The following is a 57,671-nucleotide window of genomic DNA, read 5'->3' as shown; positions in this document are numbered from 1 at the left end:
AACGCTTTGGTGGGGAGGATTACTCCCCGGTCGAGAGCCATTACACGGCCGCCAGGTATCCCGTATGTGTCACCCGAGCCTGTGATCTGCTTCCTCCTGTATCTCTGCAAACGCCAGATACACTGCAATACAAAACCCCGCAGGCAAGCGCGATTACGCTCGGTACACTGCGCCAACCCCACCCCATACAGGAACGCTGCGCATGGAACACGTCGATCACATCCTGATCGTCGACGACGACCGCGAGATCCGCGAACTGGTCGGCAACTACCTGAAGAAGAACGGCCTGCGGACCAGCATCGTTGCCGATGGCCGGCAAATGCGCGCCTTTCTCGAAGCCAACAGCGTCGACCTGATCGTCCTCGACATCATGATGCCTGGCGACGATGGCCTGTTGCTGTGCCGCGAACTGCGTGCCGGCAAACACCGCAACACGCCCGTGCTGATGCTGACTGCGCGCAACGACGAGACCGACCGCATCATCGGCCTGGAGATGGGTGCCGACGACTACCTGACCAAGCCGTTCTCCGCCCGCGAACTGCTGGCCCGCATCAACGCCGTGCTACGCCGCACGCGCATGCTGCCGCCCAACCTGACCATCAGCGAAAGCAGCCGCCTGCTGGCCTTCGGCCAATGGCGCCTGGACACCACCGCACGGCACCTGCTCGACAGTGAAGACACCCTGGTGGCCCTGAGCGGCGCCGAGTACCGGCTGCTGCGGGTATTTCTCGACCACCCGCAGCGGGTGCTCAGCCGCGAACAATTGCTCAACCTCACCCAGGGCCGTGAGGCGGACATCTTCGACCGCTCCATCGACCTGCTGGTCAGCCGCCTGCGCCAGCGCCTGGGTGATGACGCCCGCGAACCCAGCTGCATCAAGACCGTGCGCAGCGAAGGCTACGTGTTCTCGCTGCCGGTGCAATTGCTCGGGTCGCCCTCATGAAATGGCCCCGCACCCTGGCCTCGCGCCTGGCATTGATTTTCTTCACCGGCCTGGTACTGGCCTATGGGTTGTCGTTCGGCCTGCAAGCCTACGAGCGTTACATCAGCAGCCGCTCGATGATGCTCAGCAACCTGGAACAGGACGTTGCCACTTCGGTCGCCATCCTCGACCGCCTGCCCGCCGCCGAACGTACCGCCTGGCTGCCGCGCCTGGAGCGGCGTACCTACCGCTACCACCTTGACCAGGGCCAGGATGGCCAGGCGATGCCGACCAGCGACCCGCCCATGGCCGCCGAGTCGATCGTCAAAGCCATTGGCGACGACTTTCGCCTGACCTTCCAGGAGATCCCCGGCCCCAATGCGCATTTTCAGGTGCACTTGAACCTGGCAGATGGCGCGCCCCTGACCATCGACGTTACCCCGACCCCCGTACCGATCGCCCGCTGGCTGCCGGTGGTTTTGCTGATCCAGCTGGCCGTGCTGTTGCTGTGCACCTGGCTGGCAGTGTGCCTGGCCATCGGCCCGCTCACCCGCCTGTCGCAGGCCGTGGACAACCTCGACCCGGACAAACCCGGTGTGCAATTGGACGAAAGCGGCCCGCGCGAGGTGAAGTACGCCGCCGTTGCCTTCAATGCCTTGCAGGCACGCATCGCGGCCTACCTCAAGGAGCGCATGCAGTTGCTGGCGGCGATTTCCCACGACCTGCAAACCCCCATCACCCGCATGAAGCTGCGGGTCGAAGTGATGGACGAGGGGGTCGAGAAAGACAAGCTGTGGCACGACCTGGATGCCATGGAGCACCTGGTACGCGAAGGTGTGGCCTATGCCCGCAGCATGGACATCAACACCGAAGCCCCATGCCGAATCAACCTGGATGCCTTCCTCGACAGCCTGGTATTCGACTACCAGGACAGCGGCGCCCAGGTCGAACGCCACGGCAACGCCGACGGCCTGCTGGAAACCCGCCCGCATGCGCTGCGCAGGGTGTTGGTCAACCTGGTGGACAACGCCTTGAAGTTCGCGGGTAAAGCACAGCTGGAGGTCAGCCGTGGACCAGGATGCACCCGGATTCGGATACTCGATGACGGCCCGGGGATTCCGGAAGATGAGCTCAATGAAGTGCTCAAGCCTTTTTACCGGGTAGAAAGCTCGCGTAACCGCAGTACCGGAGGCACCGGCTTGGGGCTGGCGATCGCGCAGCAACTGACCCAGGCCATGGGTGGGCGCTTGACCCTGAGCAATCGCCAAGGTGGCGGGTTGTGTGCACAGATCGAGTTGAAGTGAGTGCCACCGGCATGTCCCCCTCCAGGTCTTACACGTGATAGCGATGCCGCCTTACGCAACCGATCGCTACAGTCCGATACACACTGTCGCCTCCGCCGACACACTGTGGATACGCCACCGCTCCACACTCCCGGCCACACATTGGCACGCCAGGAGTTAAACCGATGACACGTCCAAACATGACGGCATTTACCCACCCCTTCAACCATATTGACCGGATCGGAAGCTGGAGCGCCGACGTGCCGCTGCGGCTGTTTCTGGCCTGGGAGTTTTTCGAGTCTGGTCTGGAAAAATACAACGGCACCAACTGGTTCGGCGACCTGCAGTCCAGCTTCCCCTTCCCGTTCAGCGCACTGCCAGCAGCGCTGAACTGGCAACTGTCGATGTGGGCCGAGCTGGTGCTGCCTTTACTGCTGTTGCTTGGCCTGGGCACACGGCTGGCCTCGGCCGGGCTCATGGTCATCACTGTGGTGGCCATTGCTGCGGTGCATTGGCCGTCACAGTGGTCGAGCCTGGCGGAGCTGGCTCAGGGTTATGCCATCACCGACCAGGGTTTCGGCAACTTCAAGTTGCCGCTGATCTACCTGGTGGCACTGCTGCCACTGCTGCTCAAGGGGGCCGGACGCCTGAGCCTTGACCACTGGCTCAACGCGCGGCTTGCAGCCAGGGCATGACGCGTAAATAGCAACGGGCTCGGGGCCAGTAGGCGCCGAGCCCGTTTTTTGTCTCAGGCTGTACCGATGACAATGCCTTGCGCGCGCAGGCTCTCCAGCAGTGCCAAGCCTTGCTCCTGATCCCCACCCAATGCATGCAGACGCGCCAGCCCAGTACCCCTCACCTCTGTGAGCAAGCGGTAAGCCATGGGTGCCAGGCGAGCGAAGCGTACCTGCAGCCCGGCGTCGCGGTAGACCAGCAGCAAGGTGGGTTCAGGTGCCTCCTGCGGTTGATAATCCGGGCCGATACGGTCAACTGGCCAACGGTAGGCCAATACCCTGGCCGTGCACGACAGCAGCGGCTCCCCCTGCAGCAGGTCACCCTGTGGGTCATGAGCCAGGTCTTCGGCATCGCTGAGGTACAGCTGGGCCTCGATCCACTCGTAGTGGGCGAGTTCCAACTGCCACGGGGCATCCAGTTCGACGCCCTGGAGGTAGTCGATGAACGCTTCGGCGATCTCGGTGAACAAGGGTGTCTGGCTGCGGTAGTTGGCATAAAAATCCCGCACGCGGGCATGCCAGCGCGGCTCGCCCAAGGTTTGCCGCAGCACCGGAAAGCTGCCGGCCAGCAGGCCTTCCATGGCGCCATAGAACAGTTCACGGTAAACCTTCAGCCGGCGTGCCTCGATGCCAGGCGGTGGGGCATGCCGCTGAGGATCTCGCAGATGCCGCGCCAGCGAGAACTGCTGTTCACGCAACAATTCGATCATGCGACACCTCCCGCTGCACCGTGCGAATGCGGTCAGTCTCTTCGAGCAGCTCGGCCAAGGGCGGGTAGTTGAAGTCTCGCTCGAGCGTTGTCGGCTGTGCGCCAAAATGCTTGCAGGCCATCGCGAACAACGACCAGACATCCTCCTTCACGGGTGCGCCATGGGTATCCACCTTGAGGTCCGGGGCCTCGTCGTAATGACCCGCCACATGCATGGCGACGACGCGTGCCGGCGGCAGCCCCTGAAGGAAGGCCTGCGCATCGTAGCCATGGTTGCAGGCGTTGACGAACACATTGTTGACGTCCAGAAGCAGGTCGCAGTCGGCCTCGTCGAGCACGGCGCGAATGAAGTCCAGCTCGCTCATCGCCTGGTACGGGGCGGCGTAATAGCTGATGTTTTCCACGGCGATACGCCGCTGCAAGTGGTCCTGGGCCTGACGAATCCTGGCGGCGACGTGATGCACAGCTTCTTGCGTGAAGGGGATCGGCATCAGGTCGTAGAGGTGACCGTCATCGCTGCAATAGCTCAGGTGTTCGCTGTACAGGCGTACCTGATGGCGATCGAGAAAGCGCCGGGTCTGGTCCAGCAAACCCCGGTCCAGCGGCAGGCTGCCGCCCAAGGACAAGGACAGCCCATGGCAGGCCAGCGCAAACCGTTCGGTCAATTGCGCCAGGCCTTTGCCATAGGCGCCTCCGACCCCAATCCAGTTTTCTGGCGCACACTCTAGAAAATCCACGGCACCGTCTTCCAGCGTAAGCAATTCAGCCATCAGGCCACGGCGCAGGCCAAGGCCGACAAGCAAGGGTGTGGTCGTCATCGATCAGTCTCCACAACACGCAAAACGCCCCGCCTGACCAGCAGGAGGGGCGTTGTGTCATTCCAAGGGTTTAACTCAGGACTTACCGGTCACTTCGCTGGACGAGGCTTCTGCTGCCTTGCCAGCGCCGCCACATTTACCTTCACCGCACTTGCCTTCGCCATGGCTGGCCTTCTTGTCGCCACCGCACTTGCCCTCACCCTGGGTGGCCTTGCCGCTGCCACCGCACTTGCCTTCACCGCATTTGCCTTCGCCAGGCACCTTGGCCGACGCCAGTTGATACCCCTGGGACAGCGGCTCGACAGCGAACGCGCTGCTGCCAAAGGCCATGCTGCCGATCAGGGCGGCGCCGAGCAGGCCGAGGGTATTGCGTGCATGAGTCATGGTGTAGCTCCACTGTGGTTGGAAAGTGGAGCCATTAGGCCGGGTGGGTGTGTCGGGGTTGTATCGCCGAAATCGGCATTTTGTACATGAATCGGTCTGTAGGCCTGCAGGATACAGTGTGATACAGAGCACCCGCCCCTGCGGCCAGTGGCGGGTGAAGGCTGTCAGTCTTCCAGCGGCTTGGGCGGCGCTGCGGGCTTGGCAGGTTTGACGGGTTTGACCGGTTTGCTGTCCTTGCCCTTGGTTTCAGGTGCCGCCGCGACAGGCTCTGGCGCAGTCACGGCCTTCTCGCTCGCCGGAAGCTCATCGACCGCCTTGAGGATGGCCTGCGGGTCGATTGGCTCGCCCGTGGCGTCATCCTTGAGCATGTGCCGTTCGCCGTCCTTGCCCACCAGAATCACCTTGGTGCCCGCGCTCGCGCCAAGCTTGAGTTCGCGGATCAGGGCCATGGTGGTCTGCTGCTCGAGGTTCTTGTCCTCGCGCTTGCCGACCATCTTGGCAACGCTGTACAGCACCAGGCTGCGCTCCTTGAAGGCTTTCTGAATTTCCGGGTCTTCCAAGGCTTTGTTCAACCCACGTAATGTCGGGTCGGCAGAACTGGGAGCAATGATCACCAGAGGCCGTGCCTTGCCCAGCTCCTTGGCCAATGGAGCGTCGCTGTCGGCGGCGAACAGTGGGCCGGTGACGGCGAGCAAGGTAGCGAGGGTCAGTGACCGGACGAGCATACACATCTCCTTAATGTCTCGATAAACCAATGACTACAGATCACGGAGAAAAATCCGACCTGGAGCCTAAACCACTTCAAAAGCTGCGTGGCGAAGGAAAAGTAACTGACAATTTCCAGCCATGTGTCAGATCAGGATGACGGACTTTGCCGAAAAGGCCGCCTCCTGACTGAGCATAGCCCAAAGCCACTGCTGGCAAGGCTGCGCTACGCCGCACACGCGGTGTTGTTACACGTCGATGCTAGCGCCCGGAGGCCCGGCCTCCAATGCCGCCAGTGTCATGTCGAGCATCAACCCGCGCCGGGCAGCGCGTTGCGCGGCAAGAATCGCATCCGACTCAGCCTGCCTGGCCTCGTCGGTCAACGCCTCATCGTCGAGCACGCGATCGAGGCGGCGCCGGAACGGCCTGTCCACTTGCGCAAAGCGTTCAGGGTGGGCACGTTCCAGGTGCCCCTGCCAGAACGTTCGGTCCACCAGTGAACGCGCGATTTCCTCCTGCGTCTCTGCCTCGAGCACTTGCGCTTGCGCCCGTGCAAGGTGCGCCTCAGTGACCCCTGCCAGGGGGCGAAAACTCATGTCGGCTACTGCAATGGGCAAGTTCAGGCGATCGCGCAACCCGAGGCGATAGGCAAGCCCCACTTCGCTTTCATCTGGGTTGCCGCCGCGATTCAGGATGTCCAGCACAGCCAGCCGATCGACCTCATCCAGGCGCCACAAACGCCGCCCCAACGCAAGCAAGGCGTGCTCGGTATTGCCTGGATCATCCGTCCGGGCACGCCACACCAGCACGTTCAGTTCAAGGTTGCTGAGGCACCAGGTCGCGCCGTCCTGGCAACCCCACTCGTCATTGGCGATGTCCATCAAGGCTTCGCGCAGGGCCGGCTCCCGGGCCATCGCCTGCAGCACGGCCAGTACCCGCTGGGCGAGGGCTTCGGCATTGATATGAAAATCTGCGGACTGCAGCAACTGCTGCAGGACGCGAAAGAAGCGATCGGCAGGCTCCCCTATGTCTACCGACTCCCAAGCCGCCATCAGCAGGCCCCGATAACGCGGCCCGACAGCATCCCCCCAAACGGCACGGGCACGCTCGAGTTGTTCGTAAAGCAACACCTCGTCCGTCGGCATGGCCGGCCCCATCAGCGCCGCCTGCAGGCGAATCAGCTCGGCGTTCTCAAACGGGTTACCGGCCAACCTGATGCGCCGCCGAAAGCCGGGTGCCAGTTGATAGAACCACTCTGGAATCCGCGTCAGGCGGTTCTCGCGCATGTCCATGTACACCAGGCTTGAGCGGCTCTCCACGCCGTGCGGAAACTGCGTCAGCCCCGTATTGCGCAAGTTCAGCCAGCGAAGAACGGTCAGCCCATTCAAGGTGAAGGCGCGACCCAGTGGGTTATGGGACAGGTCGAGGTACTCGAGGCTTGTGGCACTTGCCAACGTAGCGGCCTGGCTGGTGTTCAACACGATCTGGTTATTGGTCAGGGTCAACTGACGCAAGTGCTGCATCTGCAGCAACGGCTGCGGCAAGCGGGTCAGCAAATTCCCCCCCAGGTCCAGTAACCGTGCACGTGGGAAGGCGAGCAGGAAGCTCGCTGGAATTTCCTGCAGCTCCATGCGCAGCAGTGAGACATCGGAAACATGATCAAAGCTGACCTGTGCCGGCATTTCTGGCAGCTCCCCAGGCCGCATGTTGTACAAGACCATGCGGTAGTTGTGGTCGGTGTCGAAGTGCGTTTGCCCTCCGTCGGTGGTGCGCCGCCAGCAATCGAGCAGCGTGGTGCGCATGCAGGCCCGATCCTCTCTCATATCGCCTTCGGCCTCTCCGACCCACGCTTCCAAGCAATTGCGAAGTACCCTGTACTCTGTGCGCAACTCAGCCAATACCGCTTCCAACTGACGCCCCGAACGCCGCACATTCTCGCTCCATGTGGCCACCTGCTCATCAGTGAACGAGGGGAACAGGTCACGCAGCGACGCCGCCAGCGCCCTCTCTGGTCGCCCTGGGCCGCCAGAATTCCTGCCACCCAAGGGGTAGCCCAGACGGCCATCGGCCAAGCGCTGGGGCGGGCGGAACATTCCCCGCGGCTGCATAATCAGTAACCCTTCTAGCTCGGCACGACGATGCAGGGCTTCACGCGCCAGCACAACCCTGAGGTTATGGGCAAAGGGTTCCCCTACCTGCATCGACTCGCGCTGGGGCGGTGAATAGGCTGCTGCCATCACCTCGAACAACTCGCCTGCATCGCCTTGCGGCACCGCTTGAGCATCGAGCAATTGGAACGTGCCCGCGTGGTGCAGCAGGCCGAATGCCTGCGCGCCGTCCTCGGTCGAGGCCAGCAGCGGCCCACCCAAATGGCCTTCGAACAGACGCCAACGCACGCCTTGGCCAGTGCCAGGCAAATGCTTGAGCAGCCCCAGTACGATACGCGCCAGGTCGGCATTCTGTGGGGTATCCAGGCTCAACGCTTCAAGTACCCTGACCTTGCGAATGTTCGCCACAGCGCGCCTGGCCGCTTCGGCCAGGTTCAATGGCACGCGGCCAGTCTGCAGCAACCGCCGTCGGTCATCCCCATTGGCCGCCGTCAGCAGCGCTTGCGCGGCCCGCGGGTGCAAGCCCGAAAACACGTTGCGCAGCAAGGCACTGCCCGGGCTGTCGCTGACCTGCACAGCGTCATACACATGCCCCAATAAAAGGCGCCGCTGGGCCCAGGCGAGCTCGGCCAACTGCGGGTCCGACGCACCGGCTGCACCCGGCAAGCGCTGGGCATGCTGCAACACGGTGGCATCCTCGACCGGCTCGCCCGCCCGCAAGCAGCTGATCACCTGGCGGATCCGTTGGTCGATCCTGCAACGCTCGGCGCTGTCGAGCATGCCGGCCTCGGGCGCACGCCCATACACATGCAGGGCCCGCAGCTCATCCGCACCCAGGTCATGAAAGCCCAGCACCTGGTCGATCTGCTCGTCCGTCATGCTGTCCAACGGCGTGCCAAGGCGGCGGAACATGCGGTGGGTGTCATCCCATTGCGCAGGTTGCTCGCTCCAGACCCGCCAGGCGCCGGCACCGTTGTGACGCAGCGCAGGCCCATTGCCGCTGCGCGGGCGAAGCTGCCATTGGCCCTCGCTGCCGGGGTCGACCACAGGGTAGTGGTGGCCGTCCATTTCGATCCAGGCCTGCCCGGCGTGGCGCCGAATCCCCAAGGCATCCTGCGTAGCCGCAGGCCCCGGCGCGACGCTGCGGTAAGGTGCCAGGTCCTGCTGCCAAAGCTTGCTGCTACCGTCCTCCAGCTGTGCAGGCAGCATCGCATCGACCACGGCAGAACGCGCCCACAACCGCCGCGCCACCGTAACGCCCGCCACCGTCGCCGCAATCACCGCAAGGTCAGTGGCGACGTGGGTCAAATGGTCGAGTGCCTCCTGGGCATCACCCGCCTGCAAGGCCTCGATGCCATGGTAAACCTCGCCCAGCAACTCCCAGACAGTCACCGCGAGCATGACCAGGCCCAGGCCCGGGACAAAAAACGACGCCAGGTTCAGCAGCAGCCAGCCTTCGGCAGCCAGGCGCTCGTCATGGGCACGCTGGACCCCGCGGTCGAGCCGCGCCACCGGCACCGCGATCATTGCCGCATCCTCTTTGATCTGGCGGATACGCGACTGTGCGAGGCTGTTGAACAGCGGTGACGGGTAGGCCTGCAAACGGGGGGCGAGGTCATAACTTGCCCAGGCCGGCAGGTCATCAAAAACGGGCGTTACCGTGGCGAAGAACGCCTGGCTGTCGCGCCTGAGCACGAAGCGGCTGAAGAATCGCTGATACGTCTTGACGCGCAAGCGGTGGCCCAGTTCACGGTTGAGGTCACTGAGGCTGCCAAATGCACTCCAGGGTGCCACCGGATCACCCGGCACATACATCAGCAAACGCCGCGTGGTGTTGAACAAAGGGCCTTGATCGATCACTTCCAGTACCACCACCTGCTCAAGCGCATACCCGAGCAGCTTCAGCTGCTTGGCCACCACCAGGTCACCTGCCAGGCGCAGCAGCTTGCCCTCGAGGCACATGCCCACCAGCAATTTCAGCTCGCTGGCATCCAGCAGATTGTCTTGCCGGGCCTTGTAGCCATCCACCAGCATGGCGTAGCGCACGGCATCGACCAGCAACGTCTCGATGCGTTTTTCGTTATTGGCCGGTTTCAGAATGCTGTCCAGATGCTGCTGGTAGCCCTGCCCCAGGTCGAGCTCGCGGCACAGCGCAGCAAAGGCGATGGCGGTGGGCGGTTTGCGCGCGCCCGAGCGCGGTACCAGCAACCGGTTGCCCGCCGGCTGGCCACCCGCGCTGGCCTGCTCGGCGGTAAAGTTGCGCAGTGCCACCTCAAGCAGTGGTTTTTCGTCGTACACCACTTCTGTGAGGTGAGCCCCCACCGGCTGGGCGTTGATCACCGGTTCACGGCGCCCTTCGAGAAACTTCAACCGGTGCAGGTTGTAGGTAACCCCGTAACGCTCGCTGAGCGCCTTCTCCAGCCGGGAGGCGACGAAGCCATCGATGCCTTCGATGCGCGTCAGCAACGCGCCCAGTTGCTGACGGCTTTCAAGGCTCTTGGCCAAGGCGTGGCTGATCGCAGGCAGTTGGTCAATGGGCGCCTGTCGCAACCAACGGGGCAGGCGCTTGCTGATGAAACCATCCTGAAACGCATCGCTGTCGCGCTGCAGCGTGTCGACGCGGACGGCGGCATTGCCCCCAGCCTGATCCTCTGGCGAGTGTGTAGTGCCCATGCGTAAAGCCTCTTGTGGGTAAAGAGGCCAGCCTAGGCAGCCGCGGTTTGTCGAGGCGCTAGATAGGTAATGCCTGTGCTCAGAACAGCTGTAGCTGGCGGCCGGTCAACGCCGCGAAATCATCCCCGACAAAGGGCAGGATGGCGTCGGCCACCGGTTGCAGTTGGCGGCTCAGGTAATGCTCGTAATCGATGGGCGCCTGCAGGCTTTCCAAGGGTTCAGGGCCGGCCGTGGTGATCAGGTAGCTGATCCAGCCGCCGTTCTGGTACTGCCGGGGTCGGCCAAGGCGGCTGTTGTACTCATCGGCCAGGCGCGCGGCGCGCACATGCGGCGGCACGTTGCGCTGGTAATCGGCCAGCGGACGACGCAAGCGCTTGCGGTACACCATCAACTCATCGAGTTCGCCGGCCAAGGTCTGCTGCACGTACTGGCGCACGTAGTCGCGGTACGGTTGGCCACGGAAGATCCGCCCGTAAAGCGCCTGCTGAAATTCCCGGGCCAGCGGCGACCAGTCGGTGCGTACCGACTCCAGGCCTTTGTAGACCATCTCCTCGCTGCCGTCGGCGCGCTGCACCAGCCCCGCGTAGCGCTTCTTGCTGCCTTCTTCGGTACCGCGGATGGTCGGCATCAGAAAGCGTCGGTAATGGGTTTCGAACTGCAACTCCAGGGCACTTTCCAGGCCCATCGAATCACTCAAGTGCCGGCGCCACCAGAGGTTGACCTCGGCCACCAGCTCGCGGCCGATGCGCGCTGCAGCGTCCTCGTCATGGGCGCCTTTGAGCCAGACGAAGGTGGAGTCGGTATCGCCATAGATCACATCGAAACCGCGGGCTTCGATCAGTTCGCGGGTCTGGCGCATGATCTGGTGCCCGCGCATGGTGATCGACGATGCCAGGCGCGGGTCGAAGAAGCGGCAGCCACTGGAACCCAGCACACCGTAGAAGGCATTCATGATGATTTTGAGGGCCTGCGACAGCGGCGCGTTGCCCGCGCGCTTGGCCGCCTCCCTGCCCTGCCATACCCGCTCGACAATGGCCGGCAGGCAGTGCTGGCTGCGCGAAAAGCGCCCCCCGCGAAAACCTTCGACCGCGTGCTGCGGGTCGGGCTGACGCAAGCCTTCGACGAGGCCCACTGGGTCGATCAGAAAGGTACGGATGATCGAGGGGTACAGGCTCTTGTAGTCCAGCACCAGCACCGAATCGTAGAGGCCAGGGCGCGAATCCATGACAAAACCGCCGGGGCTGGCTTCGTCCGGGCGGCTGCCGAGGTTGGGCGCGACAAAGCCCAAACGGTGCATCTGCGGCATGTACAAATGGCAGAACGCGGCCACCGAACCGCCGCTTCGGTCCACGGCCAAGCCGGTGACCGAGGCGCGTTCGAGCAGGAACTCGAGCAGCCGGGTGTGGGCGAAGATGCGCGTGACCAGTTCGCAGTCCTTGAGGTTGTAGCGCGCCAGCGACGGTTTGTCCTCGGCGAACATGCGGTTGATTTCATCCATGCGCTGGTATGGCGTGCTGATCGCCTTGCCCTCCCCCAGCAGCGTCTGGGCAACGCTCTCCAGGCTGAACGACGGGAAGCTCCAGGTTGCCGAACGCAAGGCTTCGATGCCGTCGATCAGCAAGCGCCCAGGAGCATCGGCGAACACGTGGCCGCCGCTGGCGTGAGCGCGCAAGGCCATGGGCGCGCCGTTGCGGCCCAGGGCCAAAGGCACCTGCAGGTGCTTGGCATGTTCGTGCAACAGGCGCAGGTCGAACTGCACCAGGTTCCAGCCGATGATCGCATCCGGGTCGTGCCGGGCCATCCATTGGTTGAGGCAATCGAGCAGCGCGGCAGGGTCGTCGCAGTACTGCAGGTCAAAGTCCACCGCGCTGCTGTCGCCGTTGGCCGGGCCGAGCATGTACACCTGGCGCTGGCCGCAGCCTTCGAGGGCGATGCTGTACAGCGCGCCGCGCTCGCTGGTTTCGATATCCAGCGACACCAGGCGCAGCGGTGGTCGGTAGTCTGGCAGTGGCTTGAGTTGGGCGTCACAGAGCACGCCGTGGGCGTCTGGCAGGCCGGTGAACTGCACCGAGGCCGTGATGAAGCGCTCCATCAGGTAGCGCTCGGGGGGGCGGATATCAGCTTCGTACACCTCGACGCCGGCGTTGCGCAGGCGTTGCTCCAGTTGCATCAACTGGCGATGCTGACGGCAGTACAAGCCCAGCACCGGGCGCTGATCGAAGTCGCGCAGTTGCAAGGGCTTAAGCTCGACACCCGGCTCGTTGGCCAGCAGCACGCGCGCATGTTCGGCCTGCGCCTGCGCGATGAACGCCACCGAGACTTGCGGCGCCAGGCGCAGCTGGCGCGGGCCTTGGTCCGTCGCCAGCCAGAACTCCACGCACGTGCCTTCGGGTGTGTCATGCCAATGCCGGGTCAGGACAAAGCCCTGCTGCAATTCCACCGCGTGGACCTCTGATCGTCTGTTGTGCTGTAAGTGACGATTCTACCCTGTGCAGGGCAATCCAGGGCTGCCATGTCTTGCGTTGTCCTCAGATCCGACCCGGCCTCTGTAGGAGCAGCCTTGTGCTGCGAAGAGGCCGGTAAACCTGGCAGAGTTGCATGGTCAGTACTGGCCTCTTCGCAGCACAAGGCTGCTCAACGACCGCGTAGGCCTGGAAACTATCGGGAGCCGGCCTTGAACCCACCACGGCGCCCTGCCCAGGCCAGCAGCCACGCCAGGCCAATCAACACCAGCGCCACGGGGCCAAACCAGGCGACACCTGCCCCGGTCAGCAGCAACCCACCGATAATCCCGCCCAAGGCGATGGCGCTGTTCCACACCGTCACCAGCATCGACTGCGCCACGTCACCGCCCTCGCCCGCCGCATCTGCGCAGGCGGTCTGCAACAGTGTTGGCGCGCCGCCGTAGGTCACACCCCACAGCGCGATGCTCAGGTACAGGGCCCACGAGGACGCCTGCCCCAGCACCAGCGTGGCCACGGCAAAACCGGCCAGACTGAGCAGCACCAGCGTGCGCAGGTGGCGATCGACCAACAGCCCGACCAGGCCGATGCCCGCCAGCGCCGACAAGCCGAACACCATCAACACCTGGCCGATTTCGGCGGCCATCCCCGCCGCCGCCAGCAACGGCACGATGTAGGTATACAGAATGTTGTGGCCGAGGATCCAGGTCATGATCACCAACAGCACCAACGCCACGCCAGGTGTGCGCAACACCTGCAGCGCCGCCGGTCGCTTGCCGGCGGCCTGCCCCGGGTAGTCCGGCACGGCGCGCAACACCCAGACGACCAGCAGCAGCGCCACCACAGTGACCACGACAAAGGTGGCCCGCCACCCCAACAGTGCCCCTAGCCAGGTACCGATGGGCAAGCCGAGGGACAAGGCTATCGGCTGGCCGAGCATGGCCACCGCCATCGCCCGCCCCTGCAAGGCCACCGGCACCATGCGCCGGGCATGGCCGGCAATCAATCCCCAAGCCAGGCCGGCTGCGGCACCGGTGAAAAAGCGCAGCACCAGGGTAAGGGCATTGGACGACGACAAGGCCGTCAACCCGTTGAACAGCACGAAGCCACCAATCGCCAGCAGCAGTGCACGGCGGCGATACCAGCCTTGGGTCAGGGTCACCAGCGGGATGGCCGTCAGCAGCGAGCCCAATGCATACGCCGTGACCCACTGCCCGGCCATGGCCTGGCTGATCGCCATGCCGCCGGCGATCTGGTCCAGCAGGCCGGCAGGCAGGGTTTCGCTGAGGATGGCAATGAAGCCGGTCATCGCCAGGGCCAGCAGGCCGCTCAAGGGTAAGCGCTCGGCGCTTTCACCCAGTAGCGGTGCGGAAGAAGTCTGGGACATTGCGGGGTGCCTTGAAGTGGTGATCGAGGCCGGCAGTGTGCATGCCGGGGGTATTGCGGAAAAAGATGGGTACAATGCCGTTCACCCCGGACATTAATGTCCGCAATCAGGAGTGCGCAATGGACAGCCTCAGCGGCTTCGTAGTCTTCAACCGGGTGGCCGAAACCCGCAGTTTCGTGGCTGCAGGCCAGTCGTTGGGCATCAGCGCTTCGGCTGTGGGCAAGCGCGTGGCACGGCTGGAAAGCCGCCTGGGTGTGCGCCTGTTCCACCGCAGCACGCGCAGCATCACGTTGACCGCCGAAGGCACGCTGTTTCTTGAACGCAGCCGCCGTATCCTGGCTGAGATCGAGGCCACCGAGCAGGCCCTGTCACAGGCCAGTGAAACCCCGCGCGGCCGGCTACGCGTGAGCCTGCCCCAGGTCACAGGGCTGGTCATGCCGGCGCTGGCCGACTTCATGGCGTTGTACCCTGAGGTTGAACTGGACCTGGAGTTTACCGACCGCATGGTGGATATCGTCGGTGAAGGGTTCGATGTGGTGATGCGCGGCGGTCAACCTGTGGATTCGCGCCTCAATGCCAAGTTCCTCGGCCACTTCCAGCATCGCCTGGTGGCATCGCCCGAGTACCTGCGCGAACGCGGCACACCCACCCACCCCCGCGACCTCAGTGCACACACCTGCCTGCACTACCGCTTCCCCAGCAACGGCAAGCTGGAGACCTGGCCGCTGCGTCAGGAGCACCCCGACCAAGGCTATGACATCCCCATTTCGATGGTGTGCAACCACGTCGAGACACGCATCTGCTTCGCCCTCAACCACCGCGGCATCACCTGCCTGCCAGACTTCAGCGTGCGCCGCGAACTGGCCGCCGGCACGCTGGTGACGGTACTCGACAGTTTCATGGAGCGGCGTGGCAGTTTCTACCTGTTGTGGCCGTCGGGGCGCCAGGTGCCGCCCAAGCTGCGGGTGTTCATCGATTTCATGCTTGAGCGGGTGTTCCCCGGCAGCCCTCAACCGTACAAATAGTTGATGTCCTTGTAGGCCAACGGCGGCACCTGGCTGATCAGAAAATCACGCAGTTTGTGCATCTGCCGGGCCTTGGGGCTGGATTTCAGCCAAGTCATGTAATACCCGTCACCGGTGGCCACCGCGTGCTTGAACGGCGTCACTAGCCGCCCTGCCGACAGGTCGGAGCTGGCCAGCACCAAGTCCACTACCGAGATGCCCAGGCCTTGCTGGGCCGCCGAAATCCCCTGGTCGAGGGTATCGAAAACCTGCCCCTGGTCGATGCTGATATCCAGTGCGTCCATCCGCGCCAGCCAGCGTCGCCAATCGCGACGGTCCGGCGACGGGTGCAGGAACTCGCATTGGCGTAGGTCGGCAAGGTCGGGCTGGGCTTGCGCCATGTAATCGGGATGGCACACCGGGATCAGCCACTCATCGAACAGCTTGAAGCTCTCGACATCGGCGGGGAAACGGCCGTTGGCCAACAGGATGGCGCAGTCGTAGGGCTCCGAATAGAAGTCCACGCTGTCGATGTCCATCCACACGCTCGACAGTTGCACGCTGCTGCTGTCATCGAGCTTCTTGAAGCCGTCCAGGGCCCTGAGCAACCAGCGCATGGTGAGCGTGGATGGCGCCTTCAGTCGCACGCCATATCGGTCCTGTCGCAGCAACGCGCAGGCGTTTTCGATGATCTTGAAGCCGACCTTGAGCTCTTGTGACAGCAGGCGCCCGTGCTCGGTCAGGCTCAGTTTCGGCCCACGACGCTCGAACAGGTCGCAGCCGAACATGGCCTCGAGGGTCTTGATGTGGTGGCTGACCGCCCCTTGGGTCAGCGCCAGCTCCTCCGCCGCACGGGTAAAGGAGCCATAACGAGAGGCCACCTCGAAAGCACGCAGGGCGTGCAAGGCCTGAATCCGTTCCGACATGGCGACGTCCGAAGCATGAGTGAGACTAATAGTAGGTCATAGTTCCACGCGTTTTACAACGTTAAGTCTGTCTCAGAAAATGCGGGTAAATAATAAAGATTACCAACGATTCTGCCTGCATATGACTGGAACGTTACTTAATTAGATGCCTGGGGAAATCATGTTTACGGGTTATGGAAACTGCTATCGCCTGGATGCGCTAGAGCTGGCCGCTGAACATGTGCGGAACACGCAACATTGGACATACAAAACCATACAACATTTTCGCAGCATTCTCGCCAACCCCGAATTCCCCTGCCTGTTTGGCCGCAAGGCAGTCGCCAGCGAGACCTGCCACATCCTCTTCGCCCGCGCCGAACAACTGGCCGACGACATCGCCCAGGGCCTGGCTGACTACGTGCGCACCATCACACCGATCCCGCTCAAGCAGCGGATCGGCAGCCCATTGGTGGTGTTTCTCGAAACCGCCAGCGAATACACCCTTGCCGAGCAACAGGCGCTGGCCTGGAAGGTCCTGCAGGGCGTGCACGCGCGCGACCCGCACCCCTGGCCACAGGCGATGCCGACTGACCCCCACGACACGGGCTGGTCGTTCTGCTACGCCGGTATGCCGCTGTTCATCAACATGAACTTCCCCGGCCACCAACAGATGAAAAGCCGCAACCTGGGGCCACACATCACTTTCGTCATCAACCCGCGGGAAAACTTCGACGAAGTGGCCAACGCCAGCACCGAAAGTGGCAAGCGTATCCGTGCCCGCATCCGCGAGCGGGTACAGCATTACAACAACGGCATCATGCCCGACACCCTTGGCGCGTTCGGCGATGCCGATAACTACGAGTGGAAGCAGTACCAGCTACAGGAGGCGGGTTCGCTCAACCCGTCGCGCTGCCCGTTCCACGCCCATGTAACAGCCGACACACTGATCGAGAATTGACCGTGAATACCGCACTCACCGCCACCTATGCCCTGACTGTCCTGCTGCTGATCGCCACCCCTGGCCCAGTGGTGGCACTGATCGTCAACACCGCTGCCGCCTCCGGGTCGCGCAAAGCCATGTTCACTGCCGTGGGGACCAACTGGGCGTCCCTGGTACTGATTGGCGCGGCGGCCTGGATCATCCTGACCAGCGCGGCCATCGACAAGGCCTGGCTCAGCGGCATGAGCCTGCTGGGCTGCCTGTTCATCGGCTACATCGCCGTGGGCACCCTCAAGGAAGCCCTGCAGGCGCCCACCCCAGAGTCGGCGAACGAAGCGCCTGGGCCTGGGCGTGGCGGCCTGCTGCAAGGGTTCATGGTGGGTATCTCCAACCCCAAGGACATCATCTTCTTCATCGCCTTCTTCCCTCAGTTCATCCAGATCACCGAGTCGTTCGGCAAAAGCATGGTGGTGCTGTCGCTGTTGTGGGTGGCCATCGATTTTGCCGTGCTCAGCCTGTACATCTTCGCCATCGGCAAGATCGCTTCGCAGCGCAGCAATCGCGTCATCAGCCTGGCCTCGGGCGTCGCCCTGCTGCTGATCGCGGCCGGCGGCCTGCTGTACAACCTCAAGGAACTGGCGGCCTGAGCCGGATGCCTCGCAAGGAGTGCCCATGAGATCGACCGACACGAGCACAGATGTTTTGGGCCTTCCTTCGCCGCTGCAACAGGACTACCAGCGCTTTCTGCAACTGGGCAGCCGCCGTGCGCCACACGCCTTGCACATCCACGAGAGCGGCTACCGCTCGGGCACCATCAACACCGATGCGCTCGGCCTGCGCTACAGCCACTGTGCCGGCAAGCGCTTCTCGGCGGCCGAGCGCGGCACGGCGCCGCGCATCAACCTGTTGGTCGGGGGCTCCACCGCCTTGGGCGTCGGTGCCAGCAGCGATGAGCACACGGTGGCTTCGCACCTGTCGATGCTGACCGGCGAGGTCTGGCTGAGCCTGGCAGGCTGCGGGCTCAATGCTGGCCAAGAACTGCTGATGTTCCTGACTCACCAGCACCGCCTCGGCCAGCTCGGCCACGTGGTGGTGCTCAGCGGCCTCAATACCTTGGCCCATGAGGCCCTCTACGAAATCCTCGCCAGCCCCCGCGAGGCGCATCACGTCACAGGTTTTCAGGAAGCCTTGAACAGTTTCAGCGATGGCATGCCGCCTGCCGCAGCCCCCCGCCGACAATCGCTTTGGCGGCGCATCGGCCAAGCCTTGGCCGCGCCCCCTCCCGCGCCTCCAGCCGCCCAGCCGCTGTCGCCCCCAGAAAAACGCCTGGTCCGCGCGGCCGACAGCATCGGCCGCACCCTGCGCCAGTGGGAGCGGCTGCTGGCAGACAGCCACGCCACCCTCACCTTCATTCTTCAGCCGCTGCTGCCCTGGTGCCGAGAAACTTTGCCAGCGGGCGAGCAAGCTATGCTGGCGGCGTTGGCGCGGCAGCCCGCGAACTTCGAGCGCCTGCTGGACGGGGTCTTCGACAGCCACTTGCACACGGCCTTCTTTCGCCGCATCAAAGACCAGGCCGACCCGGTAGCCTGCTATGACATGAACAGCATGCTCAGCAGCTCGCCCGTGTTTGGCGCCGACCTGTTCGTCGACCGCCTGCACCTCAACGACCTGGGCAACAACGCACTGGCCAAAGTCATTACCGCCAAGCTGGGCCTGGCCCAGGAAAAACACGCTCAGCGCAAGGTCACGCCTATCAAGCTCGTCTGACAGTTGCCCGCCGGTCTTCCGGCGAGGCCCCTTGGGTGGCTAGAATACGTCGTCGTTCCGATTCGCCCGAGGCGTACCTGTACCTGTGATGAACATCCAAGCCGTGCATCAACCACTGGCCGCCTGTCGTGACTGCCCGTCCCACGAGGCCTGCCTGTGAGTCGTGTGGCAACCCTGTCGCCGCTGGTGATCGCCTTGATGCCACTGGCCGCGCAAGCGCTCGACGTGCGCATAGACCCTCATGCCGACTTGCTCTACCGCCAGGCCCTGCCCTTGCTCGAGCAGGCCGACAGCCAGGACGACGGCGCCAGCTCACTGCGCACTGCCGTGGGCAGCGACCCGGAGCTCACCCGCCAGGGCCAGGCCCTCGCGCACACCTTGCCCACCGCCGTGGCACTGCTGAAAAAGTCGGTGGAGCTTGGCCACCCCGTGGCCCAGTACCGGCTGGCGCTGTACTACATGACCTACCTGCCGGTGGCCCAGATCCCGGACGCTGCCTGCCCTTTGCTGGAGGCGAGCCTCAAGCAAGGCTTCGCGCCACCGGCACCGGCCATTGCCACCTGGTGCCCGCCCTACAACGCCAGCGCAGACTATCGCGCTGCGCTGGAGGCGATCCCAAGCATGGCCCCCCAATACGCTCCCTACTACCCACAGCCCACCACACGACTGGCCTGCAACCGCAGCCAGCCGCAAGGCCTGAACATGCAGTGGGGGCGCCAGCGTGACTACCAGGCCGAGGTGTACCGGGTGCTGGCCGACCTTGACCCAGGGCATCGCCAGGCCTTGCTGCAAAAGGCCGTGGACATCAACGGATGCTCGACTGCGCAGCGCTGGTTGACCAGCCATCGATAGCGGCGAGTCGACAAACCAGCAAGATCGTTCAAGCCATCGCCCGCTTCACTCTGGCATGCTGCCCAACCGAGTACACGCGTTGCAGCCACCATGCCCCACAACCCACACATCGCTCGCCAAGCCTTTGTTCATGGCGCCATCGCCATCCTCCCGCTTTCACTGGCCGTCGCCCCCTGGGGCCTGCTGGCCGGCTCCATGGCCATTGAGGCCAACCTGAGCGCCTGGCAAGGCCAGGGGCTGTCGGCCATCGTCTTCGCCGGTGCTGCACAACTGGTGGCGATCGGCATGCTCAAGGGCGGCGCCAACCTGGCCTCGATCCTGCTCACCACCTTGCTGCTGACATCGCAGCACCTGCTGTACGGCCTGTCCATGCGCCCGGTACTGTCGAACCAGCCGCTGCGCTGGCGGTTGGGCCTGGGCTTTTTGCTGACCGACGAGTTCTTTGCCCTGACCAGCCATTACGACCAGCAGCAGTTCAATCGCTGGTATGCGCTGGGTGTGGGCCTGACCTTCTACATCGCTTGGAACCTGTTCACCTTGGCAGGCATCGTCCTTGGCCAGAACATCCCCCACCTCGACCAATTGGGCCTGGACTTCTCGATTGTCGCCACCTTCGTCGCCCTGATCGCGCCACTGGTGCGCAATCTGGCCACGGTGGTGTGCGTGGCCGTGTCGCTGTTCTGCTCGGTCCTGTTCAGTGCCTGGCACTGGGAAACTGCCCTGGTGGCCGCGGGCCTGCTCGGCATGGGCGCCGGCTTCATTTGCCAAAAGTGCTTTGGAGGCCGCGCATGACCTGGTTACTGATTTTCGCCATGGGCGCCATCGTGTTTCTCAATCGCTATGCGTTTCTTGAACCACGCCTGCCCTTGCGCCTGAGTTCCAATGCCCGGCAGTTTCTGGGCTTCGCGGTGCCGGGCATGCTCACCGCCATCTGCGGGCCGATCATTTTCATGCCTGACCACCAGTTGAACCTGAGCCTGCTCAACCCTTATCTGCTGGGCTCGGTGGTGGCCGTCATCTTGGTGCTGTTGACCCGCAGCGTGTTGCTGAGCATGCTGGTGAGCATGTTGATCTTCTTCCTCCTGCGCAGCTGGCTGGCATGACCACGCCCCTGCGCGAGCAGACGCACCTGTGGCAGGCGCCGGCGCTGGGCGACGTCGAAATGCTGCACGCGCGGTATTTCCAGCAGCGCTTCGCCCCGCACGTGCATGAAGGCTACGTGTTCACCGTGATCGAGTCGGGCGCCCAGCGCTTCTGGCATCGCGGCAGCGAACACCTGGCCCCGGTGGGCAGCATGGTGTTGATCAACCCCGACGAACTGCACACCGGCGCCACCGCCCACGAAGCCGGCTGGCGCTACCGCGGTTTCTACCCAGAACATGAGCGGGTAACGGGCGTGCTGGAGGAGCTGGAACTGGGCCGCCACGGCATGCCCACCTTCAAGGACAGTGTGATCCAGGACCCGGCCCTGGCGCTCGCCTTCAGCCAGCTGCACCAGTTGTCCGAAGGCGCAGCCAGTGCCCTGGAACAGCAGACTGCCTGGCGCCATGCCGTGCTGGCCCTGGTGCAACGCCATGGGCAATGCGCCGAACCCGCTGCACCCGGCCATGAGCCACAGGCGGTGGCCCGCGCCCGTGAACTGCTGGAGAGCCAGCTGGCCGACCCGCCATCGCTTGAAGCCCTGGCGGCGGCGGTCAACCTGTCACCCTTCCACTTCGCCCGGGTGTTTCGCCAGGCCACCGGCCTGCCGCCCCATGCCTGGCTCAAGCAACGGCGCCTGGCCCGTGCCCGTGAGTTTTTGAAACGCGGCCAGGCGGCTTCGGAGGTGGCGTTTGCGCTTGGGTTTGCCGACCAGAGCCACTTGAGCCGGCAGTTCAAGCAGGCATATGGGGTGACCCCAGGCGCATACCGCAGCGCCTGCCTGCCAAGCTGACGCCCTGCGACACCCGGCCCCAGGCAAGCTTGCTGGCCACTGCTACACTGACAGGGCTGAATTGGAGGATCCTGCCATGTCCGAAAGAGAGCTCACCACCCTCATATCGCTGATGAACCAGCGTCAGGCCTGCCTGAGCAGTGCCTGCAAGGAGATTGCCGACTGGATCGACCGGCAGGGCGATGTGCCCGCCGCCGGCAAGATCCGCGCGAGTCTAAAGGCCCTGGAGGCCGACGAAGCCCAGGTACGCAAGACCTTGACCTCGCTGACCCTCGACAGGCCATTGCCGCGTTTTCGTAGCTGAATGAATTGGGGCCGCTATGCGCGGCCCCAGATGAATCAGTGTTTCATGTGCATGTGGTCATGCCCACCGCCTGCCTCGGCGTTGAGCGGACGCACTGGCGCTTGCACCTGCAGCGTTTCCTTGCCGCCTTTGGCATCTTCGATGACCAGGGTCAGTGGCACCTGCTCGCCTTCTTTCACCTGCTGGTTCAACCCCATCAGCATCACGTGCAGGCCGTTCGGGTCCAGGGTGACTGCTTTGCCAGCCGGCAACTCGACGGCCTTGACCTCGCGCATGCCCATCACGTCGCCGTTCATGGTCATTTCATGCACTTGCACGGTCTTTGCCACAGGCGATTCAACGCCAACCAGCTTGCTGTCGCTGCTGGCCGTGAGGGTCATGAAGGCACCGGTGGACTGCTGGTGCGGCACGCTGGCGCGGACCCAGGCATCACTCACGGTGGTCTGGGCCAGGGCTGGCAGGGCAAGGCCCAGCAGGGCGATGGCGGCCAGGCCGCGTTTGATCGGTTGCAGTGAAACAGCCATTAGCAAATCTCCATCAGGGTGACCAGGTCTTCAGCGCATTCCTTGGCATTCAGGGAATGGCCCAGGCTCAGGCGCAGGGTGCCACGCGTATCGTAGACGTAGCTGGTGGAAGAATGAGAGATGGTGTAGGTATCACCGGCCGGGACCTTCTCGTAGAACACCTTGAACTCTTTGGCCACCTCGGCGATTTCTTCGGGGGTGCCCGTCAGCGCGGTGAACGAGGGGTCGAACGCTTTGACGTAGGCGTCAAGCACTTCGGGGGTGTCGCGCTCCGGGTCCAGGGTAATGAACACCACCTGGAACAAGTCACGGTCGCGGCCCCTGAGCAACTGCCTGATTTGCGCCGCCCGCGCCAGCGTGGTCGGGCAGACCGCCGGGCACTGGGTGAAGCCGAAGAAAATCATCGGCATGCTGCCGTAGAAGCTCGACAGGGTACGTGGGTTGCCTTGGGGGTCCTTGAGGTTGAACTTGCGCCCAAGGATTTCGTTGCTCATGTTCTTGCCGTACTTGAACTCAAGACCCCGGGCCGGGCTGCAGCCAGCCAGCAGGCCAAGCCCGAGAACGCCCATCCCGGCGACAACCGCGCGCCGGGTATACAGATCATTCATGGAACTATCCTTTACAGGCCATCCTTTACAGGAAAGGTACCGGCCCTTGGGACGGGCCAGCCGAAAAACCGGGGCATTCTTACATGACACCCCAAGTGCTTCTACCCGACGAAGGCGCAGCTGGCCTGCAGCCCTTTGAATACGGGCTGCGGCCTGTTGTCGCAGGGGTTGAACTCGTAACAGTTTGTTGCTAAGGAAGCGGCGAACCCTGGTATCAGTAGTACGCGTTTTCCTTCTGGGTGTGGTCGGTCACGTCGCGCACACCTTTGAGCTCCGGAATCCGCTCGAGCAGGGTGCGCTCGATGCCTTCCTTCAGAGTCACGTCGGCCTGGCCGCAGCCCTGGCAACCGCCGCCGAACTGCAGCACAGCGATGCCGTCGTCGACCACGTCCACCAAGCTTACCTGGCCGCCATGGCTGGCCAGGCCCGGGTTGATCTCGGTCTGCAGGTAGTAGTTGATACGCTCGTTGATCGGGCTGTCTTCGTTGACCATCGGCACCTTGGCGTTCGGCGCCTTGATGGTCAGCTGGCCGCCCATGCGGTCAGTGGCGTAGTCGACCAGCGCGTCTTCAAGGAAGGGTACGCTGACTGCATCGAGGTAAGCGGTGAAGCTCTTCAGACCCACGGCGGTGTCGTCAGGCTTCTCTTCGCCCGGCTTGCAGTAGGCAATGCACGTCTCTGCGTACTGGGTGCCTGGCTGGGTGATGAAAATGCGGATGCCGATGCCGGGCGTATTCTGCTTGGAGAGCAGATCGGCCAGGTAATCATGGGCGGCGTCGGTAATGGTTATAGCGCTCATGGAAGTTCCTCACAGACTTGCGGCCAAGTGTACGCCAACCTGGCCCTTGTACAAAGTCCTAGTATTTGACTCGGGAAAGCGCATACGCCGGCGCCTGCCCCCGTGGCGCCGCCAGCCAGGCCTGCATCCGCCGATACAGGCCGCGCTCCAGCCACTGGTAGCTGAACCACGACATTAGTCCAATGGACGGCACGCACAGGGCAAACACCAGGTACGGGTTCAGGTGCAGCCGCTGGCTGGCGAACCAGCCGGCATACAGCACCAGCACGTGAATCAGGTAGACCGAATACGAACAGTCGCCCAGCGCCTTGAGCAGCCGGTTACCCGCGAACAACGGCTCCAGGGAGACAAAGGCCAGCACCACCAGCGCGCTCGGCAGGCCCCAATGCAGCAGGCGCTGGGAGGCGTCGAGGTGGTAGGTGGCATACCCCGCCACCGCGAGCAACGCCAGGGGCGTCCAGATGCCCTGGCGGATCACACCGCGCCGATATAGCACACCCAGGCCGATGCCGAGCAGGAACTCATAAATGATGCCGTTGTTGTAGAAGCGGCTGAGCACACCCAGCCGCCCCAGCACTTCACTCACCAGCAGCAGCGCGACAGTGACCAGCAGCAGCTGATGGCGTTGGCGGACCAGGAATGCCAGGCCGAACAGCAGGTAGAAGAACATCTCGAAGTTCAGCGTCCAGCCCACGTTCAAGGTCGGATAAAGGCCATACCCGCCGGGGTTTTCCGCAGGCACGAACAGCAGCGACAACAGCAGGTGGTGCCAGTCGAATTCCTGGTGCGGCATCCAGCGGCTGGCCGCCAGCAGCAGGCCCGCCATGACCAAGGTGTAGAACCAGTACGCCGGGACGATGCGCAGCACCCGGTTGAGCAGGAACTGGCGGGGTTCGATGGCTTTGTCGCGGGTGGAGAGGTAGATAACCAGGCCGCTGATGACGAAGAAGATGTCGACGCCGACAGCGCCCCGGTCGGTGAGCAGTTGGCCGATGGGCCCGCTGGCCTTGAAGTCGAAGAAGATCTGCATGAAATGGTGGCAGACCACCACCCAGGCGGCGAACGCCCGCAGTGCCTGAAGCGAATACAGCATGAAATACCCTGCGATTGCCGGTGCATTGAGGCCGCTGGCCGAGTGCAGAGGCGAGCGCTACGCGCTCGTTCGCGGGTAAACCCGCTCCCACAGGTACTGCACCGGTCAAGAGGCCAGCGCTATCCCTGTGGGAGCGGGTTCACCCGCGAAGGGCTGCAAAGCAGCCCCCCTGCAATCGATCAAGACCACCCAACCTTTCCGACCGCAGTTGTTTCGGAAAGGTCAGGTTGACCGATCAGAGGTTCTCGTAGCGGTTCATGTCCAGCACACCCGCTTCCACTGGCTGGGTCTCCTTGATGTAGCTATTGAGGTCATGGAAGTACTGCCAGAACTGCGGATGGCTGCGGCGCACGCCCCAGCGCATGACGATGCGCTCGAATTTGCCAGCATCATCACGCGCATACTCCATGTCCTCGACAAACTCGGGCACGTCCTCGGCCGGAATGTTGAAGATGAAATTCGGGTAACTGCTGAGCACGCCTGGGTACAAGGTCAGGGTGTCCAGCCCAGGCTGATAGCGGTAGGCCTCACCCAGTAGGAAGGCAACGTTGCTGTGCGCACGGTTGCGCAGCAGGCTGTACACCTGGCGCTGGCCGCCCTGCCCTTCGATACGCAGCATCGTCGCCTCAGGCAGCTGGTTGATGACCTTGAGCCCGGCAGCCGGGCGCGACACCAGGCGGCTGAGCGACTGCTCGACATTGCGGAACGCTTCGTTCATCTGCGGCCGCGAGCAGTAAGCCCCCTGGCAGCGGTTGATCGGGTCAGGTGCTGCATTCAGGCTGCCGGTACGCTGCACCAGCTTGAGCCCAAAGTCGCGTTTTGGGTTCGCCGGGTCCAGCTTGATACCGCTTGGGGTGTCAGTGTCGATGTCCTCGTAATCGAGCCACATCTTCACCTTGCCGCTGTTCTGGTACCAGTCGCTGAGGATCGCGCCACGCTGGTCGGCCGGCATCAGGCGCAGGAAGTTGACCTCCGCGCCATTGCGGATCAGGTCGAAGTACAGGCGGGTCTGCAACTGGTGCGAAACGTTGCCGAACACATCGAAGTTGACGGCCAATTGGTAGTAGGTGCGCTCGAACAAGGGGTAGTCGAACAGCCACACGGTGAGCGGCACATCTCCGATCAGGCCCTTGGTCACCGAGGCGCTGTCGAAGTGACGGAAGATGCTCAGCAGTGCATTGTCGTTACCGGCCCACAGCGTCGACCAACCCGGCGCCGGCATTTCGGCATAGGCTTCGCGGCGCAGTTTTTCGTATTCGTTGCGCTTGTCGCGGTAGGCATGCCAGAGGCCCAGCACACTGCCCACGTCGTCGATCTGCCCCGGCATGGCCAGCAGCGGCGTGGCCTCGCCACGGTACTGGGCATCGGTGATGTAGCGGTCATGGGCCGGCTCCTGGAACAGCGCCCAGAAGTTGTCGCGGATCACGTCGGTTGCAATCTGCCCACGGCACACCGGGCCACGGATGAAGGTGCGCACGAAGTACTCGGCGTTGTCCAGCATGAACTGGTAACGCGCCACCGCCGGGATCGCCTCGAAGGTCTCGAACGGGTTGGCCCGGTGGCGCGGGCCATAGCCTGGCAGCGCCGAGGCATGCCAGTCACCCGCGTAGAACAGTTGCTTGACCCGCTTGAGCTTCTGCGGCCCCATTGGGTAAGTGATATGCGTCTTGTGCACGATCACACCCTGCACCGGCATCAGCCGGTAGTAAAAGTCGGTGCCTGGCGGGTCGTTGGGACGTCGGGTCGCGATCACGTCGACCGGCTGGCCACTGGGCGTGCGGGACCGCACCCACTGGAAGAAGTGGCCCTGCTCGCCGCCGACGAAGTAGATGTGCGCAAGGAACAGGTGCTCGTAAAGCCAGCGGCCAACCAGCGCCTCGGTCGAACCCGGGCGGTTGAGCAGCTCTTCCCAGTCGGCGATCTGCTTGGCCTCGACCGCACTCGGCTGAATCGGCTGGTACTCCACCGGCGCGCCAGCCGCCAGCCAGCGTTGCAGGGTGGTGTACTCCTGGTCGGTCAGGCCGGTGACCGCCAGCGGCATACCTTCTTTAGGGTGCGCGCCGGCGTAGGCGTCGAACTCATGGGGCAAAGGGCACATGTTGTTGCGGTTGATGCCCAAGACGATGTCCTCGGGCAGCTTGGCATTGGGCGTAAGCGGCGTCTTGTGCCCCAGCTCGAGCATGCGCGCCATCAGCGCGGCCTGGCTGCCCTGGCCGTCAAGCACCGAGTAGAAGCCCTTCTTGCGCCACTCGCCCTCGCTGTGGGCGTCGTAGAACAGCCGCGTGGTCGGCACCGCCGCGCTGCGGTCACCTTGGTACACCGGCACCTTGGTTGCCCCCCGCACCGCGCCCTCAGGGCTTTCCAGCTTGAGCTGGCAGGCCGCGTCGTTGCAGGCATGGCAGGCCACGCACTTCTCGGTGAAAATCGGCTGGATATCCCGGGTGTAGAAAATAGCCGGGCTCGATTGGGCAGCCTGCCCGAAGGTCGCGCCACTGATGAGCAAGGCGAAAACGCCCGCCCAAGCACGAATACAACGATGCACCATGTGCGGAAAGTCCTGGTTCTTGAAAGCCATCACGATTGCCTGGTCGTCCTTGGGTGCTTGTGCGCCAACATGAGCTAAATTCATGCAAATGGGCAGTGCGCCTAAAAACCGCGCAGCTTTGTTATGATTCGGCACCTTCTGATATTCGCCCGACCAGGTAGTTCCTATGTCCGACCGCAGCGCTCGTCTCCAAGCACTCCAGCACGCACTCAAAGAGCGCATCCTGATCCTCGACGGCGGCATGGGTACTATGATCCAAAGTTATCGCCTCGAGGAACACGACTATCGTGGCACGCGCTTTGCCGATTGGCCAAGCGATGTGAAAGGTAACAACGACTTGTTGCTGCTTAGCCGCCCCGATGTCATCGCCGCGATCGAGAAAGCCTACCTGGACGCTGGCGCCGATATTCTCGAAACCAACACCTTCAACGCCACGCAGATTTCCCAGGCCGACTACGGCATGGAGTCGCTGGTCTACGAGCTGAACGTCGAAGGCGCGCGCATCGCCCGCCAGGTGGCCGACGCCAAGACTCTGGAGACGCCGGACAAACCGCGCTTCGTCGCCGGCGTACTGGGCCCGACCAGCCGCACCTGCTCGATTTCCCCGGACGTCAACGACCCCGGCTACCGCAACGTCACCTTCGACGAGCTGGTAGAAAACTACATCGAGGCCACCCGCGGCCTGATCGAGGGCGGCGCCGACCTGATCCTGATCGAAACCATCTTCGACACCCTCAATGCCAAGGCGGCGATCTTCGCCGTGCAACAGGTGTTCGAGGATGACAACGTCGAACTGCCGATCATGATCTCCGGCACCATCACCGACGCCTCGGGCCGCACCCTGTCGGGCCAGACCACCGAAGCCTTCTGGAACTCGGTGCGCCACGCCAAGCCGATTTCCGTCGGCCTCAACTGCGCCCTCGGCGCCAAGGACCTGCGCCCGTACCTGGAAGAGCTGTCGACCAAGGCCGACACCCACGTCTCGGCGCACCCCAACGCCGGCCTGCCCAACGCCTTCGGTGAGTACGACGAAACCCCGGCCGAAATGGCCGCAGTGGTCGAGGAGTTCGCTGCCAGCGGCTTCCTTAACATCATCGGCGGCTGCTGCGGCACCACCCCGGGCCACATCCAGGCCATCGCCGAGGCGGTTGCAAAGTACAAGCCACGTGAGATCCCGGAAATCGCCAAGGCCTGCCGCCTGTCGGGCCTGGAGCCGTTCACCATCGACCGCCAGTCGCTGTTCGTCAACGTGGGCGAGCGCACCAACATCACCGGTTCCGCCAAGTTCGCCCGGCTGATCCGCGAAGAGAACTACACCGAAGCCCTGGAAGTGGCCCTGCAACAGGTCGAGGCCGGCGCCCAGGTGATCGACATCAACATGGACGAAGGGATGCTCGACTCCCAGGCCGCCATGGTCCGCTTCCTCAACATGATCGCCGGCGAGCCGGACATCTCCCGCGTGCCGATCATGATCGACTCCTCCAAGTGGGAAGTGATCGAGGCGGGCCTCAAGTGCATCCAGGGCAAGGGCATCGTCAACTCGATTTCCATGAAGGAAGGCGTCGAGCAGTTCAAGCACCACGCCCGCCTGTGCAAGCGCTACGGCGCCGCCGTGGTGGTGATGGCCTTCGACGAGGTCGGCCAGGCCGACACCGCCGCGCGCAAGAAGGAAATCTGCAAGCGCAGCTACGACATCCTGGTCAACGAAGTCGGCTTCCCGCCGGAAGACATCATCTTCGACCCGAACATCTTCGCCGTCGCCACCGGCATCGAAGAGCACAACAACTACGCTGTCGACTTCATCGAAGCCTGCGCCTACATCCGCGACCACCTGCCCCACGCCTTGAGCTCGGGTGGTGTGTCCAACGTGTCGTTCTCGTTCCGCGGCAACAACCCGGTGCGTGAAGCGATCCACTCGGTGTTCCTGTTCCACGCCATCCGCAATGGCCTGACCATGGGTATCGTCAACGCCGGCCAGCTGGAAATCTACGACGAGATCCCGGCCGACCTGCGCAACAAGGTCGAGGACGTGGTGCTCAACCGCACCCCGGAAGGCACCGATGCGCTGCTGGCCATCGCCGACGACTACAAAGGCGGCGGCGCCACCAAGGAAGTCGAAAACGAAGCCTGGCGCTCGCTGCCGGTCGGCAAACGCCTGGAACATGCCCTGGTCAAAGGCATCACCGCGCACATCGTCGAAGACACCGAGGAGTGCCGCCAGCAGTGCGCGCGCCCGATCGAAGTCATTGAAGGCCCGCTGATGAGCGGCATGAACGTGGTCGGCGACCTGTTCGGTGCCGGTAAGATGTTCTTGCCGCAGGTGGTCAAGTCGGCGCGCGTGATGAAGCAGGCCGTGGCACACCTGATCCCGTTCATCGAAGCCGAAAAAGGCGACAAGCCCGAAGCCAAGGGCAAGATCCTGATGGCCACGGTCAAGGGCGACGTGCACGACATCGGCAAGAACATCGTCGGCGTGGTGCTGGGCTGTAACGGCTACGACATCGTCGACCTGGGCGTGATGGTGCCGGCCGAGAAAATCCTGCAGACCGCACGCGACGAGAAATGCGACATCATCGGCTTGTCCGGCCTGATCACCCCGTCGCTGGACGAGATGGTCCACGTTGCCCGCGAAATGCAGCGTCAGGGTTTCAACCTGCCGCTGATGATCGGTGGCGCGACCACCTCCAAGGCGCACACGGCGGTGAAGATCGAACCCAAGTACAGCAACGACGCGGTGATCTACGTCACCGACGCTTCGCGCGCCGTCGGTGTGGCAACCCAATTGTTGTCCAAGGAGCTCAAGCCCGGCTTCGTCGAGAAGACCCGCCAGGATTACGTCGAAGTGCGCGAGCGCACCGCCAACCGCAGTGCCCGCACCGAGCGCCTGAGCTACGCCAAGGCCATCGCGGCCAAACCGCAGTATGACTGGGCAAGCTACCAGCCAGCCGTACCTACCTTCACCGGTGTGAAGGTGCTGGAAGACATCGACCTGCGCACCCTGGCCGAGTACATCGACTGGACGCCGTTCTTCATCTCCTGGGACCTGGCCGGCAAATTCCCGCGCATCCTCACCGACGAAGTGGTCGGCGAGGCCGCGACGTCGCTGTACAATGACGCCCGCGAGATGCTCGACAAACTGATCGACGAGAAGCTGATCAGTGCCCGCGCCGTGTTCGGCTTCTGGCCAGCCAACCAGGTCGCCGATGACGACATCGAGGTCTATGGCGATGACGGCCAGCCCCTGGCCACCTTGCACCACCTGCGCCAGCAGACCATCAAGCCCGACAACAAGCCAAACTGGTCGCTGGCCGACTTCGTCGCACCCAAAGACAGCGGCGTCACCGACTACGTCGGCGGCTTCATCACCACTGCGGGCATCGGCGCCGAGGAAGTGGCCAAGGCCTACCAGGACAAGGGCGATGACTACAGCTCGATCATGGTCAAGGCCTTGGCCGACCGCCTGGCCGAAGCCTGCGCCGAATGGCTGCACGAGCAGGTGCGTAAAGAGCACTGGGGTTACGCCCGCGACGAGCACCTGGACAACGAAGCGTTGATCAAGGAGCAGTACAGCGGCATCCGCCCTGCCCCCGGCTACCCGGCCTGCCCGGACCACACCGAGAAAGAAACCCTGTTCCGCCTGCTCGATGGCACGGCCATTGGCGAGACAGGCCCAAGCGGCGTGTTCCTGACCGAACACTTTGCGATGTTCCCGGCGGCGGCGGTCAGCGGCTGGTACTTTGCCCACCCGCAGGCGCAGTACTTTGCCGTGGGCAAGGTCGACAAGGACCAGATCGACAGCTACAGCGCGCGTAAAGGCCAGGAGGTGAGCGTGAGTGAGCGTTGGTTGGCGCCGAACCTTGGGTACGACAGCTAAGACCGTTCTAGCCTGACTGGCCTCTTCGCGGGCAAGCCCGCTGCTACAGGGATTTGCGCGCCCCTCCTGTGGGAGCGGGCTTGCCCGCGAAGAGGCCAACGAAGCCAACATCCCTTCCATTGCCTACACTGTCCCTGATTGCCTCCGAATACCCAGGAGCCCCCATGGACGACTCAAGCCAAGGCAAGCCCCCCACCTTCTGGCAAATGCTGCACAGCATCCTCGCCGCCGCCTTCGGTGTGCAGAGCGGCAAGAACCGCGCACGCGATTTCACCCACGGCAAAGCCAGCCATTTCATTGCGATGGGTACCGTGTTCACCCTGCTGTTCATTCTGATACTGATCGGCCTGGTGCAATTGGCCATGCACATGACCGCGCGTTGAGCCTATGAAAACGCCTGCGGGAATCCCTCCCGCAGGCGTCTTGGCTGCATCACGGTCTGAATGGCAGTCTACTGGTGGCTGACCCAATACACGGCGGTGACCACCACTAGGACGATCAAGCAAAGAATCGCCCAGGCATCGACACTGCTGTCAGCTTTGCGGACCTTGGTTGAGTTTCCCATTGCATTGCCTCTTGTTGTGGTTATGGGAATGCACTTCACCTCCAGCAGTTAAGACGAGCAATGCCCTTTCCTCAAGCAAGGTCTTTTGTCTGGCGACGGGCGACGCTCAGGCGTTGGCAAGCCCGCATCCCTCGCCAACGCCGCCAAGTGGCAATGCGTTCAGTAATCCATCGGTGCGGTCAGAAACGGGTACGTGTAGTCAGCCGGGCGCCCTTCAGCGCTGTAGGGCTGGAAATCGACACCATGATCAGCCTGCTCGAGCAACTTGAGCCAACGCCGCGCCTTTGCCTGGTCAATCGACTGCAACGCGGGCACGCTGTGCTCACGCAGGCCATCGCGATTGACCACCAGCCCGCGCGCATCGTCGTGCAGCATGACCATGGCCCAGCCACCCAAGGTGAAGTGCCCACCCATCAACACCCCAAGGCGCCCGTCGACCCGCGCCCGCAACGCCTCGGGCGAACTGTTGACGGCGCTGAACACCGCATCGCGCCCTGGCATGCGCCCAGCCGCCTCGAATGCCTGCATGGCGCCGAAGGCCATCTCATCGTTGGCCGACCACACAAGCGTGGTGTCCGGGTAACGCTGCAGCAACACACGCGCCTGCTCGAAGGCGCGCTCACGGCTCCAGCCGCCATACACCACCTGGCGCAGACGCACCTGAGGGAAGTCGGCCAAGGCGCGGCGCATGCCCGCTTCGCGCCGTTGCGAGGCTGGCGTGGTCTTGACCCCGGCGAAGGCCACCAGGTCCACCGGCCCGTCAGTGCGTGGGAGCAAGGCAACCATCTGGTGCAGCATCTGGTAACCGGCCTGCTCGTCGTTGGTGGTCAGCGTGCCCAGCACCTGGGGATACTTCTCGGGCTGCGCCTCGATGCTTTGTGCCTGGCTGGCCGTCAGCCCGTTGTTGACCAGAAACAGCTTGACCCCGGTCCCCTTCGACAGGCGGATGATTTCCGGCGCCACATACTGTTCGTTGACCAGCACCAGATAGTCCGGCCGCTGCGGGCCCTTGAGCAGCGCCCGTGCCTGGCTCAGGGTTCGCTCGGCATTGCGCTCGCTGTATTCGACCCGCAGCGTCATGCCCAGGTCGTCAGCCGCTGCCTGCATGAAGCGCGCATAGCTGACCCAAAATGTCTCGGTGGACAAGCCTGGGTTAAGGAACACGACGGAAGCAGCCTGCGCATTGGCTGCCAACGGCAGGCTCAGGCACAAGCTTTGGCAAAGCGCCTTGAGCATGCGGTTACACCCCTTGCAACAAACCCGCGAGTATAACCCCACGGCACAGGCGGACGAACAAATGCCAGTCAGTCTCACTTAGTTCGTTTGGTTCTTTTCATATGCAAAAACATCACTTTAGCGCATAAACACACTCTGATATCGTTCCCCAGCTCCGAACCGGAGTGCGCGGCCGTGCGCGCGAATAGCTGCATGCAGCCTGAGACAGGACTTTTATGTACGTATACGACGAGTACGATCAGCGGATCATCGAGGACCGCGTCAAGCAGTTCCGTGATCAGACCCGCCGCTACCTGGCCGGGGAGCTGAGCGAAGAAGAATTCCGCCCTCTGCGCCTGCAGAACGGCCTTTATATCCAACGTTTCGCCCCGATGCTGCGTGTCGCCGTGCCTTATGGCCAGCTGAACGCGCGCCAGGTCCGCACACTGGCCAAGATCGCTCGCGACTACGACAAGGGCTACGCCCACATTTCCACCCGCCAGAACGTGCAGTACAACTGGCCGGCGCTGGAAGACATCCCAGACATCCTCGCCGAGCTGGCCACCGTGCAGATGCACGCGATCCAGACCAGCGGCAACTGCCTGCGCAACACCACCACCGACCAGTTCGCCGGTGTTGCCGCGGATGAAATCATCGACCCGCGCCCTTGGTGCGAGATCGTCCGCCAGTGGACCACCTTCCACCCGGAATTCGCCTACCTGCCGCGCAAGTTCAAGATCGCCATCAACGGCTCGAAAGAAGACCGCGCGGCCATCGAAGTGCACGATATCGGCCTGGAGCCGGTGCGCAACGCAGCGGGCGAGCTGGGCTTCCGTGTACTGGTTGGCGGCGGCCTGGGGCGTACCCCGGTGGTCGGCGCGTTCATCAACGAGTTCCTGCCTTGGCAGGACCTGATCAGCTACCTCGACGCCATCCTGCGCGTGTACAACCGTTACGGTCGCCGTGACAACAAGTACAAGGCGCGGATCAAGATCCTGGTCAAGGCGCTGACGCCTGAAGTGTTCGCCGAAAAGGTCGAGGCCGAAATGGTCCACCTGCGCGGCGGCAACAGCACCCTGACCGAAGACGAAGTACAGCGTGTTTCGCGCCACTTCGTCGACCCGGACTACCTGGCCCTGGACAACGTCGACTACAGCGCCCAAGACGCCGAAGCCCCCGGTTTCGCCCGCTGGCGCTCGCGCAACACCCGCGCCCACAAGCGCCCTGGCTATGTGGCCGTGACCTTGTCGCTCAAGCCCACCGGCGTTGCCCCTGGCGACCTGACCGACAAGCAGCTGGACGCCGTGGCGGACCTCGCCGAGCGCTACAGCTTCGGCTTCCTGCGCACCTCGCACGAGCAGAACATCATCCTCGCCGACGTTGAGCAGCGCCAGCTGCACGCCCTGTGGCTGGAGCTGCGCGAAGGTGGCTTTGCCACGCCGAACATCGGCCTGCTGACCGACATCATCTGCTGCCCGGGCGGTGACTACTGCTCGCTGGCCAATGCCAAGTCGATCCCGATCGCCGAATCCATCCAGCGCCGTTTCGACGACCTGGACTACCTGTTCGACATCGGCGAGATCGACCTGAACATCTCCGGTTGCATGAACGCCTGCGGCCACCACCACGTGGGCCACATCGGCATCCTCGGCGTGGACAAGAAAGGCGAGGAGTTCTACCAGGTGTCCCTCGGCGGCAACGCTGCGCGTGACGCGAGCCTGGGCAAGATCCTCGGCCCATCCTTCGCCCAGGACGCCATGGCCGATGTGATTGAAAAGCTGATCGCCGTGTACGTAGAGCAGCGTACCGAGGAAGAGCGTTTCATCGACACCTACCAGCGTATCGGCATCGACCCCTTCAAGGAACGCGTCTATGCAGCGAATCATTAAGAACAACCAGATCGTCGACGAAACCTGGCACCTGCTGCCCAAGGAAACGTCGTTCGACGAGTTGACCAACTGCGACGACTACATCGTCCCGCTGCAACTGTGGCGCGACCATGCCCACGTGCTCAAGGCCCGCGACGGCGGCCTGGGTATCTGGCTGGACAGCGACGAAGAAGCGGAAGAGATCGGCGAAGACGTGCAGCACTTCCAGGTCATCGCCTTGAACTTCCCGGCTTTCACCGACGGGCGCAGCTACTCCAACGCGCGCCTGCTGCGTGACCGCTACAAGTTCACCGGTGAGCTGCGCGCCATTGGCGACGTGCTGCGCGACCAGCTGTTCTTCATGGCCCGTTGTGGCTTCGATGCGTTTGCCATCCGTGCCGACAAGGACCCGGAAGACGCACTGCAAAGCCTGAAAGACTTCTCGGTGACCTACCAGGCCGCCGCCGACCAGCCGCTACCGCTGTTCCGCCGCCGCTGATCTTCATCGCCCCCGGCCCGCGCTCTGGCGGGTCAGGGGCGTTGTTGTACACCCCTCTTCACCCGCCGCCCGTCAGCCCCTGCGCCCCGGTGGCTTCCTGGTCACGCTCACCTCCCCCGCTTCTGCCGCCCGCGCCCACTCGGCTTGCAGACGCGCCAGCGCATTGCGCACCCGGGCCATGACCGCCTCGCTTAAGTGGTTCTGCTCAAGATTTACAGTCTCCGGATGGGCCTCGACCCAGCCGAGCGCCTCCTCGCTCAATGCCGCGATACGGTTGCCACGCAAGTCCACGACCATGTCGGGATGACGCTGCAGCAACGCCAGGGGCATACTGCGCAAGCCGGTTGCGCGTAATGACAGGTAGCGCAGTTGCACGTTGTAGTGCAGCCTCGGCGCCATACCCAACGGGTTACCCTCCAGGCTCAGGACTTGCAACCGGGAGAACCATTCCAGTCGCAACTCGCTTTGGGCGTCCAGGACAATGGCGTTGTCGCGCAGATCCAGACGGGTCAAGCGGCCGAGGCCATTCAGTTGCTCCGGCACGCGGGTCAGCCGATTGGCACTGAGGTTGAGGATGCTTAGCCGGGCAAGGTTGCCAAGGCTGCGTGGCACATCATCCAGCAGGTTGCCACCCAGCTGCAGGTTTTCAAGGTTCGGCAGTTGCCCTGCGCGGGCATCCAGCGCAGCGATTTGATTGAAAGAAAGGTCGAGGCTGGCCAGATGCTCCAACTGCTCGATACCGGCCGGCAACTCGCCAAGCTGATTGCCACTGAGGTCCAGGTCCGTCAGTTGCCTGGCATTGCCCAAGCCGTCCAAGGTCTCGAGCAAATTACCCCCCAGACTCAACCTGCGTAGGCGCGGCAGATGCTCAAGCCCCTCAAAGGCCGAGAGCTGATTGCCTGAGAGGTCGACGTCCTCCAGGTTGGGGAAGCGGCGCAGGAAATCGCCGCTGAGCGTGGCAAGCTGCTGGTTACGCAGCGATAACGCGCGCAGGCGTTCGAACTGGATGCCAGCCGGCAGTTCGGGAAGCGAACTGACCGCCAGCCCATCGATGGATGAGCCCAAAGACGGCAGTTCATCTCGGTAATTTGCCTGCCAGGCTTCGCGCAACACACCGGCGATGTAGGACCGCGCAGCATATTCCGGCTCACTGGGTTGCCCGCGCCACGCCTCGAAGCTGTGTTCAAGCTGCCGCGACAAATGCGCATAGGCAAGGGTGCCGGGCCCATGCGGAGGTTCAAGCCGATACCAGGTCCACGGGTTGCCACGCGCCAGTGACAACGCTAATGCCTGCTCCTCTTCCCTACGCTGCGCAACGATCGCATTGACCGGTCCGCTTGGGGCATGGTCCTGGCCCGGCTCTGGCACCAACGCGGCCAGACGCGCACCGTACCTGCGGCGTATGGCTGCAAACTGCGTGCTGTATTCGACCCGCACGTGGTCCTGCCAGAACGCCTGCTGCACCAGGAACTGGCTGAGCGCCTCTGACGTCTCGGCGCGGTGCACGGCAGCCTCGGCCTCGACCAGATCACCCAGCGTCACTGTGCCGACATGCTGAAAGTCCAGGTAGGTCGGCTGGCCATAGAGGCCCAACGGCTCTGCTAGCCCTACTCGGAACGCCAGGTGAATGTCGTCCTGCTCGGCCTCACCCGGCCGCTCTTGCAAGCGTTCGATGTGCTGTGCGGCAAAGCGGTCGACCTGATCGAGCCTGAACAGCTCGCGGCCGAGGTTGCGCAACTCACGCTCGACCCGCCGGCCACGCAGGCCATCGGTGCGCAGCGCGACCTGCAGCCTGACGACCAGCGCATCCAGGTCCGCCCGCCCGCGTGGCAGGGCCGCCTGCTCGAACACCGCGCGCCGCACATGGGCATGGTGATACATCGCATTGAGCAATTCCCCAACGCGACGCCGCATGCCCTGGGCCTGGCGGGTAAATGCCTCGGCATGCAGTAGCTCTGCGAGGCACCCAAAGAACGCAGCGCTGTCGGCTTCGGCCCGAAGTGCCTCCCACTGGCCGCGACGCCGGGCGGCTTCCGCCTCGCTCAGCCCCTCGAACCACTGTTCATGCTCATTTACCCTTTCCACCACAGGAGGGGGCGGGGCAGCATTCAGCCGTTCAAGCGCAACCGGTGACAGCGGATTGCCCTGCAGGCGTACACAGTCGGGGTTGGCACGCAGCACGGCGGCCTGCGCCTCACTAACGTCAACGATGCGATTGTGGGTGAGATCGACCCATTCAAGGTTCGCCATGTGCGAGGTATCGGGTATGGCTGTCAGCCGGTTTCGCGACAGGTCCAGTTGGTTCAGCCGCGGGAAGCGGGCGAGAAAATCGGCGTTGACCGCCGTCAGCTCAAGGTTGCGCAGCGTCAACGCGATCACATGATCAAAATTCACCGCCGGCGGAAGGTCGGGCAGGCTGCCCAACCGTGTGCCTTCGAGGACCAGTATGGGGTTGCCACTGGCATCACGAACGCGTCGCTGCCAGGCATGCCGAATGCGCCGTGCCATGCGCGTGCGCCTGATCAACTGGATCGGCCCGGACGATTGCCTGCGCCAGCGCCCTAACGCCTGATCCAGTGCACGCAGCGCTTCGCACAGTTGCAGGTAGTAGTTCCATGGGGTCAGCCCTTGCTCGCGTGCGGTACTCGTGAAGGCGTCGAGGGCGCTGTCATCGTAATCGGGGAACAGCCGCTGAATACCCCGGCGCAGTGCGCGATTACTGCTCTCGCCACGGCCACTCAGGGGGTAGCCCAGGCGACCATCGCCCAGCCGCACCGGTGGCCGAAAACCCAGCCCGACCGGCGCCATGCCGAGCAGCGTGGCGGCCTTGTCGCGCTGCTCACTGGCCCACTTCGACAAGGCATCGGCCAGTGCCTGCGGGGACTCGCTGGCTTCACCCAGCGCCCGACGCTGCCACGGGTCGAGCTGCAGCAACAGCGCCTGGAACAGGCTGTCTTCGGCCTTGGCCGCAGGCAAGGGGCGCCCGTAGGCATCCAAGGCCTGATAGCCCTTGGCAGTTCTGAGCACGCTGCGCACTTCAGTGGCGGCCTGGGCACCCGCCCAGGCGGTCCGCTCGCCGGTCAGCGTGCCGCTGCGCAGCTCTATGCGTACAGCTCGCCAGGATGCCCGGTCGGCAATCAAGGCCAAGGCCAGTTGCTCGCTGTCGCGATTGAGCGCTGCCGCTTGCAGCAGGCCTGCACAGGCGCGGTCCAGGCGCGCATCCCGCAGGTACCAGCGCGCCTGCTCGGCCAAGGCCAGTGGTACGCGCTGGCGTGCGCGCAATTGCTCGACCTGCGCGTCGCTAGCGTGCTCGATGATCTCCCTGGCCCCGTTCACCGTGAGCCCGGGAAAGTCGCGACGTAGCAAGGTTTCGACTGCCGAGGGGCTCGTTTGCTGTGGCTGCAGATGAAGCTCGAAGCCTTCGTCCTGCAACCAGGGCAGTTGAGCATGCAGTTGATGACGCTGCACGGCATCCAGCAGCCGCGCAGGGGGCGGTGCGTGTTCTACATGCAGCCGGCGCAGTCGGTCCTCGTCGAGCCCGGTTGCACGCAACACTTCATGGGCCACCTGGTCATCGAGTTGCGCCAGGTCATGGCCCAGGTCACGCAACAACTGAGCACTCCCCTGCCACTCGTGGGGGCGTTCGAGTTCATGCTGCCAGCCGCCGGCATCATTGCCCTCAAGCAAGGGCGCATAGGCATTGACGCGGACAGGGTGGCGGACGCGCCGTTGCTGCGATTCAGCGTCCAGGTCGGTCAAGTGCCTTGCTACCGGTGTACGCAGGTACTCTCGCCCCTCTGCCACGGTAAGTTGCCCCACAGCGCCTGGCCCCTCGACGGCATAGCCGGGGAGCTCAGGGTCGCACAGTTTCAACCCGTGCTGACTGGCCTGCACGGGGACTAATTCATCGACCACGGCTGCACGGGCCAAGCGATGCGAGGCAGCACCCGCGCCGACATTGGCTGCTGTCATGATCACCGTCTCGGCCACGGCATAGGCATGCTCCAGTGCGCCCTGTCGGTCACCCAACTGCCAATCGGCATACCCCTCGTACACCTCGTCCGCCACCTGCAGCGCTGTGATGCCCAACAACGGCAACGCCAGCACCGGTAAGGCGAAACTCGCCAAGCCCAGTGCGTCGAGGGCAAAGCTCAGGTAGAAGTGCAAACGCCGGTCCCGCTCTTGAGCATCCACAGCGGTGGTGGGCACGGCATGCACTTTGGCGTTGTCCAGCAGGGTATCGATCTGCTGCTTGCGCAAGTGCTCGAACAACGGCAGCTCGATCGCCTCGTGGCGGCCGTCGAGCTGAACAGGGGCATTTTGGCCCGCACGTTTCAACGCGTTGTCCAGGGCTCGCGTATAGGCTTCTCGGTCTCGCTCACCGATGAACCGCTGGAAGAACTCGCCGTACTTCGGCAAGCGGAACTGTTTGCCCAACGTTAGGAACAGCGAGTCCCAGGAGGCGAACCAGGTCAAAGGGCCGTGAGGGTCATCGGGGATCCAGCAGAGCACGCCTTCTTGGCCAGCATGACGGACCTGGAAGGCCACGGCCCCTCGCACCCGCTGGCCAAACACCCTGATCTGCCGCGGTTCGAACCCGGCGATCGCTGACTTGGTCGCGACCATGGCCACCAGCGGCGCACATTGCTCACAGGCATGCGCCACGATCTCTCCATTGACCAGCGACTGTCGCAGAGCGGCCTCCAGGCTTGCGCGAAAGCCCTCCTCCATCAACGCTTCAATTTGCCGGCCAGCCTCCCCGCCTGGGGTCAACTGCCCCCGCAGGTAAGCCTGATATTGCCCACCCAGGTCGAGCGAGCGGCACAGCAAGGTGAACGCCCTGGGCGACAGACCGAGGGCTTGCCCCTCGCTGTCCAATACCGCACTCCCCTGCATGAGCCCAGTGGCGAGGGTTTCACCCTCGGTGAAGTTGTGCAGCGCCGACTGCAGCAGGCTGTGCTGGTAGACCTGCGTTTTGACCCCATCTGGGATCTGGGCAACGAACGACGGAAAGCGCTGCAAGGTTCTGCGCCGCAGGGTGGCGCGGCGCACATCGAGCGTCAGCGGGTGTTGCGCCTGTAATGCGTGTTGCAGCAAAGGCGCGGCAAACGCATCCAGCGGTGTGATCTGCGCAAGCAAGCCGTACAGCTCATGCTGGACCTGCTGCTGCCAGCGCTGGCTTTCATGCAAGGCGTAGAGGGTATCTAGCGAGGTCGCGGTCAGCCAGGCAGGCAAGCGGCTGGCGATCAGTGCGTCGGTGGAATCATTGGCGAAGGGCAGATTTGGCATCGCAGGCTCCTTGAGGCCGGAGCTGGGATTGCACCAGTACAGGGCGAGGCGCCTGCGGTAACTATTGCAAAGCACCCCGCACGCAGCGGCATCAGCCGCGTTGGCTCAGCGTGTCGAACTTAGCCCACGCAGCCCGCCAACGTGCCAGATCCTGCTCATCAAGGGGGTTGTTGTTCAGGTTGAGCCGGTTGGGGTGCTGCCGAATCCACGCCAATGCCCGCTCGCTCAGTTCGACGATGAGGTTGTCGGCGAGGTCCACATAGACCTGTGCATGACGCTCCATGAACGCCAAGGGGAATTCACGCAGGCCAGTCGAGCGAAGCGACAGATGGCGCAAATGGTCAAGGTTGCGCAGTGGCGGAATCATACCTATCGGGTTGCCATTCAAACTGAACGTTCGCAATTCGATGAACGCTTCCAAGCGCTGGCCGCCTGCCACGTCGATGACGATCTGGTTGTCCGCCAGGTACAACTCGGTCAGTTGCCGCAGCCGCTCCAGCCCCTCGGGTATCGCAGCCAGCTGGTTGCCGCGCAAGTTGAGCACTCTCAAGCCAGGCAGATTACCAATCACCGCGGGTACGCTGCTGAACCGGTTATCGCCCATGTGCAGTTGCAACAGCCTGTTCAGCCCGCTCAGTGTGCCCGGCAGCTCGCCAAGGCGATTACCGGACAGGTTAAGCTGCGTCAGACCGACCATGCGCTCGATACCTGCCGGCAGCGACGTGAACTGGTTGTTGCTCAGGTTCAAGTACTGCAGCCGGATCAACCGGTGAATCTGCTCGGGAAGTGTTGAAAGCAGGTTGTCACTGAGGTCCAGTTGGGTCAGCAGTGTCAGGCCCTGCACACCGTCTAGCGCAGAAAGGCGGTTGCGACGCAGGTCCAAACGCGTGAGCCGGGTCAGGGTTGCCAAGCCCGGTACCTCCGTGAGCGCGTTGTCGTTCACGATCAACTGGGTCAATGACGACAGGTGCTGCACCCCCTCGAGGGTGGTCAACCGGTTGTGCTGCGCATCCAGGCTGATCAAGCGATGCAGGTTGCCTAGCCCTGGCACCTCCGTCAGCCTGTTGCCACTCAGTTGCAAGCTTCGTAACTGAGGAAAACGCACCAGGAAATCACCCTCGAGCGCGCTCAGCCCGACATTGCTCAGGCACAGACGGTGCAAGTGCCCGAAGTGAAGACCTGGCGGCAGCACGGGCAGGCTGCCCACAAGCTCGTTGCGCACAATCAACTCATCGACCCCGCCAGGGCCATAGAAATCCGGCTCCCAGGCCTCGCGAATCATCTGCCCGACGCGCTGACGTCGATGGTAATTGACGGCCGTAGCCTGCCCCCGCCAAGCGCGCAAGCTCAGGTCGAGCCGTTCGACCTGCCTGGCCAGCTCGCTGAAGGCTGTCCAGACCGTGCGCCCTGGCCTTTGCGCCAGTTGCAGCGCCAGCCACATCACATCCTGTGCCGGGCGGTGCGGGAACAACTGGTGCAGCCCGGCGCGAATGGACTGGCGAGCGCGCATGTCTGCCGTGGTGAGAACCTGACCGCGCGGTGGGCGCAGGGCATCGCCACCACTCAGTGGGTAGCCCAGCCGACCATCGCCGAAACGCACGGGCGGACGAACTACCCCCCCTTTTGGCGCCATGCCCAGCAATGTTGCCGCGCGCTCACGTTGCTCACCGGCCCGCACCGCCAAGGCATGCCCAAGCTGCTCGCCGGTCTGGCCACCCTCACCTAGCACCTGTTTTTGCGCCTCATCGAGGTGCCACCACAGCGCCTGGAACAGAGTGTCATTTTCGCTGGCTGCAGGCGACGCTTGGTAACCCTGGCCGCGCCTGATGACGTAACGCACGTCAGCGGCCCCTTCTGCCCCGACGTGGGCGAGCAGGTCCCCGCTCAGGCTGTCATTGCGCAGCTCGATTCGGACGGTTTGTGCCCATGGCGCCGCATCAGCCAGCAGGCCAAATGCTAACCGCTCGGTGTCGGCATTCACCGCCGCCGCTTGATAGAAGCCTGCGTAGGCACGGTCCAGGCGGCTGTCACGCAACAGCCAGCGCGCTTCGCTGGCCAAGGCAAGCGGCACGCGCTGGGTGCCGATCATGCGCTCGACCTCTTCAGGCCCGGCGCGCTGGGTGATCTGCCGCGCAGCGCGCGGGGTAAGGCCCGGGAAGTCACGCGTCAACAGCTGCTCTGCCGCCTCCAGGGGGCGTTGCAGCCCACTCAGGTGCAGCTCGAACGCATCGCCGTGCAATTCAGGGTACTGCGCATGCAACTGATAGCGCTGCAAGGCATCATGCAGCCGTGCCGGTGCTGGCGCATGCTCAAGGTGCAGGCGCCGCAGGCGCGCCTCATCAAAGCCGGTCGTGTGCATGACATGCTCGGCCGTCAGGGGGTCGAGCGCCGCCCATGCGCTGTTCAAGCGCTGCATCAACTGCGTCGCCCCTTGCCAGTGCTGCGGGGTTTCCAACTGATGGCACCAACCGCCCTCGCCGTTGCTGTCGAGCCAGGGCGAGTAGGCGCTCGGTCTGCTGGGGTGCTGAATACGCAAGCCCGCGCCTTGCGCATCCTCGACTACCTGATAGGTCGCCAGATGGGTGCGCAGCCGTGTCTGCCCGGCCACGCGGGTACGCTCGCCAACGGCCAACCCCAGCTGCGGCACCGCGTAGCCGGGTAGTTCAGCATCGATCAGGCGAACCTCGTCGTGTGCCTTCAACACCGGCACCAGCGCATCAACGTACGCCGAACGCTCGATCAATCGTCCCGCCACGAGCCCAATCGATGCCACAGCAACGCCGGCAATCACGTTTTCGGCAACGCCCCACAGGTGGTTCAACGCCCCCTCACGGTCACCTAGCTTCCAATCTGCATAACCTTCATAGACTTCGTCAGTGATCTGCAAAGCAGCGATGCCCAACAGCGGCAGGCCAAGAACAGGGACAAACAGGCTGGCCAACCCCAAGAGATCGAACCCTGCGCTGGCATAGTCGCCCATGCGTCGTTCGCGCTCAGCCTGGTCCGCCTCGGCAGTTGGCGTGGCCAGTACACGCGCATCGTCCAGCAACGTATCGAGGCGGACTTTCCGCAGATGCGGGAACAATGACCGGTCAATCGCTTGGCTGCGACCGTCTAGCTGAATCGGCAGCGCGCCCGCTCTGGCCTGTAGCAATCGACGCAGTGTGCGGCTGAAGGCACAGCGGTCACGCTCGCCGATGAACCGCTGGATGAAGGCTGGGTAGCCCTTCGCCTGGCATCGTCGGCCCAGGCCGTGCCACAACTCATCCCACGTCGCAAAACGCTGCAGCGGACCGTGGGGGTCATCGGGAACCCATAGCACCACACCCTCCAGAGGCGCACTCGTCAGCCCCCCTCGCCGCGCCTCGAAAGCCAACACGCCGCGCAGTTGCTTGCCCAGCACACGCAGATCAAATGGCAACAGGCGCGTAGTGTCGGAGTCCACCACGGCCACCGTTGAAAGCACAGGGAGGAACTGCAGGTACAGGCGCTCATCAATTTCGCCCTTGAGCACAGCCAGACGTACATCAGCCTCCAGGTTGGCACGCGCGCTGTCTTCAAGCAGGGTCTCCACCTGCTTGCTCCTCTCCCCCGGCCCCAACAGAATTGACTCAAGATGGCGCTGATAGCGCCCACCCACGTCGACACTTCGGCAAAGCGCTACATAGACCTGCGGGCTCAGTGATTGCGGCTCACCTTGCGCATCGACGATGACGTGGGTTTGAAAAGCACCAGAGGGCGGTGTCTCATGCTCGCTGAAGTTGTGCAGCGCGGCCGTCAGCAAACTCACCTCAGCGATCTCGCTTACCGAATTGCCCAGCCCCCCAGGGCCCACCGATGCAATCGGAAGGGTGGTGGTGGTGCGCAGCTTCACCTGGCGCACATCCAGCGCCGGCAACTGGCGATCACTCAGTGCCTGGTCTAACAATGTCTTGGCAAAAGCGTCCAGTGGCGTGATACGGGCAAACAGCTCAGCCAAGTGGTGCTGGCTGCGTTGCTGGCGCTGCAGACTAACCCGCAGTTTGCCCAAGTGGTCCTCGGATGCGCTGGCAAGCCAGGCCGGCAAGCGGCAGGCGATCAGGGTATCCACTGCGTTGGGTTGAGGCTGTGGTGAGGGCATTGGCGGCTTCTCTGGTTGGTCAAAGCCCGAGATAAACAGCATTCCCCCTCACCACTGCGGTACTTAATGCTCCTGCGCCGGATGACGCGTGCACGCTTCAACGGTGAGTTCACGAATCAACGTATGGAAAACAGCGTTTCGCTCAGCCGCCAGCACAGCGATACGTTGCATGTATTCATTTGGATCGATCGCCAGGGCATCCAACGCATCCACGCGCGTATTGAAACCCAGTAGCCGAGCATCAAACCGTTCAGTAAAGCGCTGATGGAGATAGTCCTGCCAGTACCTGCTGCCTGCAAGCGATTCGATAAGTGCTTCAGGCCTACCTTCCTGCAAAAGGGACAACTGTTCGCGGGCTAACTGTACATAGGCACGCTCAAGATCATCACCCTGCAGGCCCTCAGTGCGCAGCGCGCGAACCCTGGCGAACTCAAGCCGATCGAGCTGGGCGAGATAGCTCTCGGCCATGCCGTCTCGTTGCGCTTCATCGAAAATGGCCCCTCGAACACGCTCATTCAATTCACAGGCGTCGATCAGGCTCCACACTCGCGCCTGTAGGGCTTCAACATCCTGCTGAAAATCTGCGGTTCGACTCAAACCGTCGAGGAACGCCAACCAATCTTCGACACCTGGCTCTGCCGTGAGCCGTGCCCATTGCGCTTGCCGTTGCTGCTGAAGTGGCGAGGGCAGGCCTTGCAGCCACCGATCACGCGAGGCGTCGACGCCATGATGCTGAGCCTGCGGGTTCGCCATCCTAACCACTACCCGCTCCGGCGCACGGGCAGCCTGAGCTTGCAACTGTGGTTCCGGGTGTGGCTCCGGCTGAGGCGGTTGCGCAGGCTCCAACACTGGCTGGACAGCCGCCAACCGACGCGCGCTGTCGTCAGACAGTGGATTGAGCTGGAGGTTGACGCCCTGAGGGTTCGCTCGGATCAAGCGGACCGCTTCCTCACTCAGCTCACTGATACGATTGCCATCGAGCCTGAGCGTCAGGTTGGGGTGTTCACGCATAAGCGCCAAAGGGAACTCGCCCAGTTGGCAATTGGCGACCGCCACGCTCTCCAGTGAAGTGCTTTGCGGTAGCGTCGGTAGGCTACCGAGCGGGTTAGTGCTCAGGTTCAGCATCCTCAGCGCTGACAATGCGTTCAGTCGAGCGGCGCCCCCGACATCCACGACAATCTGGTTGTTCGCCAGGCCCAACCGTTGAAGCCGGCCAAATCCGCGCAAGGCGTCGGGTACCTGGGTGAGGCGATTGTCATTCAGAAACAGCATCGTCAGGTCAGTCAATCGCTCCAAGCCTTCAGGCAGCGACGCCAACTGGTTGTTGGACAATGACAGATCATCCAGCCTGCGCAGGTCACAGACCCATGCCGGCACTTCGCTGAGGTGGCAGTTGTTGATCCGCAACTGAATCAGATTAGTGAAGCGGCTGAAGTAGTCGGGCGCGACGCTGGAAAAATCGATGTTTATCAGCCGCAGCCAGCGCAGCCGCCCCCAACTGATCGTGTCAGGAAATGGCGGCAATGCACCAATCTGCGCACCGTCAATGCGCAGGGCAAAATGTCGCTCGTGGGGAGGAGATACGCTTCCCGGCACCTCCGGCAGCCAGCTTCCAAGCAGACGCCGTGCAAAGGCCAGCCGGCCAGGGTCGTCGCCGCACCACTCTTCCAGGCTTTCTCGCAACGTACTGGCCTGCTCAAGCACATTGAGATGTGCAGCCAACACCTCATGCTGCGGCAGATGCGCACTGGCATTGGTCACCTGGTTGCCAATCCTAATCAAGATGGCACGAAGCGCCTGCACGCGCTGAGGATCATCTGCAATTATCTGATCACCCTCTTGAGGCGCAAACGGATCCACCGGTTCCAAGCGATCATTGGCGTCCAGTCGCTGAACAGACGCCTGGGACAAGGGGTTGTAGTCAAGGCAGATACGGGCCCTGTCGCGAGCGATCAATCGCAATGACTCATCATCCAGATCAACGATCCTGTTGGCCTCTAGCGCAAGGCTCATACCCGGATGCTGGCCAAGCAACTCGGTTGGGAACACCCGCAGCTGAGTGTTGCGCAGCGTAACCCTTCGCAACTCGATGCTTCTGACCAGTGACGGCATGCTTGCCAGCGGGTTACCGTCGAGTATCAGCACCTCCAGCTGTTGCATGCTTTCGAGCCGAACACTGTTTTGTGCATCGATGACGATACCGTTGCTTTCCAGACTCAAGGTCCGCAATTCGCCCAGTTGCCCAAGTACTTGCGGGATCACCGTCAACCGATTGTGCCCCAGGTCCAGGCTCGACAAACGCGTCATGCGCGATAGTTGAGCCGGCAGTGCCGCCAAGCGATTGCTTCGCAAGCTCACATGGGTGAGTTGTTCAAGGTCTACAAGCCACTGGGGCAGTGCCTCCAAGGCCGTATTTATCAATCTCAAACTACGCAGGCCGGCAAAGTGTTGCGCAGTGATGGGAGGCAACTCCATCGCACTGGTATTGCGCAGCGTCAAGCCGCTCAGTCGGCCCCAGCCAACGGTGTGCGGGAACGTTGGCACCCCGCCGGTCAGCGCGCCGTCAAAATCAAGTTGGAAGGTTGGCGTTTCACCTGGCAACTGTGGATGCCAAGCCTGCAGAATCTCTTGCGCCATGATCGCTCGCGATGCACTCCAATGCAGTCGCACACCACGGTCCGCACCTGCAGCGCGTTGCGCCGCATCCCCCGCTTGGCTCCAGGTATCCAGGCTGGTGCGCAATGTACTGACCTGCCGCGCCAAGTCAGCATAATGGTTCCAGACATCCCGCCTTGGCGTGCGGGCAATGGCATCCGCGTACTGGCGCAGGGTTTGCTCTTCGCGGTCGGGGAACAGGCGCCGCAGGCCTTCGAGAAGAGGGCGAACCTGCGCCTCGTCGATCACCAACGAAGGTTGTTCTTCTGGCAGACGCATACCCGGCCTGCCACTTAACGGATAGCCCAAACGCCCGCCGCTCAAGCGTGCGAGTGGCCTCAAACCCAATGACGCAGGTGTCAGCCCAATCAATTGTTCCGCCTGTTCATGGCGCGCGTTTGCGCGCTGTCTCAAGCCATCACCCAACTGCGTGGCGGACTGCCCTGCCTCCCCCAGCACACCGCGCTGCGCTGCATCCAGCTGCTTTAGCAACGCTTCAAAGAGGCTCTCACCCTGTACAACGTTAGTCAGCTGTGTGCCAGTGCCGCTGTAAGCCAGGTATTGGTCGTTATCTCGGACAATGATACGCACCTGATCGGCGTTGTTCGCCCCTGCCCAGGCGATCAATTCACCCTCTCGAGTCGCTTGGCGTATCTCCACCCTTTCGCCTTCAGGCCAAGGCGCCCAGCCTTCGATCAGCCCAAGGGCCAGCCGCTCGGTATCGGCATTGATCGCCGGTGCTTGCCACAAGCCCGCGCAGGCGCGGTCCACGCGCGCATCGCGTAGGTACCAGCGGGCAGTGCCAGCCAGTGCCATGGGCACCTTCCGCTGAGTAACCATGCGTTGCACCAGGCTTGGCTCGGCATTGGCGACGATCTCCTGCGCACCACGCACACTCAGCCCAGGGAAAGTACCCCGAAGAATACTTGCCTCAGGGGAGGCCAAAGGCTGCTCCGCCTGTAACCGTTGCTCGAATGCTGCACCCTGCAGCCCGGGCTCACGTTGATGCAGCTGATAGCGTTGCAGGGCATCGAGCAGTTGCGCGGGGGCTGGCGCATTCTGCGCATGCAGGCGGCGTACGCGTGCTTGATCAAAACCGGTGATGTGCAGCACATCGTTTGCCGTGGCATCGGATACCTCACTCAGCGTGCTACCCAAACGCCTGAACATCTGCGCTGCATCCTGCCACTGCTGCGGAACTTCAAGCGCGTGGCGCCAGCCGCCGGCACCATTGTGCTCCAGCAACGGCGCGTAGGCGTGCAGGCGCGTTGGGTGCAAAATGCACAGCTGTCGTGTCAACGGATCCTCAGCGACCCTGTAGGTGCCAGTGTGGGTGCGAAGTCGCTCCTGCCCTGCCTCGCCGCCTCGCTCACCCACCGCCAACGTGTCGTCCAGCACTTCGTAACCAGGCAGTTCGGGGTGTACCAGGCTTACCTGCCCCTCATTCAACCGTACGGGCACCAACCGGCGCACCAGGCCGGCGCTTTTGAGCACACGCCCAGCAACCACCCCGACACCGACGCCTACCCCAACCAGGGCAATATTCTCGGCAACGCCTAACAGGTGCTCGAGCGCTCCCTGCCGGTCACCCAGTTGCCAATCGGCATAGCCCTCGTACACCCCCGAGACCACCTCGACCGCCGCAATGGCCAGCAAGGGCAAGCCCAACCAAGGCACGAACAGGCTCGCGACCCCAAGCACGGACAAGCCTGCATCGAGGTAGAAGTGCAGGCGCGCGTTGCGCTCATTACTGTCCTGATCTGCCGTGGGTACCGCCAAGACCCTGGCATCATCAAGCAACGTGTCGAGCTGCACCTTACGCATGTGCTCGAACAGCGGCAGCTCGATAGCTTCATAACGGCCGTCGAGTTCGGCAGGCAGGTGGGCAGCCCGCGCTGCTTTAGCTTTGCTCAGCGCCTGGGTGAATGCCAGCCGGTCGCGCTGGCCGATAAAGCGCTGGAAAAACGCCTCATAACCGGGCAGCCGGAACAGCTCGCCTAAGCTACTGAACAACGTGTCCCAGTTGCCATACCAGGTGAGGGCCCCCTGCTCGTCACCTGGGATCCAGCAAAGTACGCCTTCCAGAGGTGCAGTTGCCTGCCCGCCTTGCCGCACTTCAAAGGCCATGGCCCCACGAATTTGCTTGCCGAGCAGCCGCAGGACTTTGGGGATCAACACCGCTGAATCACTGCCCTCGGTGGGCACAGATGACATGAGCGGTAGAAACAGCTGATAGCTTCGCTCATTGATCTCACCCTTCAAGGCAGACAGCCGTACAGCAGCCTCCAGCGCTGCCCGGTAGCCCTCTTCGACTATCCGGTTGACGCGGCGCCCCTCCTCTAACGGGGCTTGATAGCGGGCCTTGAGGTAGTCCTGATACTGCTTGCCCACATCGAGCGTGCGACAAAGCTCAGCGAATGCCACGGGCGCAAACGCAAGCGGGCTGGCGTTTTCATCGAGCAATGTCGCGCCGTCCTGAGAGGCCGCCTCACCCGCACTGAAGTTGTGCAGTGCGGCCTCAAGCAACGAATGCTTGAAAAACCGCACTTGCGGCTTGCCCAGCAGTTTTGCCAAGGGTGCAGGGAGCACGACTTTCAACTGAATCTGCGCCTTGCTCACGTCCAGCTGCAACTGCTGATCGTGCAGGGCCTGTTGTAGCAGGGGGGCGGAAAAGTCATCGAGCCCAGTAGTCCCTTGGTAAAGACCCTGTAGCTGCTGCTGAACGTCCATTTGCTGGCTCAGGCACAGGTTCAGTGCCCTCAGACGCTCCGGTGTGGCGTTGGCCAGCCAGCTGGGAAGGCGGCTGGCGATCAACTCGTCCAGCAGGTCGTCGCTATGGGTTGCCATCGGCATGATCGAGCGCTCCACTTGAATTGGGGCTCGATCACATCAGTTGCGCTGCAGGCGGCGGTGGTAGATGAATACCTGCTTGCCATTGAAAAGCAATTGCGCAGAGCGCGCATCGCAACGTCATTACCTCTCGGTGCGCTTATTCACAAGCGCCAATTCTTGCTCCAGACGCAAAGTACTTTGGAGTGACGACGGCTTTATCACCTTCTGGAGAAGCCGCACACTGCTCCCTCACCTGAACAACCAAAGCCAGCACCGTTCGGTTCACGTAGCCTCATCAGGAGCAAGATCATGAACATTCCCTCTTTCGGCCTGGGCACCTTCCGCCTCACCGGCCAAGCGGTCATCGATTCGGTCAAGTCGGCCCTGGCGCTGGGCTACCGCGTCATCGACACCGCACAGATCTACAAGAACGAAGCCGAGGTGGGCCAAGCCATCGCCGAAAGCGGCGTGCCGCGCAGCGAGCTGTTCATCACCACCAAGATCTGGGTCGACAACTACGCCGCCGACAAGCTGGTCCCCAGCCTGCGCGATAGCCTGGCCAAACTGCGTACCGACCATGTCGACCTGTTGCTGATCCACTGGCCGGCACCGGGCAATGGCGTCGAGCTGCCCGAGTACATGGCAGCCCTGGCTGAGGCCAAGGCGCAGGGCCTGACCCGCCAGATCGGTGTGTCCAACTTCAACATCGAACTGACCCGCCAGGCCATCGCGGTGGTTGGCGAGGGCGAAATCGCCACCAACCAGATCGAGCTCAGCCCTTACCTGCAAAATGCCAAGCTGGCCGCGTTCCTGCAGGATCAGGGCATCACCGTCACCTCCTACATGACCCTGGCCTATGGCAAGGTCCTGAAAGACCCGGTGCTGGCCGAGATCGCCGCCAAGCACAAAGCCACCGTCGCGCAAGTGGCCCTGGCCTGGGCTCTGCAATTGGGCTATGCGGTGATTCCGTCGTCGACCAAACGCGAAAACCTGGCCAGCAACCTGCTCGCCCGCGACCTGCGCCTGGACGCCGACGACATGGCGCGCATCGCCACGCTCGAACGCAACGGGCGTGAAGTCAGCCCGGATGGCCTGGCGCCTGCCTGGGACTGATCAACCCGCCGCTGCAGCTTGCACTGTAGGAGCAGCCTTGTGCTGCGAAGAGGCCGGTGAACACAGCATGAATCTTCGCTGTGTTTACGGGCCTCTTCGCAGCACAAGGCTGCTCCTACCCCCCCTTCATTCCATCCGGAGCGCTCGATGAGCACGCTTTCTCCCAAACGGGTCCTGTTCGCCCTGGCCATCGGCGCCTTCGGCATCGGCACCACCGAATTCACCCCCATGGGCCTGTTGCCCGTGATCGCCCAAGGCGTCGATGCAAGTATCCCCAGCGCGGGCATGCTGATCACCGCCTACGCCATCGGCGTGATGGTCGGCGCACCGATCATGACCTTACTGTTCAGCCGCTTCGGCAAGCGCGCCGCGCTGATGTCGCTGATGGCCATCTTCACCCTGGGCAACCTGTTGTCGGCACTTTCGCCGGACTACTACACGCTGCTGGCCTCCCGACTGGTCACCAGCCTCAACCACGGTGCCTTCTTCGGCCTGGGCGCCGTGGTTGCCGCCAGCGTGGTGCCCAAGGACAAACAGGCCAGCGCCGTGGCGACCATGTTCATGGGCCTGACCATCGCCAATATCGGCGGCGTGCCTGCCGCCACCTGGGTCGGCCAGCAGGTCGGCTGGCGCATGGCGTTTGCCGGCACGGCGGTACTCGGCCTGCTGGCCATGGCCGCGCTGTGGTACGCCCTGCCCAAGGGCGAACGCGGCAGCGTGCCCCATGTGCGCAAGGAATTGGCCGTGATTGCCCGCCCCAGCGTGCTGCTGGCCATGGCCACCACCGTGCTGGGTGCCGGCGCCATGTTCACCCTGTACACCTACGTGGCGCCGGTGCTGGCCGAGCTGACCGGTGCCTCGGACAGCTTCGTCACCCTCGGGCTGGTCCTGATCGGTGTGGGCTTCACCTTGGGCAACAGCCTCGGCGGCCGCCTGGCCGATTGGTCACTGGACGGCGCGGCACGGATCTTCCTGGGTGCCTTGGCGGTGCTCATGCTGCTGATGCCACTGGTGCTGGGCAGTCACCTGGGCGCCGCACTCGCACTGCTGGTGTGGGGTGTCTTCACTTTCGCCGTGGTGCCGCCACTGCAGATGCGCGTCATGACCGCCGCCGCCGAGGCCCCAGGGCTGGCCTCTTCGATCAATGTCGGCGCGTTCAACCTTGGCAATGCCGTGGGCGCTGCGCTCGGGGGTGGGGTGATCAGCCTGAACCTGGGCTACGCGGCGGTACCGATGGCAGGTGGGCTGCTGGCGGCTGCGGGGCTGCTTTTGGTATGGCTCGGCGGGCGCGCGAAGGCGACGGGCACAGCGTTGGACGGCGCAGCCTGAACGCCTGAGAACCTCCCCTAGAGAGGATGTTTCATTGATTTAGCAGGGCCCCGTGGGAGCCGGTTTGCCGGCGAACACCGGCAAAGCCGGCGCCATGAACCGCGTCGCCTGCATCGCCGGCAAGCCGGCTCCCACAGGTGCGGCGCTAGACTTGGAGGCTACACAGTTCGGGTGGGAGCGGCGGTGCGGCGGTCCGACTTGCCCGCGAAGAGGCCGGAACAAGCACCACAAGACAGCTGCTCCCACAGAGTCAGGGACTCACTTGCGACCTCCGCATCCCAACATTATTCCGCCGCCCGCAATTATGAAGTGCCGGGCACGCCGATTCCCTGTACCGCCCTCGATGACTACGCTCCTAGCTATAAACCACCTGAGGAGTGCCTACGATGCCCCGCCCACCGCTGCCCCCTTTCACCCGCGAAACCGCCATCGAAAAGGTCCGTCTTGCCGAAGACGGCTGGAACAGCCGCGACGCCGCCAAGGTGGCGTTGGCCTACACGCCCGATACCGTGTGGCGTAACCGTGTCGAGTTCCCCCGTGGTCGGGCCGAGGTGGAGGCCTTTCTGACACGCAAGTGGAACCATGAACTGGAGTATCGCCTGATCAAGGAGCTGTGGGCCTTCACCGGCAACCGCATTGCCGTGCGCTACGCCTACGAGTACCACGATGACAGCGGCCAGTGGTTCCGTGCTTATGGCAATGAGAATTGGGAATTTGCCGAGGATGGCCTGATGCAGAACCGCCATTCGAGTATCAACGAGCAACCTATCGCCGAGGCGGATCGCAAGTTCCATTGGCCCCTGGGGCGGCGCCCGGACGATCACCCCGGGCTCAGTGACCTGGGGCTCTGATCGCCACCGGTGGGTCAGCCGACAGGCAGCGTGACCCTGACCTCGAGCCCACCGCCCTGGCGGTTGCTCAGGGTTACGCTACCGCCCTGTTCGAGGACGATGGCGCGCGCCGCCGGCAAGCCCAGGCCGACGCCGCCGGTGTCCTTGTTGCGTGAGCCTTCGATGCGGTAGAAGGGCTCGAAAACGCATGCCTGCAAGTGCTCTGGGATGCCCGGGCCTCGGTCAAGAACGCGGATGATGATCTGCTCGTCAGTGATCGCCAACTGCACCGTCGGCTCGGTGCCGTACTTCACCGCATTTTCGATCAGGTTGACCATCACCCGCTTGATACCAATGGGGCGACCCACATAGACCCACCGGCGCGGCCCGCTGAGGTCGATGTCCACCCCCGCATCCTTGAAGTCGTCGACCACGGTCGACAACAATTCGCCCAGGTCGAACGCCGTGGCCGGCTCCAGCCGTGCATCATCGCGGAAAAACTGCAGCGCGGCGTCGACCATCGCCTGCATCTCGTCCACGTCCTTGAACAACTTGGCCTGCAGTTCGCCCTCTTCGATGAACTCGGCGCGCAGGCGCATGCGGGTCAACGGGGCGCGCAGGTCATGGGAAATCGCCGCGAGCATCTGCGTGCGGTCGTCGAGAAAATGCTTGAGCTGGGCCTGGGTGGCGTTGAAAGCCAAAATGGCCTGGCGCAGGTCGTAAGGGCCGACCACTGGGATCGGTGGGGCGTTGAAGTCCTTGCCAAAGCGCCGCGCGCCTTCGGCGAAGCGCTCCAGAGGGCGGGCCAGGTAGCGCGTGGCAAATAGCGCGAGCGCCAGGCTGGAGACGATCATAAGCGCCACAATGATCAGGTTGCGCGGCAGTTCATCCAGCCCCCAACTGCGGTCGGTGGCGCGATAGAGCAGCCATGACTTGTCTGACAGTTCGATCAGAAGCGCATAGCCACGCGGTTGCGCCTGCTCTGGCAAGTCGGACGGCCCGTAGACTTCGATCTGCGCGTCCGGGCGCGCCAGGAGTGCGCGCAATGTCGGCGCCCCTTGGTGAAATTCGTTATCTACCAGGGCTGGCAAACCGGCCTCGTCACGCTGCAGTAGCCATTGCACGCTATACGACACATCACCTGCGGCGCTGGCCAAGGTCGGCCGCTGCGCCACAGGTGCGGCGTCGACCATGCGGGCGACGGTAGCAACCTTCTCGATCAAGCCGCTTTCCAGCAACGGCGGCTGCGCCCAGACGCTGAGCAGCACACCGAACAGCCACTTGAGCAGCAGCAGGCTGAGCATGGCCGCCAGAGTAGTGAGCGCGATCCAGCGGGCAATGGTGACGCGTGGCCGTGGCAGGGCCCTGCGCGCCCAGGCCAACAGCCTCATCGCTTGGTCACACTGGCGGTGAACAGGTAGCCGACGTTGCGCAAGGTGCGGATCAACGGTTCGCTGTCGCCGTCGCTTTCAAGCTTGCGCCGCAGCCGGCTCACCTGCACGTCGATGCTGCGGTCATAGGCCTCGTGCGCTTCGCCACGCGCCAGGTCCAGCAGTTGCTGGCGGCTGAGCACGCGCCTGGGGTGCTCGGCGAAGACCAGCAGCAGCTCGAATTCGCCGTTGGACAAGGGGATCATGACCCCCTCCGGCGAGCGCAACTCACGTCGCAGCACGTCCAGCTGCCAGCCAGAGAATTCGAGTACGGCACGCGACGAGGCAGGCAATGGGCTGCCCGGACTCTCGCCTGCCCGGCGCAGTACCGCCCGCACCCGGGCCAGCAACTCGCGAGCGGCGAACGGCTTGGTCAGGTAGTCGTCCGCGCCCAGCTCCAAGCCCACCACACGGTCGCTCAGTTCGCCCATGGCGGTGAGCATGATCACCGCTACCTTGTACTCGGCCTGCAAGCGCTGGCACAGCACCAGGCCACTGTCGCCCGGTAGCATGACATCCAAAATGACCAAGTCCGGCACGCGCCGTTCGAGTGCCTGCCAAAGGCCTTGGCCATCACTGGCTACATCGACCTCGTAGCCGTGCTGGCGGAGAAACTTCTGCAGCAGGTCGAGTACTTCGACATCATCGTCGACAATCAGCAAATGGCTCACACCGGGGCACCGCGAACAGAGGGAGTAAAAGCTAATGCCCATCAGTTAGGGCCAAGGGGGCCGCTGCGATGGGCTGCACAACAGCCCCAATGACAGCCGATGACGCTTAACTGAGTGGCACTAGAGTAAAGGCTTACTTTACGGCCATCCCTGGGCTGCCGTCATATATTTCAACCCGGAAACAAAGTGTCAGCCGGGCAATAATCCAGACATTCCCAGGCAATCAACCGGCCACACCATCGGCGCCAGTTCTTGTCTGGAATGTGCCCATGCCCACCGCTACCCCCACTGCCTGGTTTTCAGCCCGCCATGCGCTACTGGCCTTGTCATTGCTCGCTGCCGGCGGCTGCAGCCAGCGGCCACCTGCCAGTGCCTGTGGCCCTGTGGCCTATCAGCTCAGCGACCCCGCCGAGCCCGCCAACCGCGCCGTGTTCGCCTTCAACCGCAGTGTCGACGATTACCTGCTGGCACCGGTCGCCCGTGGCTATAGCGCATTGCCTGATTTCACCCGGCAGGGCGTGCACAACTTCGCCGCCAACTTCGGCGAACCCAAGGTCTTGGTCAACGACCTGTTGCAAGGCAACGGCGAACGGGCGATGACCAGCCTCACGCGCTTCATGTTCAACACGACCCTGGGCGTCGCCGGCTTGATCGATGTGTCCGGGAAGATGGGGCTACCCCGACACACGTCGGACTTTGGCCAAACCTTCGGCGTGTGGAACATCGCCGATGGCCCGATCGTCGAGCTACCGCTGCTGGGCACCCACAACCTGCGCGATGCGACCGGCAGCGTGCTGAGCTTGGCGGTCGACCCGTTCGGCGACAACAGCGACACGGTCGACACCCTGGGCAATGTGGCCATGGCAGGCAGTGTGGTGGATGGCCGCGCCGAAGCACTGCCGGTTACCGACACGTTGCGCATCCTGCCTGATTACTACCTAGCCGTGCGTGACTACACCGCCCAACAGCGTGCCGAGCGGGTAGCCGAAGGCAAGGCAGGCGCGCCTGGCAAACGGCCGGCGAGCTGTACGGGGGTACCCACCAATGACTGATGCCCAGCCGGTGGTGTTGTTCAGGCGCCTGCAGCGCGACACTCGCCAGCAGGTGCTGCACGAGCTTGAGGCGCGGGTCTCCGAGGATGGCCAGCATCTGATTCTGAGCCGTTATCGCGAGCGCACGGGCGACGGCGCTGGTGCACAGCAGCGTCACGAAGTGCACCGCCGCGTGCCCATCGCAACGCTGCTGAAGTGGATGGCCCGGCAAAGCCTGGTGCACGAGCCATCCTGATGAGGAGATTCAGAGCGTCATCTTGCTGACTGCGGCAAGCAGCAAGGGCGCCAACTGTTTGTCGGTGATCGCCTTCGACTAACGGAGAAACCCTGTAACTGCCGTGGCCTCTCGCAGGCAAGCCCGCAACAGGGTCAGCGTTGAGCGGCCAGTGCATCGGCTGCGGGCACGCTGAAGCCGCTGGCGAAGGTCGGTGCCACATCCAGCCGTTGGCTCATCAGGCCGTGGGCTTTATAGAAGTCGGCGGTTTCCTGTTGTTCGGCAATGGTGGTGGCGTCGATGGCCTGCCAGCGCAATTGGCGGCGTTCGAACTGCAGGCGCGCGGCCTCTTCAGGGAAGCCGATGATCGCCGCGAGGGTTTTCGAATAACTGTCCAGGTGCTGATACGCCCAGACCTGGGCGCCGGCCAGGCGTGCCAGGTAGTCCTGCAGTGCGGCCCGGCGTGGCGCATCCTCCAGCGCGTTGTCGGTGGCCGCGAGGAAGCTGTTGCCGCTGGACAGGCCACGGCCATTGACCAGCACCCTGCCCTGACCGCTCAACTCGGACAGCGCGGTGTAGGGCTCCCAGGTCGACCAGGCGTCCACCGCGCCATTGGCCAAGGCAATCTTGGCATCGACCGGGCCGAGAAAGCGAAA

At 63.3% G+C, this 57,671-nt stretch carries 40 protein-coding genes and 1 pseudogene (1 of these 41 only partly in view); 21 read left to right on the top strand and 20 right to left on the bottom strand.

Features of this window, described 5'->3' with window-relative positions; all coding sequences use genetic code 11:
• Positions 1 to 202: 202 nt before the first annotated feature.
• The 3 genes from GIB19_RS15615 to GIB19_RS15605 all read left to right on the top strand — a co-directional run bounded on the left by GIB19_RS15615 (position 203) and on the right by GIB19_RS15605 (position 2,900).
• A complete protein-coding gene (locus tag GIB19_RS15615; protein ID WP_099429879.1) occupies positions 203 to 943 on the top strand; it encodes a response regulator in 741 nt (246 codons plus the stop codon).
• Positions 940 to 2,226: a sensor histidine kinase gene (locus GIB19_RS15610; protein WP_274887124.1), complete on the top strand. Its 1,287-nt coding sequence runs from the start codon at positions 940 to 942 to the stop codon at positions 2,224 to 2,226. The genes GIB19_RS15615 and GIB19_RS15610 overlap by 4 nt, the downstream gene beginning before the upstream one ends.
• Positions 2,227 to 2,390: 164 nt before the next feature.
• Positions 2,391 to 2,900, top strand: a complete 510-nt coding sequence (locus GIB19_RS15605; RefSeq protein ID WP_225876655.1) for an HvfX family Cu-binding RiPP maturation protein — start codon at positions 2,391 to 2,393, stop codon at positions 2,898 to 2,900.
• Between the two features lie 53 nt (positions 2,901 to 2,953).
• Here the strand turns inward: GIB19_RS15605 and GIB19_RS15600 are convergent, their stop codons facing one another.
• The 7 genes and pseudogenes from GIB19_RS15600 to GIB19_RS15570 form a co-directional block, all read right to left on the bottom strand.
• Positions 2,954 to 3,649, bottom strand: coding sequence for an HvfC family RiPP maturation protein (locus GIB19_RS15600; RefSeq protein WP_274887122.1), 696 nt, complete (start codon positions 3,647 to 3,649; stop codon positions 2,954 to 2,956).
• Entirely contained in the window at positions 3,630 to 4,466 is an 837-nt protein-coding gene (locus GIB19_RS15595; protein WP_274887121.1) for an HvfB family MNIO-type RiPP peptide maturase, read from the bottom strand. Before GIB19_RS15595 ends, GIB19_RS15600 begins: the two co-directional genes overlap by 20 nt.
• Before the next feature lie 93 nt (positions 4,467 to 4,559).
• Positions 4,560 to 4,850, bottom strand: a pseudogene (locus tag GIB19_RS15590) (HvfA family oxazolone/thioamide-modified RiPP metallophore); the annotation flags it as partial.
• A 164-nt stretch (positions 4,851 to 5,014) separates the two neighbouring features.
• The gene (locus tag GIB19_RS15585) at positions 5,015 to 5,575 is read right to left on the bottom strand and encodes a DUF4174 domain-containing protein (protein WP_274887120.1); all 561 of its coding nucleotides are present in this window, start codon (positions 5,573 to 5,575) and stop codon (positions 5,015 to 5,017) included.
• 228 nt (positions 5,576 to 5,803) lie between these two features.
• Entirely contained in the window at positions 5,804 to 10,336 is a 4,533-nt protein-coding gene (locus GIB19_RS15580) for an NEL-type E3 ubiquitin ligase domain-containing protein (protein WP_274887119.1), read from the bottom strand.
• Positions 10,337 to 10,415: 79 nt separating this feature from the next.
• Positions 10,416 to 12,776: a DNA polymerase II gene (locus tag GIB19_RS15575; RefSeq protein ID WP_274887118.1), complete on the bottom strand. Its 2,361-nt coding sequence runs from the start codon at positions 12,774 to 12,776 to the stop codon at positions 10,416 to 10,418.
• Positions 12,777 to 12,994: 218 nt separating this feature from the next.
• Complete coding sequence (locus tag GIB19_RS15570) at positions 12,995 to 14,185, bottom strand: MFS transporter (RefSeq protein WP_274887116.1); 1,191 nt, start codon at positions 14,183 to 14,185, stop codon at positions 12,995 to 12,997.
• A 119-nt stretch (positions 14,186 to 14,304) separates the two neighbouring features.
• On the opposite strand from GIB19_RS15570, the gene GIB19_RS15565 reads away from it, so the two are divergent.
• Positions 14,305 to 15,210, top strand: coding sequence for a LysR family transcriptional regulator (locus GIB19_RS15565; protein ID WP_099429886.1), 906 nt, complete (start codon positions 14,305 to 14,307; stop codon positions 15,208 to 15,210).
• Here GIB19_RS15565 and GIB19_RS15560 read toward each other — a convergent pair.
• Entirely contained in the window at positions 15,195 to 16,115 is a 921-nt protein-coding gene (locus GIB19_RS15560; protein WP_027593866.1) for a LysR substrate-binding domain-containing protein, read from the bottom strand. The genes GIB19_RS15565 and GIB19_RS15560 overlap by 16 nt on opposite strands.
• A gap of 160 nt (positions 16,116 to 16,275) precedes the next feature.
• Here GIB19_RS15560 and GIB19_RS15555 point away from each other — a divergent pair, with 160 nt between their 5' ends.
• From GIB19_RS15555 to GIB19_RS15520, 8 genes are all read left to right on the top strand, one after another.
• Entirely contained in the window at positions 16,276 to 17,052 is a 777-nt protein-coding gene (locus tag GIB19_RS15555) for a YqcI/YcgG family protein (RefSeq protein ID WP_027593867.1), read from the top strand.
• Positions 17,053 to 17,054: 2 nt separating this feature from the next.
• A complete protein-coding gene (locus GIB19_RS15550) occupies positions 17,055 to 17,681 on the top strand; it encodes a LysE family translocator (protein WP_099429887.1) in 627 nt (208 codons plus the stop codon).
• 25 nt (positions 17,682 to 17,706) lie between these two features.
• Positions 17,707 to 18,801 (top strand): hypothetical protein, encoded by a 1,095-nt coding sequence (locus GIB19_RS15545; protein WP_238210735.1) that lies wholly within the window; start codon positions 17,707 to 17,709, stop codon positions 18,799 to 18,801.
• A gap of 156 nt (positions 18,802 to 18,957) precedes the next feature.
• On the top strand, positions 18,958 to 19,653 hold the full coding sequence (locus GIB19_RS15540) for a sel1 repeat family protein (RefSeq protein ID WP_027593870.1): 696 nt from the start codon (positions 18,958 to 18,960) through the stop codon (positions 19,651 to 19,653).
• Positions 19,654 to 19,743: 90 nt separating this feature from the next.
• Positions 19,744 to 20,445: an AzlC family ABC transporter permease gene (locus GIB19_RS15535; protein WP_238210734.1), complete on the top strand. Its 702-nt coding sequence runs from the start codon at positions 19,744 to 19,746 to the stop codon at positions 20,443 to 20,445.
• Complete coding sequence (locus tag GIB19_RS15530) at positions 20,442 to 20,756, top strand: AzlD domain-containing protein (protein ID WP_099429890.1); 315 nt, start codon at positions 20,442 to 20,444, stop codon at positions 20,754 to 20,756. Before GIB19_RS15535 ends, GIB19_RS15530 begins: the two co-directional genes overlap by 4 nt.
• Complete coding sequence (locus GIB19_RS15525; protein WP_085273250.1) at positions 20,753 to 21,586, top strand: AraC family transcriptional regulator; 834 nt, start codon at positions 20,753 to 20,755, stop codon at positions 21,584 to 21,586. The genes GIB19_RS15530 and GIB19_RS15525 overlap by 4 nt, the downstream gene beginning before the upstream one ends.
• Before the next feature lie 76 nt (positions 21,587 to 21,662).
• Complete coding sequence (locus GIB19_RS15520; protein ID WP_027593874.1) at positions 21,663 to 21,890, top strand: hypothetical protein; 228 nt, start codon at positions 21,663 to 21,665, stop codon at positions 21,888 to 21,890.
• Between the two features lie 35 nt (positions 21,891 to 21,925).
• Here GIB19_RS15520 and GIB19_RS15515 read toward each other — a convergent pair whose 3' ends face one another.
• The 5 genes from GIB19_RS15515 to GIB19_RS15495 all read right to left on the bottom strand — a co-directional run bounded on the left by GIB19_RS15515 (position 21,926) and on the right by GIB19_RS15495 (position 27,489).
• On the bottom strand, positions 21,926 to 22,414 hold the full coding sequence (locus tag GIB19_RS15515; RefSeq protein WP_099429891.1) for a copper chaperone PCu(A)C: 489 nt from the start codon (positions 22,412 to 22,414) through the stop codon (positions 21,926 to 21,928).
• Complete coding sequence (locus GIB19_RS15510) at positions 22,414 to 23,022, bottom strand: SCO family protein (protein ID WP_027593876.1); 609 nt, start codon at positions 23,020 to 23,022, stop codon at positions 22,414 to 22,416. The genes GIB19_RS15515 and GIB19_RS15510 overlap by 1 nt, the downstream gene beginning before the upstream one ends.
• A gap of 214 nt (positions 23,023 to 23,236) precedes the next feature.
• Positions 23,237 to 23,821, bottom strand: a complete 585-nt coding sequence (gene nfuA / locus GIB19_RS15505) for a Fe-S biogenesis protein NfuA (protein WP_012271640.1) — start codon at positions 23,819 to 23,821, stop codon at positions 23,237 to 23,239.
• Between the two features lie 58 nt (positions 23,822 to 23,879).
• On the bottom strand, positions 23,880 to 24,914 hold the full coding sequence (locus GIB19_RS15500) for an acyltransferase family protein (RefSeq protein WP_274887107.1): 1,035 nt from the start codon (positions 24,912 to 24,914) through the stop codon (positions 23,880 to 23,882).
• Between the two features lie 235 nt (positions 24,915 to 25,149).
• Entirely contained in the window at positions 25,150 to 27,489 is a 2,340-nt protein-coding gene (locus GIB19_RS15495; RefSeq protein WP_446731385.1) for a fatty acid cis/trans isomerase, read from the bottom strand.
• A gap of 136 nt (positions 27,490 to 27,625) precedes the next feature.
• On the opposite strand from GIB19_RS15495, the gene metH reads away from it, so the two are divergent.
• Positions 27,626 to 31,333 carry a methionine synthase gene (gene metH / locus GIB19_RS15490; RefSeq protein WP_274887106.1) on the top strand — a complete coding sequence of 1,236 codons (3,708 nt, stop codon included), beginning with the start codon at positions 27,626 to 27,628 and terminating at the stop codon, positions 31,331 to 31,333.
• A gap of 164 nt (positions 31,334 to 31,497) precedes the next feature.
• A complete protein-coding gene (locus GIB19_RS15485; protein WP_099453514.1) occupies positions 31,498 to 31,716 on the top strand; it encodes a DUF2970 domain-containing protein in 219 nt (72 codons plus the stop codon).
• A gap of 341 nt (positions 31,717 to 32,057) precedes the next feature.
• Here the strand turns inward: GIB19_RS15485 and GIB19_RS15480 are convergent, their stop codons facing one another.
• The gene (locus GIB19_RS15480) at positions 32,058 to 33,134 is read right to left on the bottom strand and encodes an ABC transporter substrate-binding protein (protein ID WP_099429896.1); all 1,077 of its coding nucleotides are present in this window, start codon (positions 33,132 to 33,134) and stop codon (positions 32,058 to 32,060) included.
• Positions 33,135 to 33,349: 215 nt separating this feature from the next.
• On the opposite strand from GIB19_RS15480, the gene GIB19_RS15475 reads away from it, so the two are divergent.
• Together GIB19_RS15475 and GIB19_RS15470 are read left to right on the top strand one after the other, a co-directional pair.
• Positions 33,350 to 35,002 (top strand): nitrite/sulfite reductase, encoded by a 1,653-nt coding sequence (locus tag GIB19_RS15475; protein ID WP_099429897.1) that lies wholly within the window; start codon positions 33,350 to 33,352, stop codon positions 35,000 to 35,002.
• Entirely contained in the window at positions 34,986 to 35,480 is a 495-nt protein-coding gene (locus GIB19_RS15470; protein WP_099453512.1) for a DUF934 domain-containing protein, read from the top strand. The genes GIB19_RS15475 and GIB19_RS15470 overlap by 17 nt, the downstream gene beginning before the upstream one ends.
• Before the next feature lie 72 nt (positions 35,481 to 35,552).
• Here GIB19_RS15470 and GIB19_RS15465 read toward each other — a convergent pair whose 3' ends face one another.
• The 3 genes from GIB19_RS15465 to GIB19_RS15455 all read right to left on the bottom strand — a co-directional run bounded on the left by GIB19_RS15465 (position 35,553) and on the right by GIB19_RS15455 (position 50,274).
• The gene (locus tag GIB19_RS15465; protein ID WP_274887105.1) at positions 35,553 to 40,769 is read right to left on the bottom strand and encodes an NEL-type E3 ubiquitin ligase domain-containing protein; all 5,217 of its coding nucleotides are present in this window, start codon (positions 40,767 to 40,769) and stop codon (positions 35,553 to 35,555) included.
• Between the two features lie 91 nt (positions 40,770 to 40,860).
• Positions 40,861 to 44,889, bottom strand: a complete 4,029-nt coding sequence (locus tag GIB19_RS15460; RefSeq protein WP_274887104.1) for a leucine-rich repeat domain-containing protein — start codon at positions 44,887 to 44,889, stop codon at positions 40,861 to 40,863.
• A 63-nt stretch (positions 44,890 to 44,952) separates the two neighbouring features.
• Entirely contained in the window at positions 44,953 to 50,274 is a 5,322-nt protein-coding gene (locus GIB19_RS15455) for a dermonecrotic toxin domain-containing protein (protein WP_342456464.1), read from the bottom strand.
• Between the two features lie 411 nt (positions 50,275 to 50,685).
• Here GIB19_RS15455 and dkgB point away from each other — a divergent pair, with 411 nt between their 5' ends.
• From dkgB to GIB19_RS15440, 3 genes are all read left to right on the top strand, one after another.
• The gene (dkgB, locus tag GIB19_RS15450; protein WP_274887102.1) at positions 50,686 to 51,489 is read left to right on the top strand and encodes a 2,5-didehydrogluconate reductase DkgB; all 804 of its coding nucleotides are present in this window, start codon (positions 50,686 to 50,688) and stop codon (positions 51,487 to 51,489) included.
• A 147-nt stretch (positions 51,490 to 51,636) separates the two neighbouring features.
• The gene (locus tag GIB19_RS15445; RefSeq protein ID WP_274887101.1) at positions 51,637 to 52,818 is read left to right on the top strand and encodes an MFS transporter; all 1,182 of its coding nucleotides are present in this window, start codon (positions 51,637 to 51,639) and stop codon (positions 52,816 to 52,818) included.
• A 386-nt stretch (positions 52,819 to 53,204) separates the two neighbouring features.
• Complete coding sequence (locus GIB19_RS15440) at positions 53,205 to 53,669, top strand: nuclear transport factor 2 family protein (RefSeq protein WP_027593888.1); 465 nt, start codon at positions 53,205 to 53,207, stop codon at positions 53,667 to 53,669.
• A 14-nt stretch (positions 53,670 to 53,683) separates the two neighbouring features.
• On the opposite strand, the gene GIB19_RS15435 is transcribed toward GIB19_RS15440, so the two are convergent.
• Positions 53,684 to 55,039, bottom strand: coding sequence for an ATP-binding protein (locus tag GIB19_RS15435; protein WP_274887100.1), 1,356 nt, complete (start codon positions 55,037 to 55,039; stop codon positions 53,684 to 53,686).
• Complete coding sequence (locus GIB19_RS15430) at positions 55,036 to 55,749, bottom strand: response regulator (RefSeq protein ID WP_027593890.1); 714 nt, start codon at positions 55,747 to 55,749, stop codon at positions 55,036 to 55,038. Before GIB19_RS15430 ends, GIB19_RS15435 begins: the two co-directional genes overlap by 4 nt.
• A 269-nt stretch (positions 55,750 to 56,018) precedes the next feature.
• Between GIB19_RS15430 and GIB19_RS15425 the strand changes: the two genes are divergently transcribed.
• Positions 56,019 to 56,801: an MlaA family lipoprotein gene (locus GIB19_RS15425; RefSeq protein ID WP_274887099.1), complete on the top strand. Its 783-nt coding sequence runs from the start codon at positions 56,019 to 56,021 to the stop codon at positions 56,799 to 56,801.
• On the top strand, positions 56,794 to 57,036 hold the full coding sequence (locus tag GIB19_RS15420; RefSeq protein ID WP_274887098.1) for a hypothetical protein: 243 nt from the start codon (positions 56,794 to 56,796) through the stop codon (positions 57,034 to 57,036). The genes GIB19_RS15425 and GIB19_RS15420 overlap by 8 nt, the downstream gene beginning before the upstream one ends.
• Before the next feature lie 134 nt (positions 57,037 to 57,170).
• Here GIB19_RS15420 and GIB19_RS15415 read toward each other — a convergent pair whose 3' ends face one another.
• Positions 57,171 to 57,671, bottom strand: partial view of an ABC transporter substrate-binding protein gene (locus tag GIB19_RS15415; protein WP_099453501.1) — the 3' portion only. 465 nt of this gene lie beyond the right edge of the window; 501 of the gene's 966 nt are visible here — the last part of the coding sequence; its start codon lies beyond the right edge, outside the window; the stop codon is at positions 57,171 to 57,173.

The organism is Pseudomonas sp. ITEM 17296 (assembly GCF_028895205.1).
Lineage (GTDB): Bacteria > Pseudomonadota > Gammaproteobacteria > Pseudomonadales > Pseudomonadaceae > Aquipseudomonas > Aquipseudomonas kermanshahensis.
This window is presented reverse-complemented; position numbering and strand designations above follow the sequence as displayed.

What these genes read in the sequence shown, in the direction of transcription:
- GIB19_RS15615 (WP_099429879.1), top strand. Translation starts at nt 203, where the DNA reads ATGGAACACGTCGATCACATCCTGATCGTCGACGACGACCGCGAGATC.
- GIB19_RS15610 (WP_274887124.1), top strand. Translation starts at nt 940, where the DNA reads ATGAAATGGCCCCGCACCCTGGCCTCGCGCCTGGCATTGATTTTCTTC.
- GIB19_RS15605 (WP_225876655.1), top strand. Translation starts at nt 2,391, where the DNA reads ATGACACGTCCAAACATGACGGCATTTACCCACCCCTTCAACCATATT.
- GIB19_RS15600 (WP_274887122.1), bottom strand. Translation starts at nt 3,649, where the DNA reads ATGATCGAATTGTTGCGTGAACAGCAGTTCTCGCTGGCGCGGCATCTG.
- GIB19_RS15595 (WP_274887121.1), bottom strand. Translation starts at nt 4,466, where the DNA reads ATGACGACCACACCCTTGCTTGTCGGCCTTGGCCTGCGCCGTGGCCTG.
- GIB19_RS15585 (WP_274887120.1), bottom strand. Translation starts at nt 5,575, where the DNA reads ATGCTCGTCCGGTCACTGACCCTCGCTACCTTGCTCGCCGTCACCGGC.
- GIB19_RS15580 (WP_274887119.1), bottom strand. Translation starts at nt 10,336, where the DNA reads ATGGGCACTACACACTCGCCAGAGGATCAGGCTGGGGGCAATGCCGCC.
- GIB19_RS15570 (WP_274887116.1), bottom strand. Translation starts at nt 14,185, where the DNA reads ATGTCCCAGACTTCTTCCGCACCGCTACTGGGTGAAAGCGCCGAGCGC.
- GIB19_RS15565 (WP_099429886.1), top strand. Translation starts at nt 14,305, where the DNA reads ATGGACAGCCTCAGCGGCTTCGTAGTCTTCAACCGGGTGGCCGAAACC.
- GIB19_RS15560 (WP_027593866.1), bottom strand. Translation starts at nt 16,115, where the DNA reads ATGTCGGAACGGATTCAGGCCTTGCACGCCCTGCGTGCTTTCGAGGTG.
- GIB19_RS15555 (WP_027593867.1), top strand. Translation starts at nt 16,276, where the DNA reads ATGTTTACGGGTTATGGAAACTGCTATCGCCTGGATGCGCTAGAGCTG.
- GIB19_RS15545 (WP_238210735.1), top strand. Translation starts at nt 17,707, where the DNA reads ATGAGATCGACCGACACGAGCACAGATGTTTTGGGCCTTCCTTCGCCG.
- GIB19_RS15535 (WP_238210734.1), top strand. Translation starts at nt 19,744, where the DNA reads ATGCCCCACAACCCACACATCGCTCGCCAAGCCTTTGTTCATGGCGCC.
- GIB19_RS15530 (WP_099429890.1), top strand. Translation starts at nt 20,442, where the DNA reads ATGACCTGGTTACTGATTTTCGCCATGGGCGCCATCGTGTTTCTCAAT.
- GIB19_RS15525 (WP_085273250.1), top strand. Translation starts at nt 20,753, where the DNA reads ATGACCACGCCCCTGCGCGAGCAGACGCACCTGTGGCAGGCGCCGGCG.
- GIB19_RS15520 (WP_027593874.1), top strand. Translation starts at nt 21,663, where the DNA reads ATGTCCGAAAGAGAGCTCACCACCCTCATATCGCTGATGAACCAGCGT.
- GIB19_RS15515 (WP_099429891.1), bottom strand. Translation starts at nt 22,414, where the DNA reads ATGGCTGTTTCACTGCAACCGATCAAACGCGGCCTGGCCGCCATCGCC.
- GIB19_RS15510 (WP_027593876.1), bottom strand. Translation starts at nt 23,022, where the DNA reads ATGAATGATCTGTATACCCGGCGCGCGGTTGTCGCCGGGATGGGCGTT.
- nfuA (WP_012271640.1), bottom strand. Translation starts at nt 23,821, where the DNA reads ATGAGCGCTATAACCATTACCGACGCCGCCCATGATTACCTGGCCGAT.
- GIB19_RS15500 (WP_274887107.1), bottom strand. Translation starts at nt 24,914, where the DNA reads ATGCTGTATTCGCTTCAGGCACTGCGGGCGTTCGCCGCCTGGGTGGTG.
- GIB19_RS15495 (WP_446731385.1), bottom strand. Translation starts at nt 27,489, where the DNA reads ATGGCTTTCAAGAACCAGGACTTTCCGCACATGGTGCATCGTTGTATT.
- metH (WP_274887106.1), top strand. Translation starts at nt 27,626, where the DNA reads ATGTCCGACCGCAGCGCTCGTCTCCAAGCACTCCAGCACGCACTCAAA.
- GIB19_RS15485 (WP_099453514.1), top strand. Translation starts at nt 31,498, where the DNA reads ATGGACGACTCAAGCCAAGGCAAGCCCCCCACCTTCTGGCAAATGCTG.
- GIB19_RS15480 (WP_099429896.1), bottom strand. Translation starts at nt 33,134, where the DNA reads ATGCTCAAGGCGCTTTGCCAAAGCTTGTGCCTGAGCCTGCCGTTGGCA.
- GIB19_RS15475 (WP_099429897.1), top strand. Translation starts at nt 33,350, where the DNA reads ATGTACGTATACGACGAGTACGATCAGCGGATCATCGAGGACCGCGTC.
- GIB19_RS15470 (WP_099453512.1), top strand. Translation starts at nt 34,986, where the DNA reads ATGCAGCGAATCATTAAGAACAACCAGATCGTCGACGAAACCTGGCAC.
- GIB19_RS15465 (WP_274887105.1), bottom strand. Translation starts at nt 40,769, where the DNA reads ATGCCAAATCTGCCCTTCGCCAATGATTCCACCGACGCACTGATCGCC.
- GIB19_RS15460 (WP_274887104.1), bottom strand. Translation starts at nt 44,889, where the DNA reads ATGCCCTCACCACAGCCTCAACCCAACGCAGTGGATACCCTGATCGCC.
- GIB19_RS15455 (WP_342456464.1), bottom strand. Translation starts at nt 50,274, where the DNA reads ATGGACGTTCAGCAGCAGCTACAGGGTCTTTACCAAGGGACTACTGGG.
- dkgB (WP_274887102.1), top strand. Translation starts at nt 50,686, where the DNA reads ATGAACATTCCCTCTTTCGGCCTGGGCACCTTCCGCCTCACCGGCCAA.
- GIB19_RS15445 (WP_274887101.1), top strand. Translation starts at nt 51,637, where the DNA reads ATGAGCACGCTTTCTCCCAAACGGGTCCTGTTCGCCCTGGCCATCGGC.
- GIB19_RS15440 (WP_027593888.1), top strand. Translation starts at nt 53,205, where the DNA reads ATGCCCCGCCCACCGCTGCCCCCTTTCACCCGCGAAACCGCCATCGAA.
- GIB19_RS15435 (WP_274887100.1), bottom strand. Translation starts at nt 55,039, where the DNA reads ATGAGGCTGTTGGCCTGGGCGCGCAGGGCCCTGCCACGGCCACGCGTC.
- GIB19_RS15425 (WP_274887099.1), top strand. Translation starts at nt 56,019, where the DNA reads ATGCCCACCGCTACCCCCACTGCCTGGTTTTCAGCCCGCCATGCGCTA.
- GIB19_RS15420 (WP_274887098.1), top strand. Translation starts at nt 56,794, where the DNA reads ATGACTGATGCCCAGCCGGTGGTGTTGTTCAGGCGCCTGCAGCGCGAC.